Origin of the sequence: Vibrio campbellii CAIM 519 = NBRC 15631 = ATCC 25920 (genome assembly GCF_002163755.1) — a bacterium.
GTDB classification, from domain to species: Bacteria; Pseudomonadota; Gammaproteobacteria; order Enterobacterales; family Vibrionaceae; genus Vibrio; species Vibrio campbellii.
In genome coordinates this window covers 115,344-173,014 of record NZ_CP015864.1, presented here as the reverse complement: position 1 = coordinate 173,014, position 57,671 = coordinate 115,344, and the positions used below count along the sequence as shown (strand labels likewise).

Annotated in this window: 56 protein-coding genes, 2 pseudogenes and 1 riboswitch (1 of these 59 only partly in view); of the genes and pseudogenes, 31 read left to right on the top strand and 27 right to left on the bottom strand. The window is 44.9% G+C overall.

Going from position 1 to position 57,671, the window contains the following annotated elements; translation table 11 throughout:
- The first annotated feature begins 37 nt into the window (after window positions 1-37).
- From A8140_RS16615 to A8140_RS16600, 4 genes are all read left to right on the top strand, one after another.
- A complete protein-coding gene (locus A8140_RS16615; RefSeq protein WP_005534581.1) occupies window positions 38-901 on the top strand; it encodes a MurR/RpiR family transcriptional regulator in 864 nt (287 codons plus the stop codon).
- A gap of 369 nt (window positions 902-1,270) precedes the next feature.
- The gene (locus tag A8140_RS16610) at window positions 1,271-2,221 is read left to right on the top strand and encodes an HlyD family secretion protein (protein WP_414826159.1); all 951 of its coding nucleotides are present in this window, start codon (window positions 1,271-1,273) and stop codon (window positions 2,219-2,221) included.
- Between the two features lie 4 nt (window positions 2,222-2,225).
- Window positions 2,226-3,152 (top strand): ABC transporter ATP-binding protein, encoded by a 927-nt coding sequence (locus tag A8140_RS16605; protein WP_005534577.1) that lies wholly within the window; start codon window positions 2,226-2,228, stop codon window positions 3,150-3,152.
- Window positions 3,152-4,249, top strand: coding sequence for an ABC transporter permease (locus tag A8140_RS16600; protein WP_005534574.1), 1,098 nt, complete (start codon window positions 3,152-3,154; stop codon window positions 4,247-4,249). The genes A8140_RS16605 and A8140_RS16600 overlap by 1 nt, the downstream gene beginning before the upstream one ends.
- 115 nt (window positions 4,250-4,364) lie before the next feature.
- Here the strand turns inward: A8140_RS16600 and A8140_RS16595 are convergent, their stop codons facing one another.
- The 3 genes from A8140_RS16595 to A8140_RS16585 all read right to left on the bottom strand — a co-directional run bounded on the left by A8140_RS16595 (window position 4,365) and on the right by A8140_RS16585 (window position 7,915).
- Complete coding sequence (locus tag A8140_RS16595) at window positions 4,365-5,963, bottom strand: hypothetical protein (protein ID WP_005534572.1); 1,599 nt, start codon at window positions 5,961-5,963, stop codon at window positions 4,365-4,367.
- Between the two features lie 463 nt (window positions 5,964-6,426).
- Window positions 6,427-6,759 (bottom strand): hypothetical protein, encoded by a 333-nt coding sequence (locus A8140_RS16590; RefSeq protein WP_033000167.1) that lies wholly within the window; start codon window positions 6,757-6,759, stop codon window positions 6,427-6,429.
- 229 nt (window positions 6,760-6,988) lie between these two features.
- A complete protein-coding gene (locus tag A8140_RS16585; RefSeq protein ID WP_005531964.1) occupies window positions 6,989-7,915 on the bottom strand; it encodes an endonuclease/exonuclease/phosphatase family protein in 927 nt (308 codons plus the stop codon).
- Between the two features lie 497 nt (window positions 7,916-8,412).
- Here A8140_RS16585 and A8140_RS16580 point away from each other — a divergent pair, with 497 nt between their 5' ends.
- The 5 genes and pseudogenes from A8140_RS16580 to copI all read left to right on the top strand — a co-directional run bounded on the left by A8140_RS16580 (window position 8,413) and on the right by copI (window position 15,876).
- Window positions 8,413-8,850, top strand: a complete 438-nt coding sequence (locus A8140_RS16580) for a hypothetical protein (protein WP_005531961.1) — start codon at window positions 8,413-8,415, stop codon at window positions 8,848-8,850.
- Between the two features lie 135 nt (window positions 8,851-8,985).
- The gene (locus A8140_RS16575) at window positions 8,986-10,374 is read left to right on the top strand and encodes a TolC family protein (RefSeq protein WP_005531960.1); all 1,389 of its coding nucleotides are present in this window, start codon (window positions 8,986-8,988) and stop codon (window positions 10,372-10,374) included.
- A gap of 12 nt (window positions 10,375-10,386) precedes the next feature.
- The gene (locus A8140_RS16570) at window positions 10,387-12,093 is read left to right on the top strand and encodes an efflux RND transporter periplasmic adaptor subunit (RefSeq protein WP_005531958.1); all 1,707 of its coding nucleotides are present in this window, start codon (window positions 10,387-10,389) and stop codon (window positions 12,091-12,093) included.
- Between the two features lie 2 nt (window positions 12,094-12,095).
- Window positions 12,096-15,275: pseudogene (locus A8140_RS16565) on the top strand (efflux RND transporter permease subunit).
- 79 nt (window positions 15,276-15,354) lie between these two features.
- Window positions 15,355-15,876: a copper-resistant cuproprotein CopI gene (gene copI, locus A8140_RS16560; RefSeq protein WP_005531956.1), complete on the top strand. Its 522-nt coding sequence runs from the start codon at window positions 15,355-15,357 to the stop codon at window positions 15,874-15,876.
- A gap of 73 nt (window positions 15,877-15,949) precedes the next feature.
- Here the strand turns inward: copI and rhtB are convergent, their stop codons facing one another.
- A complete protein-coding gene (gene rhtB, locus A8140_RS16555; protein ID WP_005531955.1) occupies window positions 15,950-16,573 on the bottom strand; it encodes a homoserine/homoserine lactone efflux protein in 624 nt (207 codons plus the stop codon).
- A 108-nt stretch (window positions 16,574-16,681) separates the two neighbouring features.
- On the opposite strand from rhtB, the gene A8140_RS16550 reads away from it, so the two are divergent.
- Together A8140_RS16550 and blaCARB are read left to right on the top strand one after the other, a co-directional pair.
- On the top strand, window positions 16,682-17,560 hold the full coding sequence (locus A8140_RS16550) for a LysR family transcriptional regulator (protein WP_005531953.1): 879 nt from the start codon (window positions 16,682-16,684) through the stop codon (window positions 17,558-17,560).
- 323 nt (window positions 17,561-17,883) lie between these two features.
- Window positions 17,884-18,735, top strand: a complete 852-nt coding sequence (blaCARB, locus tag A8140_RS16545; RefSeq protein WP_005531950.1) for a CARB/PSE/RTG family carbenicillin-hydrolyzing class A beta-lactamase — start codon at window positions 17,884-17,886, stop codon at window positions 18,733-18,735.
- Between the two features lie 213 nt (window positions 18,736-18,948).
- Here the strand turns inward: blaCARB and A8140_RS16535 are convergent, their stop codons facing one another.
- From A8140_RS16535 to A8140_RS16515, 5 genes are all read right to left on the bottom strand, one after another.
- On the bottom strand, window positions 18,949-19,347 hold the full coding sequence (locus A8140_RS16535; protein WP_005531949.1) for an NUDIX hydrolase: 399 nt from the start codon (window positions 19,345-19,347) through the stop codon (window positions 18,949-18,951).
- A 19-nt stretch (window positions 19,348-19,366) separates the two neighbouring features.
- Window positions 19,367-19,882 (bottom strand): GNAT family N-acetyltransferase, encoded by a 516-nt coding sequence (locus tag A8140_RS16530; protein WP_005531947.1) that lies wholly within the window; start codon window positions 19,880-19,882, stop codon window positions 19,367-19,369.
- Window positions 19,883-20,008: 126 nt separating this feature from the next.
- Window positions 20,009-20,371: a VOC family protein gene (locus A8140_RS16525; RefSeq protein ID WP_005531945.1), complete on the bottom strand. Its 363-nt coding sequence runs from the start codon at window positions 20,369-20,371 to the stop codon at window positions 20,009-20,011.
- Between the two features lie 115 nt (window positions 20,372-20,486).
- Window positions 20,487-21,893, bottom strand: a complete 1,407-nt coding sequence (locus A8140_RS16520; protein ID WP_005531943.1) for a cytochrome c peroxidase — start codon at window positions 21,891-21,893, stop codon at window positions 20,487-20,489.
- A 357-nt stretch (window positions 21,894-22,250) separates the two neighbouring features.
- Complete coding sequence (locus A8140_RS16515) at window positions 22,251-22,403, bottom strand: hypothetical protein (protein ID WP_005426336.1); 153 nt, start codon at window positions 22,401-22,403, stop codon at window positions 22,251-22,253.
- 765 nt (window positions 22,404-23,168) lie between these two features.
- Between A8140_RS16515 and A8140_RS16510 the strand changes: the two genes are divergently transcribed.
- Both A8140_RS16510 and A8140_RS16505 read left to right on the top strand, forming a co-directional pair.
- The gene (locus A8140_RS16510) at window positions 23,169-23,585 is read left to right on the top strand and encodes a CesT family type III secretion system chaperone (protein ID WP_005531941.1); all 417 of its coding nucleotides are present in this window, start codon (window positions 23,169-23,171) and stop codon (window positions 23,583-23,585) included.
- 17 nt (window positions 23,586-23,602) lie between these two features.
- A complete protein-coding gene (locus tag A8140_RS16505; RefSeq protein ID WP_005531939.1) occupies window positions 23,603-24,418 on the top strand; it encodes a hypothetical protein in 816 nt (271 codons plus the stop codon).
- A 410-nt stretch (window positions 24,419-24,828) separates the two neighbouring features.
- Here the strand turns inward: A8140_RS16505 and A8140_RS16500 are convergent, their stop codons facing one another.
- The 4 genes from A8140_RS16500 to A8140_RS16485 form a co-directional block, all read right to left on the bottom strand.
- Window positions 24,829-25,638: a VUT family protein gene (locus tag A8140_RS16500; RefSeq protein WP_005531937.1), complete on the bottom strand. Its 810-nt coding sequence runs from the start codon at window positions 25,636-25,638 to the stop codon at window positions 24,829-24,831.
- Window positions 25,607-26,158, bottom strand: a complete 552-nt coding sequence (locus A8140_RS16495) for a helix-turn-helix domain-containing protein (protein ID WP_005531935.1) — start codon at window positions 26,156-26,158, stop codon at window positions 25,607-25,609. The genes A8140_RS16500 and A8140_RS16495 overlap by 32 nt, the downstream gene beginning before the upstream one ends.
- 674 nt (window positions 26,159-26,832) lie before the next feature.
- Entirely contained in the window at window positions 26,833-28,989 is a 2,157-nt protein-coding gene (locus tag A8140_RS16490; RefSeq protein ID WP_033000166.1) for a prolyl oligopeptidase family serine peptidase, read from the bottom strand.
- Between the two features lie 159 nt (window positions 28,990-29,148).
- Window positions 29,149-30,720, bottom strand: a complete 1,572-nt coding sequence (locus tag A8140_RS16485; RefSeq protein ID WP_005531930.1) for an ABC-F family ATP-binding cassette domain-containing protein — start codon at window positions 30,718-30,720, stop codon at window positions 29,149-29,151.
- Window positions 30,721-31,101: 381 nt separating this feature from the next.
- Between A8140_RS16485 and A8140_RS16480 the strand changes: the two genes are divergently transcribed.
- Window positions 31,102-31,353, top strand: coding sequence for a DUF6482 family protein (locus A8140_RS16480; protein ID WP_005531927.1), 252 nt, complete (start codon window positions 31,102-31,104; stop codon window positions 31,351-31,353).
- A 151-nt stretch (window positions 31,354-31,504) separates the two neighbouring features.
- A complete protein-coding gene (locus A8140_RS16475; protein ID WP_005531925.1) occupies window positions 31,505-31,930 on the top strand; it encodes a universal stress protein in 426 nt (141 codons plus the stop codon).
- A 101-nt stretch (window positions 31,931-32,031) separates the two neighbouring features.
- Here the strand turns inward: A8140_RS16475 and A8140_RS16470 are convergent, their stop codons facing one another.
- Complete coding sequence (locus A8140_RS16470; RefSeq protein ID WP_005531923.1) at window positions 32,032-32,784, bottom strand: DeoR/GlpR family DNA-binding transcription regulator; 753 nt, start codon at window positions 32,782-32,784, stop codon at window positions 32,032-32,034.
- The gene (locus A8140_RS16465; RefSeq protein ID WP_005531922.1) at window positions 32,777-33,529 is read right to left on the bottom strand and encodes a glycerophosphoryl diester phosphodiesterase; all 753 of its coding nucleotides are present in this window, start codon (window positions 33,527-33,529) and stop codon (window positions 32,777-32,779) included. Before A8140_RS16465 ends, A8140_RS16470 begins: the two co-directional genes overlap by 8 nt.
- 230 nt (window positions 33,530-33,759) lie before the next feature.
- On the opposite strand from A8140_RS16465, the gene ugpB reads away from it, so the two are divergent.
- From ugpB to A8140_RS25835, 8 genes are all read left to right on the top strand, one after another.
- Window positions 33,760-35,067: a sn-glycerol-3-phosphate ABC transporter substrate-binding protein UgpB gene (gene ugpB, locus A8140_RS16460; RefSeq protein WP_005531920.1), complete on the top strand. Its 1,308-nt coding sequence runs from the start codon at window positions 33,760-33,762 to the stop codon at window positions 35,065-35,067.
- A gap of 127 nt (window positions 35,068-35,194) precedes the next feature.
- The gene (gene ugpA, locus A8140_RS16455) at window positions 35,195-36,076 is read left to right on the top strand and encodes a sn-glycerol-3-phosphate ABC transporter permease UgpA (protein WP_005531918.1); all 882 of its coding nucleotides are present in this window, start codon (window positions 35,195-35,197) and stop codon (window positions 36,074-36,076) included.
- Complete coding sequence (gene ugpE, locus A8140_RS16450; RefSeq protein ID WP_005531917.1) at window positions 36,076-36,924, top strand: sn-glycerol-3-phosphate ABC transporter permease UgpE; 849 nt, start codon at window positions 36,076-36,078, stop codon at window positions 36,922-36,924. The genes ugpA and ugpE overlap by 1 nt, the downstream gene beginning before the upstream one ends.
- Window positions 36,925-38,082, top strand: coding sequence for a sn-glycerol-3-phosphate import ATP-binding protein UgpC (locus A8140_RS16445; protein ID WP_005531915.1), 1,158 nt, complete (start codon window positions 36,925-36,927; stop codon window positions 38,080-38,082).
- Window positions 38,075-38,884 carry an HAD-IIB family hydrolase gene (locus A8140_RS16440; RefSeq protein WP_005531913.1) on the top strand — a complete coding sequence of 270 codons (810 nt, stop codon included), beginning with the start codon at window positions 38,075-38,077 and terminating at the stop codon, window positions 38,882-38,884. Before A8140_RS16445 ends, A8140_RS16440 begins: the two co-directional genes overlap by 8 nt.
- A gap of 576 nt (window positions 38,885-39,460) precedes the next feature.
- Window positions 39,461-39,796 (top strand): hypothetical protein, encoded by a 336-nt coding sequence (locus A8140_RS16435; protein WP_005531911.1) that lies wholly within the window; start codon window positions 39,461-39,463, stop codon window positions 39,794-39,796.
- A gap of 55 nt (window positions 39,797-39,851) precedes the next feature.
- Window positions 39,852-39,980, top strand: a complete 129-nt coding sequence (locus tag A8140_RS25840; RefSeq protein WP_005531909.1) for a hypothetical protein — start codon at window positions 39,852-39,854, stop codon at window positions 39,978-39,980.
- Complete coding sequence (locus tag A8140_RS25835; RefSeq protein ID WP_005426395.1) at window positions 39,980-40,108, top strand: hypothetical protein; 129 nt, start codon at window positions 39,980-39,982, stop codon at window positions 40,106-40,108. The genes A8140_RS25840 and A8140_RS25835 overlap by 1 nt, the downstream gene beginning before the upstream one ends.
- Window positions 40,109-40,185: 77 nt before the next feature.
- Here A8140_RS25835 and A8140_RS16430 read toward each other — a convergent pair whose 3' ends face one another.
- From A8140_RS16430 to A8140_RS16405, 6 genes are all read right to left on the bottom strand, one after another.
- Window positions 40,186-40,602, bottom strand: a complete 417-nt coding sequence (locus tag A8140_RS16430) for a MarR family winged helix-turn-helix transcriptional regulator (protein ID WP_005531906.1) — start codon at window positions 40,600-40,602, stop codon at window positions 40,186-40,188.
- Window positions 40,602-41,510 (bottom strand): CDF family Co(II)/Ni(II) efflux transporter DmeF, encoded by a 909-nt coding sequence (dmeF, locus tag A8140_RS16425; protein ID WP_005531904.1) that lies wholly within the window; start codon window positions 41,508-41,510, stop codon window positions 40,602-40,604. The genes A8140_RS16430 and dmeF overlap by 1 nt, the downstream gene beginning before the upstream one ends.
- A 208-nt stretch (window positions 41,511-41,718) precedes the next feature.
- On the bottom strand, window positions 41,719-42,723 hold the full coding sequence (locus A8140_RS16420; RefSeq protein WP_005531902.1) for a CobW family GTP-binding protein: 1,005 nt from the start codon (window positions 42,721-42,723) through the stop codon (window positions 41,719-41,721).
- The gene (locus A8140_RS16415) at window positions 42,713-43,273 is read right to left on the bottom strand and encodes an LbetaH domain-containing protein (RefSeq protein WP_005531901.1); all 561 of its coding nucleotides are present in this window, start codon (window positions 43,271-43,273) and stop codon (window positions 42,713-42,715) included. Before A8140_RS16415 ends, A8140_RS16420 begins: the two co-directional genes overlap by 11 nt.
- Window positions 43,274-43,421: 148 nt before the next feature.
- Window positions 43,422-44,756 (bottom strand): dihydroorotase, encoded by a 1,335-nt coding sequence (locus A8140_RS16410; RefSeq protein ID WP_005531899.1) that lies wholly within the window; start codon window positions 44,754-44,756, stop codon window positions 43,422-43,424.
- A 102-nt stretch (window positions 44,757-44,858) separates the two neighbouring features.
- On the bottom strand, window positions 44,859-45,317 hold the full coding sequence (locus A8140_RS16405) for a Fur family transcriptional regulator (RefSeq protein ID WP_005531897.1): 459 nt from the start codon (window positions 45,315-45,317) through the stop codon (window positions 44,859-44,861).
- Between the two features lie 179 nt (window positions 45,318-45,496).
- On the opposite strand from A8140_RS16405, the gene A8140_RS16400 reads away from it, so the two are divergent.
- Window positions 45,497-46,345 carry a patatin-like phospholipase family protein gene (locus A8140_RS16400; RefSeq protein ID WP_005531894.1) on the top strand — a complete coding sequence of 283 codons (849 nt, stop codon included), beginning with the start codon at window positions 45,497-45,499 and terminating at the stop codon, window positions 46,343-46,345.
- Window positions 46,346-46,587: 242 nt separating this feature from the next.
- Here the strand turns inward: A8140_RS16400 and A8140_RS16390 are convergent, their stop codons facing one another.
- The gene (locus tag A8140_RS16390; RefSeq protein WP_005531893.1) at window positions 46,588-47,436 is read right to left on the bottom strand and encodes a pirin family protein; all 849 of its coding nucleotides are present in this window, start codon (window positions 47,434-47,436) and stop codon (window positions 46,588-46,590) included.
- Window positions 47,437-47,757: 321 nt separating this feature from the next.
- On the opposite strand from A8140_RS16390, the gene cspE reads away from it, so the two are divergent.
- From cspE to A8140_RS16365, 5 genes are all read left to right on the top strand, one after another.
- On the top strand, window positions 47,758-47,970 hold the full coding sequence (cspE, locus tag A8140_RS16385) for a transcription antiterminator/RNA stability regulator CspE (protein ID WP_005426339.1): 213 nt from the start codon (window positions 47,758-47,760) through the stop codon (window positions 47,968-47,970).
- 293 nt (window positions 47,971-48,263) lie between these two features.
- The gene (locus A8140_RS25660; RefSeq protein WP_005452681.1) at window positions 48,264-48,473 is read left to right on the top strand and encodes a hypothetical protein; all 210 of its coding nucleotides are present in this window, start codon (window positions 48,264-48,266) and stop codon (window positions 48,471-48,473) included.
- Between the two features lie 63 nt (window positions 48,474-48,536).
- Window positions 48,537-48,677 (top strand): hypothetical protein, encoded by a 141-nt coding sequence (locus A8140_RS16375; RefSeq protein WP_005426350.1) that lies wholly within the window; start codon window positions 48,537-48,539, stop codon window positions 48,675-48,677.
- A gap of 305 nt (window positions 48,678-48,982) precedes the next feature.
- A riboswitch (purine riboswitch) is annotated at window positions 48,983-49,082 on the top strand.
- Between the two features lie 100 nt (window positions 49,083-49,182).
- Window positions 49,183-50,190, top strand: coding sequence for an adenosine deaminase (locus A8140_RS16370; protein ID WP_005531888.1), 1,008 nt, complete (start codon window positions 49,183-49,185; stop codon window positions 50,188-50,190).
- A gap of 401 nt (window positions 50,191-50,591) precedes the next feature.
- Window positions 50,592-51,065, top strand: a complete 474-nt coding sequence (locus A8140_RS16365; protein WP_005531886.1) for a peroxiredoxin — start codon at window positions 50,592-50,594, stop codon at window positions 51,063-51,065.
- Between the two features lie 80 nt (window positions 51,066-51,145).
- On the opposite strand, the gene A8140_RS16360 is transcribed toward A8140_RS16365, so the two are convergent.
- From A8140_RS16360 to A8140_RS16350, 3 genes are all read right to left on the bottom strand, one after another.
- On the bottom strand, window positions 51,146-51,850 hold the full coding sequence (locus tag A8140_RS16360) for a class I SAM-dependent methyltransferase (RefSeq protein WP_080619522.1): 705 nt from the start codon (window positions 51,848-51,850) through the stop codon (window positions 51,146-51,148).
- 198 nt (window positions 51,851-52,048) lie between these two features.
- Complete coding sequence (locus A8140_RS16355; protein WP_005531883.1) at window positions 52,049-52,456, bottom strand: SPOR domain-containing protein; 408 nt, start codon at window positions 52,454-52,456, stop codon at window positions 52,049-52,051.
- 104 nt (window positions 52,457-52,560) lie between these two features.
- Window positions 52,561-53,730, bottom strand: a complete 1,170-nt coding sequence (locus tag A8140_RS16350; protein WP_005531881.1) for a D-alanyl-D-alanine carboxypeptidase family protein — start codon at window positions 53,728-53,730, stop codon at window positions 52,561-52,563.
- A gap of 477 nt (window positions 53,731-54,207) precedes the next feature.
- Here A8140_RS16350 and A8140_RS16345 point away from each other — a divergent pair, with 477 nt between their 5' ends.
- Window positions 54,208-55,815, top strand: a complete 1,608-nt coding sequence (locus tag A8140_RS16345; RefSeq protein WP_005531879.1) for a BCCT family transporter — start codon at window positions 54,208-54,210, stop codon at window positions 55,813-55,815.
- A gap of 325 nt (window positions 55,816-56,140) precedes the next feature.
- On the opposite strand, the gene yghU is transcribed toward A8140_RS16345, so the two are convergent.
- Window positions 56,141-57,001, bottom strand: a complete 861-nt coding sequence (yghU, locus tag A8140_RS16340; protein WP_005531877.1) for a glutathione-dependent disulfide-bond oxidoreductase — start codon at window positions 56,999-57,001, stop codon at window positions 56,141-56,143.
- Window positions 57,002-57,213: 212 nt separating this feature from the next.
- Here yghU and A8140_RS16335 point away from each other — a divergent pair.
- Window positions 57,214-57,464, top strand: a pseudogene (locus A8140_RS16335) (dihydrofolate reductase family protein); the annotation flags it as partial.
- A gap of 84 nt (window positions 57,465-57,548) precedes the next feature.
- On the opposite strand, the gene A8140_RS16330 reads toward A8140_RS16335, so the two are convergent.
- On the bottom strand, window positions 57,549-57,671 hold the final stretch of the coding sequence (locus A8140_RS16330; RefSeq protein ID WP_005531873.1) for a GNAT family N-acetyltransferase. It continues 405 nt past the right edge of the window; 123 of the gene's 528 nt are visible here — the last part of the coding sequence; the start codon falls outside the window, past its right edge — the gene reads right to left on this strand; the stop codon is at window positions 57,549-57,551.

Below are 57,671 nucleotides of genomic sequence, written 5' to 3'. Positions count from 1 at the left end.
GGCAAAATCGTCTCCATGCAATAGATAGGAACACAGCTTGAGTTTAGAAGTCGATATTATCTCTCAAATCACTGAACGTTTCAGTGCGCTGCGCGATGCCGAAAAAAAGGTCGCGAAGTTGATCATGGACGACATTCAAACTGCCGCCAATGCCAGCATTACTGAACTGGCACAAAGCGCAGAAGTGAGTGAAGCCACTATCACCCGTTTTGCCAAAGCTGTTGGCTGCAAAAACGTACGTGATATGAAGATCAAACTGGCACAAACCTTAACGGTTGGGCAACGATTCATCCTTGAGCCGCCTGACCAAAGTGGCTACCAAGGCATTTATGAATCGATCAAGCAATCCCTTGATGTAAACCGCAGTTTGATTGTTGAAGAAGATATCGACACTGCTGTGAATTGGCTGCACAGCGCAAGACAAGTGATCTGTATTGGTATGGGTGGCGGCTCAACCATTGCAGCACAGGAGATGCAGCATCGCTTATTCCGTCTGGGTTACCCTGTTGTGGCGTACAACGATGGCTTGTTATCGCGCATGATTGCAGCGACGGCAGACGCGAATGATGTGTTGGTGATGATCTCAGCCACTGGCTATACCCCTGCCATTATAGAAACCGCGCAATTAGCTAAGCAGTACGGCGTGAAAGTTATTGTGATTACTCCGAAAGACACGCCTTTGACTGAGCAAGCCGATTTGGTTCTGTCTATTGAGCACCAAGAGACGGACTTCATCTACAAGCCATCCGCTTCTCGCTACGCGATGTTGGCTTTGGTTGATGTACTTTCGATGGCATTAGCCGTTAATCATAAGCGACGCTCGCGCGATAAACTTCGCCGACTCAAAGTTGCCCTCGACTCTTATCGTGGCGGTTTGGAAAGACAGCCTCTTGGTGATTAAACCAACGTGATTTAGATGCCTTAAGTCTTGGCTATAAAACTCAAACAATGAAGCCCGATGTTCAGCATCGGGCTTTACTTTATCTAGCCGTTTCTTTACGTGTGCACGGTAAACCTGATCCTTGTCTCGATTCTTCAATTTATCTTTCCTAATCCCACCATCATCACGGTAACCCACTATATTTGAATGAGAATATTCTTAGAGACGCATTCAAGAGTGAGGCCAGTTTCAATAATTAATCAATTGATGAATATTGAAGGAATTAACTTCCTAGCCGGACAAAACTGACTCACGTTACACTGAATGCAGTCCCACACTCTTCTATGGCTTGATACGAACTCGAGCTCACCTTCTTAGAGGAAGCGTCGCATGATGAAGCGAATCATTCTTGGCACCTTAGCCCTGACTCTTTTAACTGCCTGTTCCAAAGATGACGGACAGCAAGCCCTTGGCACACTAGAGCGTGACCGCGTAACCTTTACTGCAACCTCTAGCGAGATAATTCGAGCCCTACCCATCAAGGAAGGCAGCCAAGTCACCGAAGGAGAAGTGTTGGTTCAGCTCGATACAAAGAACCAAGGAGCCGTTTTAGCTCACGCCGTAGCCGAACAAGCAAAGGCTGACGCTTATCTTTTGAAATTGACCAATGGTGAGCGACCAGAAGACATTGCCGCAGCACAAGCACGTGTTGCCAGAGCGGAAGCTAAATTGGTTGAAGCACAAAAGAACTACCAACGTAAAGCGGAATTAGTTCGTAAAAAGCTCATCAGCCAATCAGAAAAAGACACCGCTTTAGCAGCCAGAGATTCTGCCCGTGCAGAGCTAGACTCCTCACAAGAAGAGTTCAGCAAACTGACCGCTGGCTCTCGCCCTGAAGATATTGAACAAGCGAAAGCCGCACTCATGGCAGCAAAAGCTGATGTAGCATTGCAAGACCAGAAACTGGCAGAACTCACCATCACCGCCACGCGAGATGGCTTGTTAGATAGCCTACCGTTTAACCTTGGCGAACGCGTCCCTATCAATAGCGTGGTTGCTGTAATACAAGCCAGCCGCGTCCCATACGCTCGTGTTTATGTTCCTGCTAACTATCGAGTCGACTTTGTGCCGGGTAAAACGGTTAACGTGCATGTAGATGGTGTTGAGCAACCATATAGCGGCACCGTTCGTTGGGTAGCGACTGAGCCTTCATTCACACCTTATTTCGCGCTCACCGAGGAAGAACGCTCGCGTTTGATGTACCTAGCAGAAGTCGACCTACAAGACTCCGCACAATCCTTGCCTTCAGGTATCCCAGCGCAAGTGGATTTGGTGGAGTAAGCCAATGACCGAATACGCGATTCAAGCTGAAAATGTAGTGAAAAAGTTTGGTGACTTCACCGCCATCAACAACATCACGCTTAATGTGCCCAAAGGCAGTATTTATGGTTTTCTTGGCCCCAACGGCTGCGGTAAATCGACAACCATTCGTGTGTTAACAGGCCTACTCAGCCCAAGTGAGGGCAATGTTGATGTACTCGGGCTAGAGATCCCAAAACAATCGGAATTGCTGCGCCTTAAGATTGGCTACATGACACAAAAGTTCTCCCTCTATGATGACCTGACGGTTCAAGAGAATCTTGAGTTTATTGGACAAATCTTTGGTATGGAAACCAAGGCCCTAAAAGCTCGCATCGAAGAACAACTAGCCACCTACGGTCTCGACCAACTACGCAAACAGCGCGTAGGCGGAATGAGTGGCGGGCAGAAACAACGCTTGTCTCTCGCCGCAGCCACCATGCACAAACCAGAACTGTTGTTTCTCGATGAGCCCACATCTGCGGTTGACCCAGAGAACCGACGCGATTTCTGGGAGCAGTTGTTTGATCTCTCTGACCAAGGCACGACGATTTTGGTCACAACGCACTACATGGATGAAGCAGAGCGCTGTCATCGTCTGGCTATTATGGAAGCGGGCGAAATTCGCGCCGATGGTGAGCCAGAAGAACTCATGGCGCAAATGGGCGTTAACATCGTCGAAGTCAAAGCGGATAACTTACGCGAGCTAAAAGAGAAAGTCATTCAGCGCAAAGAGGTACGCTCAGCCGCACAGCTCGGCATTCGCTTACGCATTTTAATCCACCAGCACATCGAACAACCGATCGAATGGTTAACCCAAACCTTTCCTGAGCTTGAGGGCTGCGAGATGAACATTGCTCGCCCGAGCTTAGAAGATGTGTTTGTCAGCGTTACGGGGGAAGGTCGCCAATGATGAAATCTATCGCCCGTATGAAAGCGGTAATGATCAAAGAGATCCGTCAGCTTTCACGTGACCGCATTACCTTTGGCATGGTCGTGATGATCCCGTTGATTCAGCTCCTGCTGTTCGGCTTTGCCATTAATACCGATATTCGCAACATTCCCGTTGGCGTCGTCGATCAAAGTGGCAGTACTGCTGGGCGTGTGATCACCGAGTCCGTCAAAGTCACGCAAGTGGTCGATGTGGTCGAAACCTTCGCTACCGCGGAGCAAGCAGAACAAGCCATTCAAGATGGTATCGTTCGTGCGGCTTTGATTCTGCCTAGCGATCTAACCCAGCGTATGGTGCAAGGTAGAGAGCTTGGTCAGTGGATTGTGGATGGTTCCGACACCATTATCAGCTCAGCGATTCTCTCACTACAAACCATGCCGTTAACGGATTTTGATTTTGAGATACGCCCTGCACCGACCAAAACCTTTGAAGTTGCGCTGTATTACAACCCGAGTCGGCGCTCGGCGGTGAACATTGTCCCCGGTTTGTTGGGCGTGATTCTAACCATGACGATGATCTTGTTCACTAGTGCTGCCATTGTTCGAGAACGGGAGCGTGGCAATCTAGAGTTACTGATTACCACACCAATCCACTCTATCGAGCTGATGGTGGCAAAGATCATTCCTTACATCTTCGTAGGTTTGATTCAAGTTTTCATCATTCTCGGTTTGGGTCACTGGATATTTGATGTACCGATAAACGGCGCCATTAGTCAGATATTGTTTGGCACGCTGTTATTCATCGCCGCGAGTTTAACTTTAGGTTTGGTGATATCCACCATTGCGACGACACAGCTTCAGGCCATGCAGATGACGGTGTTTATTCTTTTGCCGTCGATTCTTCTGTCCGGATTTATGTTCCCTTATGAAGGGATGCCCATCGCGGCACAATTGATATCAGAAGCCCTGCCTGCCACTCATTTTATGCGCATTATTCGTGGTGTCGTGCTGCGCGGTGCAGACTTAATGGAGCTATGGCGAGATACACTTTGGTTGCTTGGGTTTACGGTTATCGGTCTCTTTGTTGCTTCACTTCGCTTCAAGAAGTCTCTCGATTAAACAGGGGGTGATTTGAAATGAAATATCAAAATTTGATTAACTTTATTCTACCAGCGTGAGAATATCTAAAATTAGCTCTTTTGAAAATGTTTCTTAAAGAGCTAATTTAATTAATCTACACTTGTGTCACACAAACTAAACCGTGTTTAGATCCCATATGATTTTGCATTCTATATTTATGCTTACCCATCTCTGTAGATAGAAATTTAAGTTGCCAAATATAATATGACCGTGGACCATCGGAAGATAAGAAGTACTTTCGCTCTAAGCTTTCCAACAACCCTTCGTTCTTTAGGTAGTGCCACAAAACTTCATACTCGTTTTTAGTTGCAAGATGTGTTTTTGGAAGGCGACATTTATCTCTTATAGCCCAGCCATTATCCTTAATGTTAAGAAGTTCGCTATTTAAAAGAGTAAACTTTTTTTCTCCGATAGCATAGCTTGGTGATTTAGATAGCTGACTACGAGGTATTTTTACTGTTGAAAAATTATCTGACCCTAGTTCAGACGCCCGAATAAAGATGGGGCAGCTTGGTAAGGAGCTGTATTTAATTGAAATTTCACCCTGATTATTTTCTATTTCTTTATCCCATTCGCATGCTGTAATTACTTGGAAATCGATTTCACTTTGATTCCTTTCATTACCTAAGAATTTTAGTAGGATCTTACTAGACTTTTCATCGACACCAAATACTACAGAATAATCCAAGATGACGTTAGGAAGATTATACGGCTTGATTGTTTCACGCTCTTCTTCAGTTGTGAGCTGCGGAACAATATTTTCGGCAAAATAGTCTGCGAATCCATAAGTCATTCCACTTGCGTGACTAAAACCATGCGCGTGAGCAATCTCATGAAACCAGGTTCGATAGAACCGCTCCGAATATACATTAGAGGGGTTTAGTATAGAGTGCCACGTAGCTGCCCATCCGCCAGTATTCGTTAGATACTGATTAAGCATGACATTGCTACCTCCTCCAACTCCCTCAGAACGATAGCGATTACGCATAACCTTCAACTTTAAATTGTGATCTTGCCCGCCAAAAGCAAGTAAGTTTCTTAATCCATAGGGCAATTGGTTGTCATTATAGTTGCTACAGCGAGAGGGCTGACCTGTGCAGCGATTTATCATAAACTGTTCTATCTGCTCAGAGTATTGCCTTGTATTACTGAGTTGATGTATGAGTGCAATCATGTTTTTGATGGATTCTTTCTGCTCTGGCTCTGGAAAGCTATAGCAAGTTTTAGATAAGTCTTGAGGACTATTACAATCTTCTACGTTATATGGGCCTAGAATAACTCTCGGCAAAAATAAATTTCCTTGATAGGCCACTTCCATAGCGTCAGACACCGCTCGGTCAAAAATTACAATAGCAGAGCCAAAGGCTGGAACCTCAACATTTGATACTACTAATTCAAGGCCGTCTGATTTTTTTAATTTAACAGGAAAGTACTTTGACGGAATTGGAGTATTATTAGTAATTTCCCAGGTAAACTCCGTTATATTTTTAATTTCTATATCGTTAAACCTAAATGTATCTGGTATTTCTCCCTCCGTAATACTCTCTACAAAAGCATTATGCACATGTATAATTTCTTTTTTAACAACCTCTGTATTACGATAAAGCTTTAATGACTTTCCTTCTGTAGCAAAGGCCAGAGCACTAAACAAAAACAAAATAAAAGCTACTGATTTTATTAGCAACCTATCCATATTTACAAAATCTCCAATATTAATGAGCACTATGTGAAAAATTCATAATTGAATTTTATCTAAGATATATGCAAATATAAGAAATTTCTATCAAATGCGTATCATTATCATTAGTAAATATCGATAATTTACTTTCTAAAAATGAAAGAACCTTATACTTTGAAAAATTCAGTGAATTAGATCAAGAAATCAATAAAATATAGTAATATCAAGAGTAAAGCGAGGGTGAAAGACTTATCGTATGACTAGGAGTTGATATTGGGAAATATTTACAAGCTAATTAATACTTAGAAATATAAACAAATAAATAGTCAATAACAATGAAGTATGATGTATGAAGTATGAAGAAAAATTAAAAGATAACTGTTCATCAGTAGAAAAATCTTACTCCCTACTTTGGGGGAAATTCATTTATCTAACAAAACTAATAACATGTCACACGACTATTTTCACTTAGAAAATATCAGTAATATTCACCTAAAGAACAGTCATGCAGATCTGAAATACTATAGCTTCTTAGCGAATTGATTTTGAAGTTGAACGCCACTCGTTTACAGACGTTTTTGCTGTGGTCACTGTAGGTAATATACCCTTCACTGTATGCGCGTTTTCCACTCGTCGAACTTATATTGGCATCAATCTCTAAGTGTGCTTTATGTGCTTCGACACGCGCCATCACCTTTGGAACGTCAAACCATTCTTCTCGATCGGCCATTTGAACCAACATCGACTCTGCCTGTATTTGTAACTCTTGCGGATAAACGTAAAAGCGATTGTATAAAAAATAGGCGCTCATTATGATTACTATTAACACTGCTGAGGTAGTTCTTGTCATGCAAGATGCCTCTTATCGTTATGGATTTATTTTATACTCACCTTCCAGTATAGAAAGCGGGTGAAGTTTAAGTTAAAGAATTCACATAAATATCAAGCGAAAGTCAGAGACCGTCAATTCCATGACAAGCCTAACCCCGATTTAACCCAGTTGTAAGGCTCTAGACACTTTGCCAATAAAAAGTATTAACTCACTGACCCATGAGAGTCGTCACTAACCGATGATCTGAGCCAATTGGTTGATTTGTCGTTGCTCTTGAGCATATTCTTCGATTCGAGTTTTCTGATTTAAGCCAAAGGTGATCAATCCCTATCATGACGAAAGCAGGTACAGGCAAGCCTTTCACTGATGTTGGCCAACTGGCTACGGGTTGAGTTTGAAAACCATAGAACAGCTTGTTAAACCTTGGGCTTGCAGCAGAAAGATTGAAATCCCCAATCACAATCATTTCCGGTGTTGGGTACAAATCAGTAAGCGTCTCTATGGTTCGAATCAGCGCATTTCTGCGTTGCCATAGCGGCTCAGTTCTTGGTGATGGAGGATGCGCCGTCATTAAGGTAATTGGGCTGTCCACTTGCCATTTTGCTCGAACCACCTCTTGGCCATCCGGGGTGTGATAAATTGAAACAGGCTCCAAAGGATAACGACTCAAAATCATCTGATTTGACGGATAACCAACACCGCGTTGGCCGCCGTAATAAAAAGGATAAATATCGTCGAGAAGATGAAGTTTCTCCCCAACTTGAGGCGAGAGTTCTTGCATCACCACCAAATCCGCAGGGTGTTTAAGCAAGTAATTAATGAACTGATTGATGTCCGGATTTTCGTAAAACAGGTTGAATTGGATGATCGTCAGCGGGTTTTCACAGGTTTGGTTGTTCGTTATTTGGGTAGGCAAGAGAAACGCAATAGAAGCGAAGCCAATTATAACGGAGAAAACGGCTTTCACCCAGTGACGGCAAACCAAAAGTACCAAAGCAAAACCTAGGTAGGCAAATAAAAAGAGAGCGGGAATCGAGGTTAGATTCTCCGCCCACCAAATATCATGATATTGCCTTATCACCAGCCAAATTGATGCCGGTAGAAACAACAAAATCCATTTTATGGCTCTCAGCACACGCACTGCCCGTTTAGCAATTACATATTACAAGCTTACATACAGTTTGCGAACTCGCCAGTGCGTTGCTGATCAACAAACAGCGTATCAGCTTAAACAATATGCCTTGCTTCCGTCGCAGGTTCTACGCTTCGCGCTTTTTCGATCACGATAAAAAACGGCCCTATAAGGTTGTCCAACCCTTAACTAAAAAGTTAAGACGTACACCGCTGTAAAATATAATACTACACTGATACTAAGAACCTTTGCTCGAATGCTCATGGTATTAACGCCTATCACTAGATCCTGTTTTTTAATTTTGTATGATGGCGACATCGCTTCTTGCAGCGAGAAGGTACAAGTAAGGATTCAACAAACGCTTTACCCCCTCGATTGTGCAGAAACTGGTGAACTCTACTACTTTTATAAAAAAGGCAATAAAACATTGACCTTCCCCTAAGGTTAACCTTTAGAATCGAAGGGGTTTCATCATTTTCATCAAACACATGGGAAAAGGTATGCACTTAAAATCGCTGCATACAATCTGGTTAACTCTCTTCACAACACTGGTACTTTTGGTATCGAGTGTGGCGAACAGTGAGCCGTTGATGAATATTCAAATGATGTCTACTGGCATGGCTCACCATCCTGCTATGATGAGTGATAACGAACACTGTGGCATGCCTGGCATGATGGACGTCTCCATGACAGACGTTTCTATGTCCGAAGCGTCCGTAGCAGAAAATGGTGGTGTAAGAGAAACCAGCATGAACTGTGGTGGAGGCTCCGGCATGGTTCATACCTGCTGTACTGCCGCATGTACGATAGTTTTCGTCCCCCTAGCGAACCCTATCAATAGCCCAATGCCAGTCGTCTATCGCGCAACTATTACTCCTGAAGTTGCTTCCCCAGTCGTACACGTCAGCCGCGACCTTTACCGACCTCCTATAGCCTAAATCCGTCCTAGCATTCGACCCTGCGTGTGTACCGCAGGTTGTTTTAATGCGCCTGAACGATGAGGTAACAAGGCTTTACTGTTCCCGCAATAAAATCCGCACCTCCATCGATCCGGCGAACACTGGATTTAGATTATGGATATCAAACCATACCGCTTAGCTGAACCTATTTTTATGGTGGCTCTGGTCGCTGCGCCAACCTTTGTTAACGCCGCAGGTAAAGAGACGCACACAGCGCAAAATTCCGCATCAAGTGAGCGAGCTTCAACGACCAAGCTTGCCCAACTGATCAACGTCGCTTTGAGTAATGATGGCAATCGTAAGCAATACTCAGCGCAATCTGCTGCCATGCGTGAAACGGGCGTTGCAAGCTCTACCTTGATGGACCCAAAACTGAAAGTGGGTTTTGGTGGCTTGCCTGTCGACAGCTTCAAATTCGATGAAGACCCAATGACCAACATCTCCGTTGGTTTAATGCAACAGTTTGAGCGTGGCTCTACGCTTGATTTACAGCAGAAGAAAGCCAATCAACAAGCCGACGGCCTTGGACTTCAAGTTCACGCTCGTGAACTTGAGGTGGCTAACAGCATGACTCAACTGTGGTTAGAGCTCGGTTATCAGCAACGTGCGGAGCAAATCATGCTTGAGAACCGCAAGTTGATGAAGGAGATGGAAAACTTTATTCAAACCAACTATTCGATTGGTAAGAGTGAAGCGCAAGACCTGCTCAACGCCCAACTTCAAGTCAGCAAGTTAGATGAGAAACTGCAAGCCAACGCACAAATGCAACGTCGTCTTATCTCTCAACTCTCCGAATGGTTGGGGTCAGATTGGTTGGCAAACGAACAGGCTCTGCACGCGAGCAATCAATTGAACTGGGACACGCTGAACAACAAACTTGCTTCCAGCATCGACTCCACCAAGCACTACCAGCAACTCAGCCAACACCCGATGGTTAAGATGGCCGACATCAGCATTTCTGCCAATAAAACTCAGGTAGAAATTGCTGAGCAAGCCTACAACCCGCAGTTTGGTGTGGAGGTAATGTATGCCTACCGTCAAGCTGACAACATGATGGGTGAGCCTGCCTCTGATTTGGTCAGTGCTTACCTCACAATGGACATTCCGTTGTTCACAGGGGACCGCCAAGACCGCAACCTTGCTGCGGCCCAGTACCAAGTTGGTGCTGCGCAATCACAAAAAGACACCTTACTAACGCAGATGAATGCCAAAGTGAACACTTTGCTGGTTGATCGCGGCAACTTAACCCAGCGTTTAGAACGTTATCAATCCACCTTATTGCCTCAAGCGAAAGCGCGCATTCAAGCCGTTGAGCGGGGTTATCAAAACAACACAGCGCAGTTTAACGATGTGATTTCTGCCACGACTGACGAGTTAGCACTGCAATTAGAGCAACAACGTCTGCTGACCGATCTCAACATCGCAAACAGCAATTTAGCCACCCTACTCGGTGGTTTCGACTATCAAGTCGAGCAGCCAGAACTGTCTGAATTTAAAAAATAATAAGGTAAAACAATGAAAACATTTAAGATTGCAACCATCGCGCTGATTGTTGGTGGTGCTTTAGGGTTTGGTGCTAATCATTTTATTACGGGCTCGGCTCACGACATGAGTGCGATGGGTGGCGAATCTGCTGCAAGCTCTAATGATCCGCTTTACTGGGTTGCCCCAATGGATCCGAACTACAAACGCGACAAGCCGGGTAAATCCCCAATGGGCATGGATTTAATTCCGGTTTACGCGGAAGATCTATCTGGTGAGAAAAGTGCACCGGGTACTATCGCTATCGACCCTTCCGTTGAAAACAACTTGGGTGTAAAGACAGCAAAAGTCACCTTGGAAAAACTGTCCCCACGTATCGAGACCGTTGGTTATATTGCCTTTGATGAAAGCCATCTATGGCAAACAAACGTTCGTGTTGCGGGTTGGGTAGAGAAACTTTACATCAATGCTGTGGGTGAGAAGGTGAAGAAAGGCGATGTGCTTTTCACCCTGTATTCACCAGAGTTGGTTAAGGCACAAGAAGAATTGCTGAATGCGTACCGCACTGGTCGCAACGGTTTAGTGAAAGGTGCGACAGAGCGTTTGGTGACGCTTGGTGTAGACCGTGGTCAAATCAAATCCATCACACGTAGCGGAAAAGCCTCTCAAACCATTGAAATTAAAGCACCGGCTGACGGTGTCATTGCAAGCCTAAACGTGCGTGAAGGTGGCTATTTGTCCCCTGCTCAAGCGGTGATCAGTGCAGGTTCGTTGGACAATGTTTGGGTTGATGCGGAAGTCTTTGAGCGTCAAGCGCACTGGATGAAAGCGGGTTCTCAAGCCACGATGACCCTTGACGCGATTCCGGGCAATGAATGGCAAGGTGTCGTGGATTACGTGTACCCAATCCTCGATCCGAAAACACGTACGTTACGTGTGCGTCTTAAGTTCCCTAACCCAAATGGCGAATTAAAACCAAACATGTTTGCCAACATCGCGCTGCAACCAGTGACCGACGATGCCGTATTAACCATTCCTAAGTCCTCCGTCATTCGTTCCGGTGGTATGACTCGTGTAGTTCTGGCAGAAGGTGACGGAAAATACCGCTCAGCTCGAATTGAAGTCGGTCGTGAAGCCGGAGAGCAAATCGAGGTATTACAAGGTCTGAAGCAAGATGACAAGATAGTCACCTCTGCGCACTTCATGCTCGATTCTGAATCTAGCCAATCTGCAGATCTATCTCGTATTAACGGTGTCGAACCAGAAGCAAAAACGGCATGGGCAAAAGGTGAAATCACCGATGTAATGGAAAATCACCGTATGCTGACCATCAACCACCAGCCGGTACCAGAGTGGGATTGGCCTGGCATGGTGATGAACTTCACTTTCGCTGATGGCATTGATATGGGTGACTTGAAAACAGGCCAAGCCATTGAATTTGAAATGCAAAAGACAGAATCTGGTCAGTACCAAATCATCGACTACAAGGCAGATCAAAGCGTCATTGCAGCAGAAGTTTGGCTAACTGGTGACATCACGATGCTGATGGCTGATTTTGGCATGATCACTTTAAACCACCTGCCAGTAGCTGAATGGAACTGGGATACAGGCGAGATGAACTTCTCGGTCGGTGAAGAGGTGGATTTATCCGGTTTTGAAGAAGGACAAAAGGTTCGATTTCTAGTTGAAAAACAAGGGGCTGACTATGTTCTTAAACAGCTAGAGGCCGTTGAGGAGTAATTATGATCAGTGCAATTATTCGTTGGTCGCTCAACAACCGCTTCTTAGTGTTGATCGCCACTCTAGCGCTCGTGCTGGGTGGACTTTACAGTGTAAAGAATACGCCTGTTGACGCCATTCCGGATCTTTCTGATGTGCAAGTGATCATCAAGACAAGCTATCCGGGCCAAGCTCCTCAAGTTGTCGAGGATCAAGTCACTTACCCGCTCACCACCGCCATGCTTGCCGTGCCGGGTGCTGAGACAGTTCGTGGCTACTCTTTCTTTGGTGACTCTTACGTTTATATCATTTTCAACGATGATACCGACATATACTGGGCACGTTCACGCGTGTTGGAGTACTTAAGCCAAGTAGCACCAAAGCTGCCGCCAAACGCAAAACCAACCCTAGGTCCTGATGCAACGGGTGTGGGCTGGATTTACAGCTACGTATTACAAGACAAAACCGGTAAGCACGATTTAGCTGAACTCCGTAGCCTGCAAGACTGGTTCTTGAAGTACGAACTGCAAACCGTTGATGGCGTCTCTGAAGTCGCGACCGTTGGTGGCATGGTGAAGCAGTACCAAGTACAAATTGATCCTGCCAAGCTGCGTGCATAGAACCTCACTTTGCAACAAGTGAACATGGCGATCCAAAACGGAAATCAAGAAACCAGCGCGTCCGTTATTGAAGTCGCAGAAGCTGAACACATGGTTCGTACCACGGGTTACCTAACCAGCATTGAAGACATCAAATCACTGCCTCTAAAAGTCACTGAGAAAGGAACGCCGTTGCTACTAGGCGACATCGCTGACATTAACCTTGGTCCACAAATGCGCCGTGGTATCTCAGAGCTGAATGGCGAAGGGGAAGCCGTTGGTGGCGTTATCGTAATGCGCTTTGGCGAGAACGCCAGTGAAGTCATTGCGAAAGTCAAAGACAAGCTTGCAGACCTACAGCGCGGCCTACCAGAAGGTGTTGAAATTGTTGCGACTTACGACCGTTCGACTCTGATTGATGCAGCAGTAGAAAACCTATGGCAGAAACTCGCAGAAGAGTTCATCGTGGTTGCGATTGTGTGTGCGTTGTTCCTATTCCACATTCGTTCTTCGTTGGTTATCGCTCTGAGCCTACCGGTCGGCATTCTCACTGCGTTTATCGTGATGCATTGGCAAGGCATTAATGCCAACATCATGTCCCTTGGTGGTATTGCGATAGCCATCGGCGCCATGGTGGATGGTGCAATCGTTATGATCGAAAACGTTCACAAGCACATTGAACGAACGCCACTGACCGATAAAAACCGATGGCAAGTGATCAGTAAGGCGGCCGAAGAAGTCGGCGCTCCGCTGTTCTTCTCATTGCTGATCATTACTCTAAGCTTCGTGCCTGTGTTCGCCTTAGAAGGTCAGGAAGGCAAGATGTTCTCGCCACTTGCCTTCACTAAGACGTACGCCATGGCAGCGGCAGCAGGTTTGGCAATCACACTCGTCCCTGTACTTATGGGCTACTTCATTCGCGGTAAGGTATTGCCGGAGCACAAAAACCCGGTTAACCGCGGCTTGGTCGCGTTTTACCGTCCGCTGTTGAACACCAGCTTAAAATACCCTAAGACCATGATTGTTATTGCATTAGGTCTAATGGCGTCAGCTTATTACCCAACCAGTAAGCTGGGTAGCGAGTTCATCCCGCCGCTGGATGAAGGCGACTTGATGTACATGCCAACAACCTATCCGGGTATCTCGATTGGTAAGGCTCGTGAGCTGCTACAGCAAACCAATAAGCTGATCAAAACCGTCCCAGAAGTACAGACGGTATGGGGCAAGATTGGTCGAGCTGAGACCGCAACCGATCCAGCGCCACTCACCATGATTGAAACCGTGATTCAGTTGAAGCCACGTGATCAATGGCGTGAAGGGGTGACGACAGAATCACTGCGTAAAGAGTTCGATGATCTAGTGCAATTCCCAGGATTAACCAACGCTTGGGTAATGCCGATCAAAACGCGTATCGACATGCTGGCAACGGGCATCAAAACCCCTATCGGCATTAAGATCGCCGGTCCCGATCTGAAAGTGATTGAGAAGATCGGTTCTCAGTTGGAGCCAATTCTTAACGGCGTACAAGGCACCGCATCGGTTTATGCAGAACGTGTAGCAGGAGGTCGCTATGTCACGATCGACATTAAACGTCGTGCCGCAGCACGTTACGGCTTGAGCATCAAAGACGTTCAGCAAGTGATCTCCACTGCGGTGGGCGGCATGAATGTGGGTGAAACCATCGAAGGCTTAGAGCGTTACCCAATCAATGTTCGTTACCCACAAGAATACCGTGACTCGGTGGTAAAACTACAAAACCTGCCGTTAGTCACTCCAAATGGCGCTCATATTGCGCTGGCTGATGTAGCGGACATTCGTTATGAAGACGGCCCTCCGATGATCAAGACAGAAAACGCACGCCCGAACGGCTGGGTATTTGTCGACATCGATGGTCGTGACCTTGGATCTTACGTCGTAGAAGCGCAACAGGTTGTTGCTGATCAATTGGAGCTTCCTGCGGGTTACTCGCTGGCTTGGTCTGGTCAATACGAATACATGGAACGTGCGAAAGACCGCTTGAGTGTCGTGGTACCAATCACCATCGCCATCATTATGCTGCTGCTTTACTTCAGCTTCCGTCGTGTCGGCGAAGTGATGATCATCATGCTTACCCTGCCGCTCGCTATGGTCGGTGGTTTGTGGCTCATGCATATCCTCAACTACAACTTCTCGATTGCCGTTGGGGTCGGCTTTATTGCCCTGGCAGGTGTCGCGGTTGAAATTGGAGTCATCATGCTCGTCTACCTTAACCAAGCGTGGCATTACAAAAAGCTGGATGCAGAAGAGAGCAAGCAAAAGCTTGAGGCGAAAGACCTAACCGATGCCATTCGTGAAGGTGCAGGCTTACGTGTTCGCCCAGTAATGATGACGGTACTAACGGTCATTATTGGCCTTGTTCCAATCATGTACGGCGAAGGTACAGGGTCAGAAGTAATGCAACGTATCGCTGCACCAATGATTGGTGGTATGGCATCAGCACTACTACTGACGCTATTAGTACTGCCAGCCATCTTCAAGCTGTGGAAACAACGTGAGTTGTGCCAAAGCAATGCAACTAATCATCAAACTAGCACACAAGCTAGTGATGTAAACAACAACGCTTAATCCCAACTTTCCCCTCAAACGTTCAGTTTTGAGGGGGAAACAACCAAATTACTAATGAATTAAAACAAGGATATAAAAGATGAAAAAGACACTAATCACTCTTGCTCTAGCCTTAACAACAACGACTGCTTTTGCACAAATGGATCATTCAAACATGGACCACGGCAGCATGAAGATGGACCACAGCAAAATGGACCACTCCAACATGATGGATATGCCAGGCATGTCTGCGGTAGGTATGCCAGCAAAAGGCGCAAAGCCAGATAAAGTGGTACACGTACTCTTGAGTGATGACATGACGATCAAGTTCAAGAAAGATGTCAAGATTGAGCCAAACGATGTGGTGCAGTTTGTTGTGATGAACATAGGTAAAATCAATCACGAATTCACCATCGGCTCAACAAAAGAACAGCTAGAACATCGTGAAATGATGAAGAACATGAGTGGCGACCACATGCATGATTCAGGCAACGCAGTCACGGTTGAGCCGGGTAAAGCCAAGCAATTACTGTGGCACTTCCACGGAGACAACAAGGTCGAGTTCGCTTGTAACATTCCAGGTCACGCAGAAGCGGGAATGGTTAAAAAGATTGAACTGTAAATAAGAGCCTATAAAAACGAAGGAGCTGACGGTTCAGCTCCTTTTTTAAGCAGTATACATCCAGCACCTGATACTAGCTTCTGCTGCCAAAGGCCAGTAGAGTACCTGCCCCAACAAACATACTGCCAAAAATTCGATTCAATATGACGGCATTTTTCGGCTCTTGAACTGACTTGGCAATACGACTAGCAACCAATGAATAGCCAAACATCACAGTTCCATCAATGAGAATCAAGGTCGTACCTAATATCAGTAATTGCTCGTGATAAGAGTAAGTAGGAACAATAAACTGCGGTAACAGTGCAATCAAAAAAACGATACTTTTAGGGTTAGTGATGTTGACCAATATCGATTGAAAAAACAATTTAGAATAGCTTTGTGTATTTATCGATTCTTCTTTATCAGCAAGATTTCGCACCTCTCTAAACTTTTTGATTCCTAAATAAATCAGATAACCTACCCCAACCCACTTTATCACCGAAAATAACGCTTCTGACTTGACTAATAATGCCCCAAGCCCCATACCAACAACTGTGATATTAAATACGTTCCCACACTGCAGGCCTAAATTCGCTATCAAACTCGTTTTTAGGCCATATTTCATCGCAATAGACATACTATTTATGGCACCCGCTCCGGGGGAAATAGCAAGCATCAGACAAGCGATAAAAAAAGCAATCCAAAGGTTATAATCCATAGTAAAACTCCATAATCTGTAAAACGAACAATGCGAGCTGTCAGTATGTTAAAATCACACATAGAAAAGAAAAACTATGTTTTAGCATGTTCATTCGTAAGGAAAACTATGGATACTCGGTTCTTGGAAAGCTTAATTTCAGTGGTGGAAGAAGGTTCTATAGCAAGTGCTGCACGATCTCAAATGATCACACCAGCCGCAGTAAGCCAAAGAATCCAAGCACTTGAAGCAGAGTTTAAATGCAAATTGTTCAGCCGAGCTGGTAGTACAGTCCAACCAACTGACGCTTGTTTAGCACTGTTACCGAAAGTTAAACGTCTATTACAGGATGTTCGAATACTGGTTGATTCTGTACAAGATTCAGGTCTGAGTGGCACGTTGCGTGTGGGTGCAAACTCTACGTCCTTAACTGCTTTTATCCCTGGAGCACTAAAGTCCATTCGTCTAGCTGCTCCGAACGCAACATTCCAAGTGATTCCTGGAAATTCGATTGATTTATACCGTGATTTACAAGAGGGATTACTTGATGCAGCGATCATGGTAGAACCACCGACCAGCTTACCCAAATCATTACGTTCTTTGCCTTTGAGAACAGAACCATTAGTTCTAATACATCACCCAAAATACAAAGACTCTCCTATGTCGATCTTACAAGCATCTTCTTACATTCGTTATGATCCTACGTGCTGGGGAGGACAAATCGCCGAAAAGTACATGATCCACAACCGCATTAAAAAGGCTCCTATTTTCGATTTAGACTCTCTCGAAGCGATCGCACAATTGGTTAGTGAGGATGTGGGTGTATCGTTCGTTCCTATGTGGGCTGGTCTGGAACATTTCTCTAATAAGATCAGTATCACACAGGTTGATAACGACCAACACAATACCGAAATCGTTCTTGTCAGTGCCTTTCATCCACGACAACCCAAGTTGCTAGGGCTCTTCTATGAACACCTACTTAAGCTAGAATCTGTCAACGCGGCTTAAGATTCGGAAGTAATAGGTAAGAATAGGATATCAATGAAATCGCGAGGATGTTGAAGAACAAAAATTGGCGAACTGGGCTGTACCTCTACACCTCATAAAGGAACCCTTTATCACATTAAGACCAAGTAGACATCTGATACCAAAGCCATTACGTGCCCACAAAGCTACGTCAATCAGCGTAAAAACGGGGAAAGCTTGGTGTATGAAAAGATTCCTACAGAAAAAAGACAATAATCTAACAGTCATTAGAGTATTAACTCGCTATAGTTCGACTACATTCGCCTGAGTGTGAACCGAAATAAATAACACTAAGAAAATCAATAATGAAAAAGCTATTTCTGCTACTTGGACTGTTAGCCTGTTCAAATGCAACGTACGCCGCCAAACTTAATGAAGACATCTCCGCGATTGAAGAGCATATTTCGGGTCGAATCGGTGTGTCTGTCTGGGATACTCAAACCGATGAGCATTGGGACTATAGAGGCGACGAGCGCTTCCCGATGATGAGCACATTCAAAACGCTTGCATGTGCAACGATGCTTAGAGACATGGATGATGAAAAGCTCGATAAAAACGCCACTGCCAAAGTGGAAGAGCGCAATATGGTGGTTTGGTCACCAGTAATGGATCGTATGGCAGGTCAAACAACGCGTATTGAACATGCTTGTGAAGCCGCAATGCTGATGAGCGACAATACCGCAGCCAACATTGTTTTGCGTAGCATTGGGGGTCCACGCGGTGTCACTACGTTCTTGCGTTCTATCGGTGATAAAGCAACGCGCCTTGACCGTTTTGAACCAAGACTGAACGAGGCGAACCCGGGCGACAAGCGAGACACCACAACACCTAATGCCATGGTAAATACGCTGCATACGTTGTTAGAAGGTGACGCGCTATCCTACGAATCACGCATTCAATTAAAAATCTGGATGCAGGATAACAAAGTCTCTGATTCTTTGATGCGCTCTGTGTTACCAAAGGGTTGGTCGATTGCCGATCGTTCTGGTGCAGGGGGCTTTGGATCACGTGGCATCACGGCAATGATCTGGAAAGAGAATCATAAACCGGTCTACATCAGCATTTACATTACTGAAACCGATTTATCCTTGCAGGCGCGCGATCAGGTTATCGCTCAAGTGAGCCAGTTAATACTGGATGAGTACAATACTATTTAACACTCGCTAGATATTAAATAACGGAGCTTTCGAGCTCCGTTTTTTGTTGCAGGTAACCTTACCAGTAAGCAGGACTATCCAAAACTTTCACGCAAGAGGATGTCCCTTGGATTTGCGTCAGCTCACCAACAAGTGATTGTGCTAACCAACCATGTGGAAAGCTTAAAGTATGATCGGCATTGTGGGCGTTTTTATTCTGGCCGAGATTTAGCGTTATTTTACTAACCCTTGCTCAACCAAGCGTGGGAAAACCTCATTGCGGAAAATTGTGCTTATCGCGATGTCATCCACGTTTGAAGAATCTACCCATTGGCATTCTTCAATTTCGTTACTGGCAACCACCTCGCCCGAATAATCATTTACGAAGAACACATCCATAACCAAAGTAATGCCGTCTTTATCGTGTGCAGGCGCCTCAAAGCGACCAAACAACGTTAAGGCATCTTCCGCAACGACAATGCTTACTTCTTCTCGCAGTTCGCGACATAACGCTTGCTCTGGTGTTTCGCCACTATCTAGTTTTCCGCCCGGCGCATAGAAGGTGTCTTTGCCTTTTGATCGCAGCACTAACAACGCGCCGTCTTTAATGATGATACCTGCTGACTTATGCATTTTGCTTTCTTTCTAAGCGTTAGAGAAACTTCTCGATCATGACTTCATTGATGTAGTGGCCGTTAACCTTTGCGTGCTTCTTAGCGGTACCAACCACTTCAAAGCCATGTTTTAGATACGTTGCGAGCGCGTTGGGGTTGTCCTCTCGGACATAAGCAAACAACTTTTCATAGCCTTTGGACTTCGCATCAGCAAAGGTGGCGGTGAACAACGCTGACGCGACACCTTGTCGACGGCACTTGGCATCGACGAACGTACCGATAATACCCACATGAGCGAATGCCTTGGTATAACTGGCGAAAGGCTCTACGTTTTGGAAACCGAGCACGGCACTGTCTTCCTCGTTCCCTTCTTTTACATTCAATGCCACATTGAACACGCCCGTTTCAGGAAAACTTTCAATGAAGCCTTCTTCCTCTTCTGGGGTATAGGTTGTATCGAGAATCGTGTATAAGCCCTCTTCTATGATGGGATTGAGAACTTCGGTAATGCCTTGAGCGTGCTGTTTTTGTGCCTTTGTGACGACAACTTTCATAGTATTTTCGTTCTTTTTATAGGGATGAAATAGGAGCACGATTATCAGCTATCTTGATCGTAAAACCAATGTCTTAACGGCCGTTTGATCAGTAAATGCCCACTGGATAATCCTATAATTAACGCCCTATAAATAAACCACCGCTTCGATGTTGTTGCCATCAGGATCATGAAGAAAAGCTGCGTAGTAATTTGGCGCATAGTGTTCACGCAAGCCAGGCTCACCATGACAAGTAAAACCAGCCTCAATACCTGCTTTATGAAAGGCCTCGACGGACGCTTTGTCATTCGCTTTAAACGCAATGTGGCAAGGGGCACTTTGAGCCCCCTTTTCTATCAGGAAGCGCGTATTGGGTTCACCAACTAACCCAAAGCCTGCCGCTGCTTCGTCCGACCATTTTAACTCTATGCCCAAAGGGGTAAGCACCTTGGAGTAAAAACCGACACAGGCGTTAACATCCACAACCTTAATTTCAAAATGATCAATCATAACTATCCCTATTTGATTGAATTTCTTCCATAAAAAAGACCACCTTAGTCAAAGGTGGTCTTGATTGCGACGTCTATCGATTTAGCGATAAAAAACTTGTCGGTGATGCCTCAGCTTAACTTAAAGGACGGCCTTCATAATCACCCGTCAGTGTTTTCAAGAACGCTTTGATGGCATCCACTTCTTCATCCGACATTTCTACTCCGACTTGGTATTTACCCATGTCGTAAATGGCTTTTTCTAGCGTATCAGCATGGCCATCATGGAAGTATGGTGCTGTCAGTTCAATGTTGCGCAAGGTTGGCACTTTGAACTTATGTTTGTCTTCTTTGTTACCAGTGAAGTTGTAACGACCAAGGTCTGCATCCGTCATGTCGGTACCACGGTCCGCAAAGTAATCCGCTTTCATGCCCATGGTTTCAAACGTTTCACCACCCATCGCTTCACCCGCGTGACAGGTTTGACAATCGTAATTCTTGAACAGCATCAAACCGTATTTCTCGTGCGAGTCCAGCGCCTTTGTATCACCCATCATGTATTGGTCGAAGCGGCTGTTTGGTGTGGTTAGGGTTTTCTCAAATTCGGCAATCGCATCCGTAATGTTGTTGCCATTAATCTCACCTGAGTAAACCTTTTGGAACATCGCCACCATGTCTGGGTCTTGGCTTAACTTATCGACGATTTCATCCCAATCCATAGAGCCCATTTCAATCGGGTTAAACGGAGGACCACCCGCTTGGTCTTGCAGATCCGCGGCACGACCATCCCAGAATTGCAGCTTGTTGTACACAGCATTAAACACGGTTGGCGCGTTGATGCCACCCACTTGGCCATGAATACCAACAGACGTTACGAGTCGGTCCACGCCGCCTGTGTCAAGGCTGTGACATGATGCACATGAGACAGTATTGTCGCCTGAAAGTCGTGTGTCGTGGTAAAGCACCTTACCCAGTTCAGCCTTGTCTGCGTCGGTTTCAAACGTAGTGTAAATTGGTTGTAGAACTTTGGTTTTACGTTCTTCAGATACTGGCGATTGTGCGTGGCGCTCAGCACGCTTTTCACGAATCCATTTCAGTAGCATGTGTTTTTCATCTTTTGACATCCTTGCAGACCAGTGCATGGTCAGGTAAATCGCTGGCGGCATAGAATCGTCGTAGAGCACCTTCTCAAGACGAGCCAAAGCCACTTCAGAAACTGGATCGTTCTGCTTCACGTCATCCAGCAAGTTTGTCATGTCAAAGTGACGCATGGCCACTTTTACATCCGCTTCCATAATTTGTTTTGCCACTGGCATTTCAGAATAGAAAGGCATTTCACTGCTCGGCGTATGACAATAGCCACAACCTTTATCCGCCAATACCTTCATCGCTCGATAATCCAGTGTCGATTGATCTAACGAACTAAATTTCTTCAGATTTTTTTGAGCCACTTTTTTATCGTCTTGGTTAACCATATAGACAGTACCGAAGTACGCCACCAAGCCAACTCCTACAATCCCTAGCGTTATTTTCTTTTTACTCATCACTGTTCCCCTACATCAGTTGGGGCCAAAGTTATTGAAATGGTGATATTTTTAAAAATGGGAAAAAGGAATTGATATTAATCGAATATTTAGATGAGCAACGAATTTAACATCTAAAGTTCGTAAAAACAGACACTTGGGGCAATAAGTGAAAAATACAACATAAAAACAACAACTTAAAACCGCAACTTTTATTGATATGAGTCAAAAATGACGAGATCACCAATATATTAACCAAACATATTAAATTCGATTAAATATAATTCAGAACGAAATAAAGTAGGAATTTAGGAAGGAATTATAAGCATAAAAAAAGGCAGCTCGAGAGCTACCTTTTTTGTAAGTCAGCAAATTAAATTATGCTTTCTTAACATCTTTAGCTGGGTAAGTCAGAGTTGCTTCACCAGCTTGAACGCGTACATAGAAGCCGCCGCTGCTCAGACCTGTAACAACCATTTCACCTAGATCGATACCTTTAGTAGCTACTACTACGTCACCGATTGAAAACATATTTAATACCTTGTTTATGTAGATTATGACCTTAAGTCGTTGGCGGTATTTAATCTGAAATCGCACCCTTAACCTAATCAGTTTTTTTGTCGTTATGATTAACTTTTGTTGTTGCGATAAGCCTTATATTTAAAGGCGTTACAGGGCTATGACGAAGTTCGCTTTTACGAGCATAAACTTACTCGGAGTTCAGCTCATGAAGTAGTCTAACCATATTGAGAGTCGTAATTGCTTATGCTGAACTGCTAGCAAAGCCATTCCTACAAAGAGACTTCGCACTTCTGAATCAGTGGCTATTTAAAATACTTTTTAATCGATTAACGCGCAAAGGCTCATGACTAGTCAAAGTACTCAGACATCCTATATCAAAAAAGCCACTTCAAAGGACAAAGCTTTAAGGAACTCATCTTCTCACCTAAATTTCTTGACCAAAAAATTTATTCATATCACTCGGATTTGGGTGTAAAGGGCGGAGGAAGAGTCACTCACGCCCCTGACACTCAATAATTTATTATTACTTTATAAATAAGCCTTTACATCCGAAACTAACGTTCTCTATGATTTTTCTAAAAATTTTATCTAATGATGCAAAGTTAAAATTAATAATTTTTGCTTTCAAATTAAAAACAAACCAATTGATATTATTGACAATTAAATATACCAAAAAATCAGACAAAAACATAAAAAAACAAGTCCGTAAGTGACATTTATTTTTTCTTTTTCTATATACGATTAAATTATTTTAAAGGAAAAGGGAGCTAAGTTATGGATTCACTTTTGAATGCTGTAGCATTATTTTGTGAAAAAGTCGGTCTACCCCACCCGACAGAGGAAAAAGATGTTTTTACATTCACTATTGAGGAGCAAGAAATCAACATTACTCAACTCCCTGCTGGTCATTTATTGATGTTTAGCACTCTGCCTGAGCACTATATTGAGAACTGCCATCAAATAGAGATATACAGTGACAACTTATACAAACCATCAATTGGTTGGTCACAAGACACTTATGCATGGGTGATGTGGAATCGACAACCCTTCGAACATTTGGATATAAATACAATCTATCAACAGGCATTCAGCCTCAGTGAGGGCTACGCCCAGGCTTCAATAAAGGCAACACGAGAACCAGTGCCTGAGCCACAAATGGATAACTTGTTTTCAACAGCGATCAAAGCTTAGAGTAAAGGTGGTCAACAATGCCGTTAAATATCAATTCTAATGCAGTAAGTAAAAGTAACATTCAGCACGAAACAACCACGCAAACAGAAGCAAAAATCGGTGATAAGTCAGTAAAAGCCTCGGAAACTTCATCAAACGCGACTCTCCTAGCCAGAACTCAGGATTTACCTATAATGTCGCAGAAAGAGCTCCGACGAACGCAAAAACACGATTTAGTCAGCGATTTAGTGAGTTTGGTTGAAGCAGGCCGAGGAGGAGAAAGAGCTCTCATGAACTCAGCATTTGAGAATACATTTGAGAAGCTTGGTGTGCTTATGATTAAAGTAGAGGCGGATGAGAACCTGAAAGACATCTTAGCGAATTCTAAAGGCTTTTCACGTAAACCCTCTGGAGGAATTACTGGAACTGACATAGACAACAAAAACCTTTATCAGTTTCTGAAGGCACACACATCAAGAGACTCTGCTGATAGTGAAACCTTCTGCCTACAAAGTATGGTAAAAGACGTCAAAAGTTGGACAATGCAGGCCATTGATAAGCAAGATAACAGCTTTAACAGCATCCAAAAAAAAGCGTTTAAGGAGAGGCTTGAAAAAGCCAATGAAGTTGGAGCTGACGAATATCGTAAGAATCCAGCGATGCGAGAACCAGAAACAGTCGAGGAAGCAGCGCAATACCTGTACTTCGCGGCAGGTCTCTTCGGGAGTGAAAAAGATTGGTTGGAACTAGCAAAGGAACCAACACAAGAACTTTTCGGTGCAGTAGCAAATATTTCCTACGCGAGAGCGAAAGGCATTTATGAAAAAAATGTTATCAATGGCATTTATTCCTAACTAAACAAGCCTATTACAGGGCCTAAAAATATATAGGCTGCTCGATAATGAGTGGCCTATTTACTTTTATATTTTGATTTTATATTGATACAAGTCATCTCGAAGGAACTGTGCGGAAACAGATGGAAACTCAATAAGCATTTATAGTGGTAAGAAGTATTGAATATAGAGCAGGCTTTATTTATCAGTAGTTTTTTAAAAAGCTTATTACACGGCCACTTAGTAATTTAGGAAGACAATAAGATTACTAAGATGAGTTTACCTTTATTCGGAATACTCACTTTTAGAGCAAAGAGATCTATACATTTTGAGAACCTATTTTAGTTGAAATGTAAAAAGCCAAACTCTCAGAGGAGTCTGGCTAAATCGTGAGTGTCTAAGTCTTATGAATACAAACTTTAGGTCATTTATTAGACGTGCATTTCTTTGCAAGAAATTCCTTGTTTTTCTCTTATACGCTTGTAAGTAAAGACTAATGCATATAACAGAGGAATTAAAACAATAGCGTAAACTATCTTGAATAAGTAGTTATCATAGATTTTCTCAAGTAATGTAAGCGATGTAGATGTGTTGAAGAATAGTCCAATCCAGATAATAGTGTACAATGCTTGCCCTACAACACTGGAAATAATAGATCTTTGCCAGATTGGTGCTTTGTAAAGCTTCGAGCTTAATGCTCTAAATATCATATTATTAGCTTGATCTGCTGATAATATACATAAACTATTGATAAGGTATAATTTAATCAGAGGGTAGAAGACTTGGTGATATGCACCGTCGATATCAAACGTATAGAATGTTAAAGCAATCAGGCCAGAAGAAATAGCGCAGAGACCAGCTCCAAAATATGTTGTCGTTTTTGCATATTCATATCGCAATGTTGCATTTATTGCATCTAAAATAACAAACGTTATTGGGAAAATTAGAATACCAGCAGGTTGGAACGTTCCAAAAATTTTTACCGTATGTGGTGACATAGGTATAGCAACGAGCAAAACACATAAATAAAGGCTAGACAAAAATGCGTACCATTTAATATCCAGCTTTGTCATTGAGGTCATTGCATAGATTGAATCTCTGTCTTGTTTACAGTCAAAGAGCCTGACAACTCCTCGAGAAACAAGTTCATGCGGCGTTTCTTTTAAAACGCAATCATTGTCTTCATTAGTGTAATAAACCAAGCCGTCTTCAATTTTTAATAAATTCAATTTTCTTATCATTAATATGTTCCCTGTTAATTCTAGAGATCACCTTGCCAATGGGAGAGTCTGTTTTCTTGGGTGAATCTGGATGCCAACTCATCGTCAGAAAGTTGTCTTCTCGATACAGCTCTATTATGTCTCCCTCTCTTCTAAACAAATATAAGCCACCTCCGAGTTTTCGTGTTGTGACTATATTTATCGAGTCGTCATGATAAATAATTTTCTCAAATTTTGAAATAGGCATATCTGTTTCAAACGTTCCAATTTTTTGAAACTCACTATTAACTAAAGACTCAATGTCATGTAGTTTCTCATAACCTCCAGATACCTCTTTCCCCGTCATCAGCCATTCATAGGAAACATCTAAAGATTCGGCAATTTTCCTCATATTCTTATGAGGCTTTTTTATTTTGTTATTCAGTATCTTACTGATATATCCAGCTTCAATGCTTACTTTTCTGGACAGCTCTGCTGCTGACATCCCTTTCATGAAAAGTACCTCGTTTAACCTTCCACCAAGAGTGTTGACATCTTTCACTAACTATCGCCTCCCCACCACACATTCAGCCTAAATCATTATATAAAATTAAGGTCATATCTCTTGCAAAAAGTTTCAAAAAGTTTCATTATACTTGCACGAAACAACCAAAAGTTGCAAAAAGATGAAAATCTACAATTAGAATGTATTTTATCAACAATTTAAAGTCATCACTGTTTACTTTTCTTGGTCTGAATTACACAAAGCCTACTCGACGACTCACGTAATTCGGGGTCAAGAAAGTTCAATACCCTTGCCCTTTGATCTTGAGTGAAGTTCTGCCTCCCTCTAGCTATGAAGCCCTTTCTGTTTTTTGTACAGTAATGAGCTTCCGGAACATCACTTCAAGTTGCCTCGCCAATTTATAGACGAGGCTTTTTTTTACTTTTATCTAGCCCTTGATACGTGACCGAGTTTTTTTATATCTCATCTAGTTGATAAGCATCATAGCTGTTCACAAATTGAATTAAGAAGGTATTACGCTGGAATAAAACACTTTGAAATGATGCAAGCTCCTACGACAAACACTAAACACTCCCTTAATTTGCATCTTTAATCAATTTAACTCTAAAAAGTTATTTTTTATGCACTGAAAAACAAAAACGCAGCCCGAAGACTGCGATGTGATTCATTGACAAATGAACTTAAGCCCAAGCTTGAAGCTCACCTCTCGCTTACAACTCTTCAAAACCCATATTGAACAAAGTGAAGCTATAAACATCCGCGGTTTTCTCGATAATTTTACTAGTCGGTGTACCTGCACCATGACCTGCATTGGTTTCGATTCGAATCAAAGTTGGGTTTGTACCTGCTTGTTTCGACTGCAGCTCGGCCGCAAATTTGTAGGAGTGTGCTGGCACCACGCGATCATCATGATCCCCGGTTGTTACCATAGTTGCCGGGTATTTAACGCCGGCTTTTACGTTATGAACTGGCGAGTAACCTTTGAGGTAATCGAACATCTCTTTACTTTGCTCTGCGGTACCGTAGTCATAAGCCCAGCCCGCTCCTGCCGTGAAGGTGTGGTAGCGAAGCATATCCAATACACCAACTGCCGGCAGTGCCACTTTAAACAGCTCTGGGCGCTGCGTCATCACCGCCCCGACGAGCAAGCCGCCGTTCGAGCCACCATTAATCGCAAGCTTGTCTGATGAGGTGTAGTCTTTATCGATAAGGAACTCAGCTCCGGCAATAAAGTCATCAAACGAGTTTTGCTTCTCTAACTTGGTGCCAGCATTGTGCCACTCTTTACCGTACTCACCACCACCACGGATGTTCGCAACAGCGTAGATTCCGCCCATTTCCAACCATGCAGCTCTGCTTGGACTGAAGTAAGGCGTCAGACTGATATTGAAACCACCATAACCATACAAGATCGTTGGCGCTGTGCCGTCCATCGGTGTGCCTTTCTTATAGGCAATGATCATCGGAATCTTGGTGCCATCTTTCGACTTGTAGAACACCTGACGGGATTCAAATTGTGCCGGATCAAATGGTGCTTTAGATTTGTGGTAAACCTCGCTGTCACCCTCTTCGATGTCTAGGCGATAGGTCGTACTCGGTGTCTTGTAGTTGGTGAAAGAGTAGTAGACTTCAGCGTCTTCTTTCTTACCCCAAAAACCGTAAGCGCTACCGATGTCTGGCAGCTTGATTTCACGAATGAACTTACCGTCCATATCGTATTGTTTGACCAACGAAAGCGCGTCAACAATGTAGCTTGCGAACAGGTAACCGCCCGCTGTTGATGGGCTAAGCACGTTATCAGTTTCAGGAATTAAATCTTTCCAATTCTTTGGCTCAGGGTTGCTCGCGTCCACCGTCACTACACGTTTGTTTGGCGCATCTAAGTTAGTGACCAAATACAGCTTGGTGCCTTTGCTATCAATCACCCAAGTATCAGAATTGGTGTCATCCAAAATGGTTTGCAGCGGACTGTCAGGCTTGGTCAAATCTTTCAAGAGCAGTTTGTTGCCCGACGTTGACGTACTTGCTGAGATAAATAGGTAACGTTGGTCGTCCGAAGTGTAACCACGAACGTATCGGTGCTTCTCTGCCTCTGTACCGCCAAAGATAAGCTTGTCTTCAGTCTGCTTAGTGCCCAGCTCGTGGTAGTAAAGCTTGTGTTGGTCGGTTTTTGCCGAAAGCTCGCTGCCTTCTGGCTTGTCGTAACTTGAGTAGTAGAAACCTTCATTCCCCAGCCAATTTACGCCACTGAACTTAATATCCACCAGCGTCTCACCGACAGGCTTTTTGGTCTCGGCATCAAGCACAATCACTTTTCGCCAGTCGCTACCGCCCTCTGAAATGCTGTAAGCGACTAAAGAACCATCTTTGGTGAAGCTCACATTCGCCAGCGAAGTCGTGCCATCTTCACTAAAAGTATTTGGATCGAGGAAGACTTCAGGCTTGCCATCATCGAGTTGGCGATAAAGCACATCTTGGTTTTGCAAACCGTCGTTCTTGTAGAAATAGGTGTATTTGCCTTCTTTGAATGGGCGCCCTAACTTCTCGTAATCCATCAACTGAGTTAATCGTTCTTCAATCTGGTGACGATAAGGAATTTGCGCCAAGTAATCGAACGTGACTTGGTTCTGCGCTTTGACCCAATCTGCGGTTTCTTTACTGCGGTCGTCCTCTAACCAGCGATATGGGTCACTGACTTTGGTACCAAAATACTCATCCACTACATCGACTTTCTTTGTCGTTGGGTACTTCACCGCCATTTTGTGCACGTGTTCAACCAATTCCTCTGTTGAGTCTTCGGCATAAGCACTCGGCAATATGCCCGTCATCGCGAACGCGGTCACCAGTGCTAAGGTTTTCTTTTTCATAGACTTCCTTTTCTATTTTTGTTTTGTGTAATGCATCAAGCATCTTACCTATATCGGAGAAATGATTCTAATCCTCTGAATAAAGCTGTGAATCCACGGAAACAAAGTGAGTCACTTTGCCCCGTGAGATAGACACTCCTCGTTTATCGCTGATTGGTGTTAGCTCAGTTCAACGCATCGAGACACACCCGACTCCGCGGCAAAATCTTGGTCATGACTGATAAGAATAAAACCGCCTCGGTAAGCATATAATGCCTGAGCGAGCATGATTTTCGAATCTAGGTCGAGATGATTATCCGGTTCATCCAAAAGCAGCAAAGGCTGGGCTGGTTGATGACTGACAATCAACATAGCGAGTTTCATTTTCTCACCGCCACTTAGTACATTCCCCAAACGAAATACGCTGTCTCGACGAAAGCCAATGCCAGCGAGTAACGTTCTGGCATCACTCTCTTTCATCCCCTCACAATGCTGCATCAGGTTTTCCAACATCGAGAGTTCAGGTCGTATCGCACCAAAGTGCTGATCGAGATAATAAAACGGTGTATTGATTTTCAGCTCACCACTTTGTAGTGACAACTCACCCAATAGGCTTTTGAGTAAGGTCGATTTACCGCATCCATTTTTGCCCAACAAATGTATTTTATCATCCGCATGAATTTGAACAGTGATGGGTTGCTCCACTCCAAATGGCAGCACCGCCTCCAATAATGACAACACTTTTCGTGAACGACTTTGACTATCTGCCAAATACAACTTTTGTTCTTTGATTTGCTCTTTGCGCGCTCGCAAGCTTTGCTCTTTACCTTGTAGGTACGCTTGGCGAAGTTGCTCGTTCTTGCTACGACTGGCGGCTCGGGCTGTGGCTTTTCTTTTCATGAAATCCAGTAATTTTTTGGGCTGACTGCCATCCTTTCTCAGCATCTTACCTTGAGCCTCTCTTTGATCCGCTTTCTCACGATTGCGCTGAGCTTGCTCTTCCAAGTGCTTCTTTTGCTTTTCGACAGTGGCTAATTGGCGTTCCACCGCTTGTAGTTCTGTGCGCTTTTGCTCGGCATATACATTGTAATTGCCGCCAAATACTTGTAAACCTAACCCGGAGAGCTCCCAGATTTCTTCCATCTCACGCAGTAACTCTCTGTCGTGACTGATGAGCAAAATTGCACCTGAGAAACTGCGCATCGAATGAATCAACCACTGCTTGGCATGCGTATCGAGATGGTTCGACGGTTCATCAAGGATCAGCAATTCCACTTCGCTGTCGAACAACTGCCACAGTTGCAAACGCGCTAACTGTCCGCCACTCAATTGCGAGCAAGGGAAGTCTGGCTGTGGCGGTAAGCCCATATCTGTAAGCTGCTTAGCAAGTTGAATCGGCAAATCCCATTGTTCGCCCACCACCTCAAACAAATGTTCAGAGCAACCGCCCATTTCGATCTGCTTGAGCGCGCTTAGCACTTTGTCCTTTGCTAAAAACTGGGCAATCGAAAGGTCGCCACCTAACAAGTGCGATGGTTGCTGACGATATACTGCAAATGACCTTGGTAAGGTTACTGTACCGCTGGTCGGGGCTTGCTCACCACTAAGTATCGATGCAAACACCGATTTTCCGACACCGTTGCGTCCGACTAACCCAACACGACGTTTGGTCATAGAACATGAGATTTGCTGAAACAGTGTTTCGCCGTTACCAAATTGATGACTGATATTGTAAGCCTGTAAAACTGGCATAATTTGCCTCCCGTATAACAGGGACGACAGCCGTAACTTGAAATAAATCTAGAGATGAGATCAATGCAATAACATACGCCCATAAAAGCGCTTCAAAATGAAAAATAGTAACTGCAAAGAAGTATCAGAAAGTGAGCTACGCCGACTAACCCTGTAAATCCAAAAAAAAATAAAATGAAAGTTGGATGACAGGTTTAGTTGTTCATGTTGGCGTAATCTCCTAAAGAAGTGATGGACAAAGTCTAAAGGTTTTCTTGTATAAAAAGCAAGCGACTTATGTCACGAGCGAGATCTAGGAAAAACGAATTCAAACACAGGAAGTGAACTAAATTCTATCGCTCGCCGTAATATCCAGAGAGTGACACACCAAGGGAAACGGCTATGAATCTTTTGATTGAATCAGTCGAGGGTGGTATCTACCTCGCTTACAACGTAGAAAACCAGACAAGATCACTGATATTAAATGAAAACAAAAGCCCGCTAACGTTCGCAAGCCTTTGTGAAGCAAGGGATCATTTTCGTGGCAGCACCTACTCATCAGCAAAACTGGTTCACCTCAATGCTTCAGATGAGATGTGCGGCGAGAAAATACGCTGTGACATGCCTTTAGAGATTGAATTGAGCTGGTACTGATACCGCTCTTTTTTTTTATCAATGCCTTCCACTTGCTCTGCTTATGATAATTTGCCAAAACTTTTTTGAGCAATTTCGGGATCTTAGCAACACATTTTTTCATCAAGACATACTATGCTATTAGTAACGTATTCCACAAAAGAGCAAGGTTATGAAATACAAACATATCCTAGTCGCACTGGAACTGTCTGATGAGAGTACTGTGCTGATTGACCGCGCTGTATCTATGGCGAGTTATCTCGGCTCCGAGATTTCATTTATTCACATCGACGGTACTCATGGTGAGATTTATCGTGAGCTTGTTGATATCAAAGCGGACCCAGATCAAAGACCGATAAATGAGCACTCTATGGAGTGTTTGAGATCCTTCAGCGATTACATGGAGCAACCGTTGAAGCACTTCTTTGTCGGCACCGGTGACTTGGCAGACAAACTAGAAGTGACCATTAAAGAACAAGAAGTCGACCTACTGATTTGTGGTCACCACCAAGATTTCTGGAGCAAGATCATTTCTTACTCAAGACATCTGATCAACAAGTCTCCGGTTGATATTTTGGTTGTACCGATCCACGACTAGGCTGAACAGAAAGCGGAACGTAACGACGCGAGAGATAGCCAAAAGAAAATCGAAAGCCGCCTGTGATGGCGGCTTTTTTGTGTTCTTTTATTCTTCTTTCATTAGTTACTGAAAACGCGATCGAAATAACTAAGCGGAGCCACCTTGGTATTGGCTCTGCGCTGCCATTTGCTGTTGTTCGCCACCAGCCACTTTTGCTCCGAGTTAGCCAAAATCGCTTGGCTCACTTTGGCTTCTCGTAATTCGTGTTCCATTGCGAACGGCTGAGTATCAATCGTTGTGCTGCCAAGGTTGATCATGTCGGAATGCGACTGCGCGATTTCGGTCACGCCTGCACAACCAATAATGCCAATATCCGCCGAGAACTGACCATAAAACTGCTCTACGGAGCCATCTACCACGTCGCGATCGTTAGTACGAATACGCCCACCGGGAATCCAAGTTTCAATATTCTCAAAGTGAGAAAGAATGTGTGCCGCTTCAAAGTTATTCGTCACCACACGAAGCTCGCTGTGGTTCGCCAAACGCTCGGCAATCAACGCGATAGTCGTGCCGATACCCAAAAATAAAGTCGCCCCGTTCGGGATAGCTTTGACCACTTCATCGGCGATGGTCTGCTTTTCTTGTTGATTGGTGACTTGGCGAGAGGCATAACTGCGGTTGGTTAAGGTAGCAGGCAATCCGACACCACCATGATGGCGTCGGGTCAGTCCTAATTGGCAAAGCTGATTGATGTCACGTCGAATGGTTTGCGTCGTGACTTCAAAGCGTTGAGCAAGCTCTTCTATCGAACAATATTCTTGCTGATGAACCAGTTCAATGATGCTTTGCTGGCGGACGTTTAGGTCATTCATTCAGTGCGGGTTCTCGTTTGGCTAAAGGCACTTCTACTTTGTAACGTTGCGGGATGTCGGTAATCATCATATCCACTCCCCACAGCCAATGTGCTTCAACTAATTGGGGAAAGTTCGGTGTATAGCAAAACAGCTGGTAGCCAAACTGCTTGATCTGCTTCGCTTGTGACTCAGTCAAGAAACGGTAATCACAATGCACACTGTAAGCATCGATATGTTGCAACACGATAGAAAAATCGTCTGAAACCTCTTGCCATAACTGCCCTCTTCTCACTTCTGGCAGGTAGTTTCTCATCGTCATCAAGGCTTCAGTGTTGAAGCTAGAAAAGAGAATGGCATCCGCCTCGACGTCCAAACGCTCAATGACCTGTGCAACCTTTTCGCACAGCAGATCAATTTCATCGCCTGAGTAGATCTTCAATTCAATATTGAGCTTCACGCCCGCTCTCGAAGTGAGCTCAAGCGTCTCTTCTAAACTAGGAATATGTTCGCCTGCGAAGTCATCGCCAAACCATAAACCAGCGTCCAACAATCTTAATTCATGCCAAGTCAGCTCTTTAACTTTGCCTCGGCCGTTCGTGCAGCGGTTTACGGTGTTGTCATGAATAACCACAGGAATGTTGTCAGCACTGAGCTGAACGTCGATTTCAATCCATTCGCAACCGAATTCAATGGCGCGTTGGATTGCCGATAAGGTGTTTTCTGGAGCCAAACTGGATAAGCCACGGTGTGCCGTTATTGTCATTTTTTATTCCGTCTTTTTCATTTGTTTTCAAATGAACTATCTCAGCCCTCAATGACGATTTGATTACAAAATCGTGACGAAAATAATGCTCAAATAAGTTCATTTTTCTGTAACTAGAACGTCATTTGACTCATTTAATGTTCATTTGAATTTTTTGAAGCGGATTCATTATCAAAGTGAACATCCGCAAGGAATCAACCTGTTCAAATCATCTATGAAAAGGAATCATTATGGCTATGAAACACCTCGCCGGACTTGCTGTTGCAGCGGCATTGATCAGCACACAAGCACAAGCAAAAACTGAGGTTGAGTGGTGGCATGCAATGGGCGGCGCGCTGGGTAAAAAGGTCAACGAAATTGCCGCAGACTTTAACGCAAGCCAATCAGAATACGAGATCAAGCCGGTTTACAAAGGCAGCTACGCAGAAACCATGACCAGTGCTATCGCGGCGTTCCGAGCAAAAGAGCAGCCAGCGATTGTACAAGTATTCGAAGTGGGTACGGCGACCATGATGGGCGCAGACAAAGCGATTTATCCTGTTTACCAATTGATGGAAGACACCAAAGAGTCGTTCAACCCTGATGATTACCTTGCAGCCGTAACAGGTTACTACACCACCAACGACGGCAACATGCTTTCCCTGCCATTTAACAGCTCAACGCCAGTGCTTTACTACAACAAAGACATGTTCGCAAAAGCTGGCGTAGAAAACCCACCAAAAACATGGAAAGAGATGGAAGAAGTGTCTCGTAAGCTGCTGGCATCTGGTGCGAAGTGTGGTTTCAGCACAACGTGGCAATCATGGACGCAGATCGAAAACTTCGGTGCGCGTAACAACGTTCCTGTGGCCAATAACAACAACGGTTTTTCGGGACTAGACACTAAGTTCAAGTTCAATGATTCTGCGTTTGTTCGTCACATCGAACAGATGGGTAAATGGTCGAAAGAAGGCATCTTCAAATATGGCGGTCGCCAATCTGATGGTATGCCTTTGTTCTACACTCAAGAGTGTGCAATGACTATGGGCTCGTCGGCAGGTCTGGCTGGCATTAAAGAGAACATGAAAGACGTTGATATCGGCGTAGCGCAACTGCCTTACGACTCAGAGATCGTCGCTAAGCCACAAAACACCATCATCGGTGGTGCATCACTTTGGGTTCTTCGTGGCCATTCAAACGAGGAATACAAAGGCGTGGCGAAGTTCTTCTCTTACCTTTCTAGTGCAGAAGTTCAAGCAGATTGGCACCAGTTCACGGGTTACCTACCAATCACTAAAGCGGCTTATGAGCTGACTAAAGAGCAAGGCTTCTACGCTAAGAACCCAGGCACAGATACAGCGGTTCTACAAATGACGTCAACCGAGCCGACAGAAAACTCGAAAGGCATTCGCTTTGGTAACTTCCTGCAAACACGCGACATCATCAACGAAGAGCTAGAAGCAGTGTGGGCAGGCAAAGCAACGGCACAAGCTGCGCTAAACAATGCAGTTCGTCGCGGTGACGAGCAGCTACGTCGCTTTGAGCGCACACAGAAGTAACGAACATTTATAACGAACAATGGTGCGCTGAGTCTTATTCAAATAACCGCTCAGATACGCACTCTCCCCGCCCACTTTGGGTGGGGAATTCGTTCACACACCTTGCCTGTTTTACTTTGGTATTTGTATGTCCTCACCTGTTGTTTTTAAAAACAAATGGCTTCCGGTTGCGTTGATTGCACCTCAGTTGTTGATCACCTTGGTGTTCTTCATCTGGCCGGCAGGACAAGCCATTTTCCAATCTTCACAACTTGAAGATGCTTTCGGTATGAGCCGTGAGTTTGTGGGCTTGGAGAACTTTGAAAAGCTCATCCATGATCCCCTTTACCTAGATTCACTAATGACCACGCTGCAATTTAGCATCAGCGTTGCGGTGCTCGCGTTGGTCAGTGCGCTTATCCTTTCCGCTTTTGCCGAGCAAATCATCCGCGGTGCAACCATGTATCGCACCTTCTTGATTTGGCCTTATGCGGTCGCCCCTGTCGTCGCGGGTTCGCTCTGGTTGTTCCTGTTCGACCCAACCATCGGTGTGATGACCGAGTTATTGCATCTGTTTGGCGTAGACTGGAATCCAACACTCAACGGCACCCATGCTATGTGGATGGTGATCATCACCTCGACGTGGAAGCAAATCAGCTACAACTTTCTATTCTTCTTAGCGGCGCTTCAATCCGTGCCAAAGTCTTTGCACGAAGCCGCAGCCATTGATGGTAGCGGTCCGATCAAACGCTTTATCACCATTAGCTTCCCACTGATTTCACCAACCAGCTTTTTCTTGTTGATCGTGAACTTTGTTTATGCGTTCTTTGATACGTTCGCCATCATCCACGCGATGACACAAGGCGGTCCGAGCAACAGCACCTCGACCTTGGTTTACAAAGTCTACAACGATGGCTTTATCGGGCTGGATTTAGGTTCATCGGCCGCACAGTCCGTGATCCTGATGATCTTGGTTGCTTCCCTGACTGTGATTCAATTTAAGTATGTTGAGAAGAAGGTGGCGTACTGATGGTAGAAAGAAGACCGTTTTTTAATCTGTTTTGCCATGTCATTTTGATTCTTGGCATCATTTCGATTGCGCTTCCGGTTTGGATTGCAATCGTCGCAACGACCCATGAGAACAGTGCATTCGCTACTGGCACTCCACTTTGGTTTGGGGACTTGGGCTTTAGCGTATTTACTGACTTGTTGAGTAACGACATTCAGTACAACAACAATACTTTGCCGATTGGCAGCATGCTGCTGAACTCTTTCATTATGGCGATGTGCATTACCATTGGTAAGTTGAGCATTTCCATCATGTCTGCCTATGCTGTGGTGTTCTTCCGTTTTCCGGGACGAATGCTGGCGTTCTGGATGATCTTCTTCACGCTGATGCTACCCGTTGAAGTTCGCATCATGCCGACGTTTAAGGTGATTACGGACCTCAACATGCTCAACTCATTTTACGGCTTAACCATTCCGCTGATTGCCAGTGCAACCGCCACTTTCTTGTTCCGTCAGTTCTTTTTAACGGTACCGAATGAGTTGGTGGAAGCAGCACGAATTGATGGCGCAGGACCAATCAAGTTCTTCTTCGATATCTTGTTGCCTCTGTCGCGTACCAACATCGCTGCACTGTTCGTCATCACCTTTATTTATGGTTGGAACCAATATTTGTGGCCGCTTTTGATCACCACCGACGTGCATTACTACACCATTGTGATGGGCATTAAACAGATGCTCGGAGTGGTTGATGGTGTGATCGAATGGAACAAAATTATGGCCACCACCATTATCGCCATGTTGCCACCAGTAATTGTGGTAATTGCAATGCAAAAAGCCTTTGTTAAAGGTCTGGTAGATTCGGAGAAATAAATGTCCACGTTAACTCTTTCAAATATCGCTAAATGTTATCCGAACGGCTATCAGGCGATCCAAAAACTCAATCTTGATATCTGCGACGGTGAAATGGTCGTATTGGTTGGCCCAAGTGGCTGTGGTAAATCCACCCTACTTCGCATGATTGCGGGCCTAGAAGAAATCAGCTCTGGTGAGCTCAAAATCGACACCACAATCGTCAACGACCTCGAACCTGGCGAGCGCGACATTGCCATGGTTTTCCAGAACTACGCCTTGTACCCGCACATGACGGTGTACAACAACATGGCTTATGGGCTGCGCAACCGCAAAACACCGAAAGCGGAAATCGAGCGATTGGTTCACGAAGCAGCAAAGATGCTTGAGCTGGATCACCTACTCAACCGCAAACCGGGGCAGCTCTCTGGCGGGCAACGTCAGCGTGTCGCGATGGGGCGTGCAATTGTACGTGAACCAAAGGTGTTTCTGTTCGATGAGCCTCTGTCTAACCTAGACGCCAAACTGCGTGTTCAAATGCGTTTGGAAATAAAGAAGCTGCAACGTCGCCTTGGTACTACGTCAGTTTACGTTACCCACGACCAAGTGGAAGCAATGACACTTGCGGACAAACTTGTCGTGCTGAACAAAGGCAATGTCGAACAAGTCGGCACACCGCTAGAAATATACGACAACCCTGCCTCTCTGTTCGTCGCGACCTTCATTGGCTCACCATCCATGAACATCTTGAATGGCAGTGTTTGCGTTGATGGCATTACTATTGGTGACGCACTGCTTCCTACATCCACAACAAACTTGGATTTGGATGAAGTTAAACTGGGTCTTCGTCCAGAGCATTTACAAATCAGCCAACATAACCCATGGTTGCAGGTAGAAGTCGAATTGATTGAGTCGCTCGGTGCTGACTTGCTGCTTTACTGCCGCACAGAAGGCGATGATTCACAAAAGCTGGTTGTTCGTGTTGAGGGGCATACGCCGATTCAAATTGGCGACAAGCTTGGTCTGGATATCAAACCAAAGCATGTTCATCTATTTGATGCCAACACAGAAAAGCGCATCGAGTGTACACTGGCTCCAGCGGTGTCACTGCAAGACGTCAGTAACAATACCCAAGAAATCAATCCTAAAGTAAACAAGCAAGGAGTGGTGAATGCCTAACCCGTTATCAGAGCTCAATTTGGAGAGCCTGAAACAGATCGAATGGCTACTGACCGACGTGGACGACACGTTGACTTGGCAAGGTAAACTGCCACCAGAGACATTAGTTGCGCTAGCCGAGCTAGAGCGTGTGGGCGTAAAAGTGGTCGCAGTCACAGGCGCCTGCGCTGGGTGGTGTGACCAAATGGCAAAGATGTGGTCACTGCATGGTGTAATTGGTGAAAATGGCGCGTTTTGGATGAGAAAAGACGCGACAGGATTCAACACCACCTTTGCCCGTCCGGCAGAAGTGATGCGCAAAGAACAGTATGCATTGCAAGAAAGCATTGCGGGCATTTTGGCAGAGTATCCTGATGTCGATTTCAGCCACGATCAGAGCTTTCGCTACTGCGACGTGGCGGTGAACATCGCACAAGATAGAGCGCCGGTTCCTCCTTCTACAACAATGGAAATCCTCAATCGCATCGTGAATTTGAATGTGGAATCTCACCCCGTCAATGCAACATTGAGTTCAATTCACATCAATGCGTGGGTGGGCAATCATAGTAAGCGCACTAGTGGTAAAGCCTACATTAGGCAGTTCAATAATGGCGAGTTGCCGAGCTTAGGGCACATCACGTATGTGGGTGATTCATTGAATGATGAAGGCATGTTTGAATGGTTGCCAACAACCTTTGGCGTGAACAACATTCGCCCTTTACTGGCGAAACTGAACCATCAACCAAGCTTTTTGACTGAGGAAAATGGCGGCTTTGGGTTTGCACAGTTAGCAAGTCTTATCGTCAAAGCGAAAAGACAGTAACAAGCTAAAGAAGAGACTAAATAACTAAAAAAAGACACTCAATCCAAATATCACCATGGAGGGGGGAAATATATTCGGATTGAGTGCAAAGCAGGAGTAAAGACTGCGGCGGATTGCACGAGAAAATCAAACTCTCAATCTTTATTAAGCACTCCAACGAGAAAAATAATATCGCTTTTTTGATGTATTTATAATTAGCAGTTATGAACTTTATTCACCGCAAGTGCTTAAAAAACTCCCATATCGAAATACCTCTCAAGCCCTTGCTATACCCAGTATTTATTCATGTTAAACGAGTCTCAATGCTCATAATGGCCAAGTCCGCAACAAAAATTGCTTGTTGTCCTCACTAGTTATTTTTGTTTGTCGCATCCAGAAGCAGCCCATATTATCCGCAACACAAGGGATAACCTTCCTTGAGCTCTTTAACAATCAAATGCCGTACTTCCTCATCTGGCCACTTTCCTACTCATGTAAAAATTCCCTTTTGATTCTCATTTTCTAATTTTTACAACCACTGAGCAGAGCATTTAACGCTGTGTTCAACATTACAGTCTATTCATGTAGGAAATCATCGTGGATAAATATCAAGCTGCATACGCTAAGCGTCTAGAAAAACTGAAGTGCAATCGTTCACCAAAAGCTATTGCACGTATTTCGGCGTGGGATGCATTTTTTAACAAAGAATACGAGATGCAAGATCTAGAGTCTCAAATGGCAGACTCAGCACGTCATCACTATGAGCAATCTGACGTTAAAAATGAAATCAGTTTTGGTTCATTCAAACGCGCATTCTATAAAGAATCGATCGTGATTTATGACCTAACCGATGGCGCTTCAATTCAGAAAGTATTCACACCGCTACTTGTGCTAACAACAGCATGGATACTGTTTGTGTGTTTTACCAAGTAATTGAAGACCCCGAATTCATTAAGCAATAGAAAAACGATTGGTAGAGAGTTTAAGGATGAAAGGAAGAAACATTGCGGCATTTGCCATTGTGGTGGCAGCATTTGCGTTTGGTTATGGCTTTAAATCCTACCGAGAAGCAAATGGTGTCATTTACCCAACCTTTAAGAAGGAGTTTAATCTCTAATGCCTAAGATTACCCTTCTGCTACTCGCAACGACTGTCGCCATGGGCGTGACTGGTGCTGCATTCTGTGTTGGCATTACGTATGCGTTTACACAACTGCCAATCGAACAAATTCTATCGAGCTTATAAAAAAAGTAGAGCATTTCGGTGCTCTACTTTTTTGCTATTCGAGACTCAATATCTGAGTGTAGAAACGAAAAGCGCAATCAAAATTCTCTGTTCATCTTCTGTAAGCAAGCAAACAAAATCGCCTGATGATCCGGGTCGATATTACGCGTTAAGTCTTGCACCAAATCTAAATGCAGCTGATTGTGATGACGGTGAATCTCCTCACCAGAAGGAGTGAGCTTCACTACAATTGCGCGGCGATCTTCTGGATGCGTACAACGCTCAATAAGCTCCGCTTTTACCAGTTTCTCAATTTGAACCGTTAACGTGCCTGTTGTAATACCGAGCTTCTCCGCCAGTTCTTTCATACGCAACGCACCATGCCCACCTAACACTTCAATCGTGTGGATTTGAGCCAGTGAATAACCCGTGCCTTTTACTACAGATTGCTCCCAAGAAGACATTTTGTCATAGAACTCGGTAAGCGTTTGATTCAGCTTTTCTAATTCGCGCATCACTCAGTCGTTTGAACTTCCAAAGTTAGGTGGTGAATCTTATCAAATTTACTCAATAATTGCTTAAATTCATCCAGCGTTTTGTCACTGTGATTTTTTAGCGCAATTGCCGCAGAGTAATGGTGACCACTCACCTTCCAGATGTGTAAATCAACAATCTCAGCATAAGGTGCAAGCGTCTCTGTAATCTCATCTCGGTAAGACTTGTTGATGCTCTCATCCAACAACACTGGCGCTGTTTGCTTCATTAAACCCAAAGTCCATTTACCAATCACAACGGCACCAACGATCCCCATCATGGCATCCAACCAAGTCCAACCGTAAAACTTACCGACAATCAACGCGACAATCGCCAACAGAGACGTCAACGTATCCGCCAGTACGTGGAAATACGCTGCGGTTAAGTTGTGGTCGTGATGATGTTCGTGATCGTGTCCATGGTGATCATGATGGTCATGCCCATGATGATGGTGATCTTGCAGAAGCAGCATGCTTGCAAGGTTTACCACTAAACCAATCACCGCCACCATAATGGCTTCGTTAAACTGAATGCTTTCAGGGTTGAAGAGACGATGAATCGACTCGACCATCATCATCAATGCCACAATCCCTAACGCAATCGCACTGGTAAAACCGCCGAGCACACTCACCTTACCCGTACCAAATGAGAAGCGGTCATTATGGGCGTTTTGTTTCGCGTAGCGGTAAGTAAACAGGGTGATACAAAATGCCGCTGCGTGTGTCCCCATATGCCAACCATCTGCTAGCAATGCCATTGAGCCAAACATGGTTCCGGCAGCAATCTCCACCACCATGGTGGTCACGGTTAGGATCAATACGTAGAGCGTGCGTTTTTCACCCTTCTGGTTATGAGAAACGAAATCATGTGAGTGTTGCGATACAGCCATTGAGACACTTACCTTCCAATTTTAGTTTGATTATCAAATTATTTGATTTCAATTTAATTTGATAATCAAACAATGTCAATATGGAAAGTCAACATCACCAAAAGATCATGATCGTGGTGTTAATGAAGAATAGGAATAGGAAAAAATGCAGAGGGAGATGAGAAAGAAACACGGGCATTAATGAGGATAATGCCCGCTGTTATTAGCCTTAAACCAATTCACAAGACAGAAGCTGTGCCTCAAATTGATCATCAATGCTGTCTGCAATCAGTTCAATTCGGCTTTCCGCGCAGTCATCCAACTCCACTTCCTGTAGCCCATCAGGCGTTAGGTTGTAGCCATAAATGCCATCGCCAGTAATAAACACCGCTTTCATGCGCTCCACTTCCAGCTCGACCAGAAGAGGGATCAACTTCCGGCGATCGAACACTTTCTCTGGGGAAAAACGCCAACCGACACTCTGGAAACCTTCGCCTGAATTGGTCGCTTTGAGCACACCACTCTCAGGCATTGGCATATCTGAAGCCAACGGCTTGTCACTTGCATGGTGATGGTGATGGTGCGGCGGATGCTCATGAATGTTGGTCTCACCCTCAAATTCAGCAAACGGAATCACACCATGCTGAGCAAAAACCACCTTTGTATTCGGGCGCCCAACTTCCGCCACGTAAGCTTCGAGCTTCTGGGTATCACCCTCTTGATACAGATCTAGCTTGTTACCCACCACTGTATCGGCAATCGCAATCTGTTGGTTGAACGTGTCATGCTGTGTATAGCGCACATCCGCAAGCTTACGCGCGTCGACCAAAGTGATGTTCTTTTGTAGCGAAAGCACTTGGCGATAGTGATCTGTCGACAACACTTGCAGCACTTCTTTCGGGTGACCAAGCCCAGTAGGTTCAATCAGCAGACGGTCTGGCTTCGCTTCATTAAGTAGTTGGTTTAAGGCGATTTGCATTGGCAACCCCGCAGCACAGCACATGCAGCCGCCAGGTACTTCACGAATAAACACTTGCTGCTTTTCGCTTTGTTGCCCCTGAACTAAGCTGCCATCAACGCCGATTTCACCAAACTCATTCACTAATACCGCCCAGCGCTCGTTCTCTGGCTTGTTCGCCATCAAATTCAAAATCGCAGAGGTCTTTCCTACGCCCAGAAACCCAGTAATGATGTTAGTAGGAACACCAAGTATGGGTTGGTTCTCAGAGCTCATTGGCAATTCTCCTATAGCCTTGCACCAGCTCGTGGTTTGCTGAAACCACAGACTCCGAAAACGCCGAGTATTCTGGCGGCACTTTGGAGATGCTGTTCAAATCAAAGTCGGCGCCGATATTGGTCATCGGCGGAACATGGAAGTTCTCTGGCAAGTCTAGTCCATCTACCACACAGTTATGGCGAATCACACAACCTGTGCCAATCACAGCATTAAACACCACGGAGTTAAAACCGATAAACACGTCATCACTGACTTCACATGGGCCATGAATAATAGAACGGTGCGCAATCGACGAACGCTCTCCAATGGTCACAGCTGCACCGGCTTTTGAGTGGATGACCACACCATCTTGAATGTTAGTATCGCGCTTGATGACGATGGCTTCCATATCGCCTTGCTCGTTCACTTCATCAGCACGAATCACCGCATAAGGACCAATAAAAACGTTATCTTCAATGATCACTTTGCCACAGATGATCGCCGTCGGATCGATGAACGCTGTTTCCGAAACTTCAGGCATGTGACCAGTAGGATTTCTTCTTAACATATTGATTTCTCTTTATTCGGTGCCTCAAAGACACTCAAGCTACGACAACTATACTTCTACAAATAAAGCCCAAAGAAAGCGGATAAATGTAAGCTTTCGAAAATAAACTGAGCTTTCAAATAATCTAAGTTTTTGAAAAACGTGAATCCTAGCGATCAAATACCAATCGCATGGCGTGTGCAGCGCGCTCATTCACTTGTTGGTTGGCATACACTAGGCCGCCATTGACCCATGTGTTCTTAATTTGAGCCGAGAACTGGTGACCAGCAAATGGCGACCAACCACAGTGGTATAAGCTGTTCTCGTTCGTCACCGGCGTTGGTGCTGCTGTATCAACAAGAACCAAATCTGCAAAATAGCCTTCACGGATAAAACCGCGCTCCTGAACACCATAACGAATCGCTGGGTTGTGGGCCGTTTTCTCTACCACTTGCTCCATCGTCATGTGCCCGCGAGCAACTTGATCGAACAAAGACAGCAGTGCGTGCTGCACCAGAGGTAAGCCCGCTGGCGCTTGCTCATAAGGCACCTGTTTTTCTTCCCATGTGTGAGGTGCGTGATCAGTGGCGATAATGTCAATTTGGCCAGTACTCAACGCTTTTAGAATGGCTTCGCGGTCGCTTGGGTATTTTACGGCTGGGTTGCATTTAATTTGGTTACCACGCTCTGCATAATCTTCATTGCTAAACCAGAGGTGGTGAACACACGCTTCTGCAGTGATGCTCTTACCTTGAATCGGGCCCGCTTCAAACAAAGCCAGTTCTTTTGCTGTCGTGATGTGCAGAACATGCAGCTGACTGTTGTGCTTCTTGGCCAGCTCTACCGCATAAGAGGAAGACGCATAACACGCTTCGTCATCACGCAGTAACGGATGATCTTCAATGGTAAATTCCGACTTCTCTTTAAGTAGTCGCTGTTTGTTTTGCGTAATCAAAGGGCCACTCTCACAGTGCGTCACTATCATCACTGGTGAATCACGGAAAATTTCATCTAAGGCTTGAGGTGCTTCGACCAACAAATCGCCCGTAGAAGCACCCATAAACACTTTCACGCCGCAATGCTTCTTCGGATCAAGCTGTTTGATTTGCTCAAGGTTGTCTTCGGTTGCACCAAGGTAGAAAGAGTAGTTCGCGAGGGAGCTCTGCTCGGCAATAGAGAATTTACGTTCTAGCGCCTCAATGGTGGTCGTTGCAGGACTAACGTTCGGCATTTCCATATAGCTTGTAATACCGCCGGCAACCGCCGCCCTAGATTCTGTCGCTATCGAACCTTTGTGCGTCAACCCCGGCTCACGAAAGTGCACTTGGTCATCAATCATACCGGGAATCAAATAGCACCCTTTCGCATCAATCACCGTATCTTCCGGTTTAGCCGCGATGTTGGCTGAGATAGTGTCAATTCGCTGACCGACAATTCGTAAATCGGTCTCGATAATGGTTCCTTCGTTGACGACAAGGGCGTTTTTAATCAGTGTTACAGACATAGCGGTTCAGAACTCCTTGCTGATGATGCTAGTAGTGGGAAGGGATAAACGTCATTGAGTGTGATGAATACGCAGATAGAGGACATTCAAAAACAGCTATATTTACTTGGATCTAGCGCAGTCATCACAAACACAATTGATCTCTAATTGAGGGCTGACAACGGTGAAACCTTCTTCTTTTGCATGGGATTGCAGACCGTGAATCAAGGTTGGATCGATGGCTTGCTCGCTGATTTTGTTGCATTTGGAACAGATGAGAAATTGAGGAACGCCGTGTTCGTGCTCGCAGAGAATATGGGAGCAGACGATGTATTTATTGGAAACTTTAAGCTTGTGGGCTAAATGCTCGCCTTCAAGAAAATCCAAGATCCGATAAACTGACATCGCCTGAATATTCTTATCGAAGTGAGCTTTGCAGTAATCCACTAGCTCATAAGCAGAAAGCGCTTTATCGGCATGAACCAACGCTTGCAACACCAGCTTCCTCTGCAATGTTAACTGCTTTCCTTGAGCTCTAAAGCTGACCTCTACATGCTTAATAATGGCGTCAATATCGCTCATTCTCCCCCCACACAAGACACACGCTACCGTTTAATATTTTTAGTAATTGTTATGTTATAACATAAACCAAAGATTCATCAAGGTGACGATCAAGCGAACACAACTTGGGTATGGGCATTAGATCCGTTACTCTAATTAACTCGTATCCCAAATCAAAAAAATCAAAACGGATGGCTAGGATGGAACAAGTTGGCTCTCGAGCGCTGATTGTAGAAGGCGGCGCGATGCGTGGGGTATTCTCCTGCGGCATACTCGATCACTTTATGGAACAAGACTTCTCCCCTTTTGACAGCTTTTGGGGCGTCTCGGCGGGCGCTAGTAACTTAGCAGCTTACCTTGCAAAAATGCCGGGCAGAAACCTCAAGATCTACCTCGATTACAGCTTACGCAAAGAGTTTATCTCCCCCACGCAACTCGTGCGCGGTGGCGATATGATGGATTTAGATTGGATGTGGGACGTCACTCTTAAAGAGTTGGGCATTGATCGAGCCGTGCTTTCTGCCGATCCTCGACCGTTCTTTTTAGGCGTCACACGACAAGACAACGGACAACCAGAATACTTAACACCATCCGTAGAGATGTTGGCGGAGACCATGAAAGCCAGTAGCGCGTTACCAATTATGTACCGCAATGGTGTGCCATTAGATGGCGTAAGGTACGTAGACGGTGGTGTAGCGGATGCTATTCCTGTTGCTGAAGCCATCAAACGCGGTGCGACAAAAATCATGGTGCTACGGAGTCAACCGGCCAGTTATCGCAAATCCAAACCTAAGTTTGAAAAGCTCACTTCTCGTTTACTGAAAGATCATCCAGCATTGATCGAGCCAATGCTTACGCGTCATGTCCGATACAACCAGAGTTTGGAATTAATAAACAATCCACCAGCAGGCGTTGAGATCATTCAAATCTGCCCACCAGAAGGCTTTAAGTTAAAGCGTTTGAGCCGATCCCCTGAGCCTTTACGTGAAGCTTATGAACTGGGTGTGGAATATGGTCAGCACGCCATCGAGCGCTGGGAGCAAAGCTAAACGCTCGCCCAACCCAAAAAGCGGGCTTAACTCAATCACCGATTCTCGGTCATAAAACCTGAACAACAAAAAAAGCCACACCATGTCGGTGTGGCTGATGCAAATTCGATGGCAGTGGATATCGTCTTTGCTTGCGTATAAGCCCAATTAACGGGCTCCAAATCACTTCGAGTTTTCCTCTCGTATTCATACCTAGAGCATCATTTTCAAGACTTTGTACTGGCTATCGGGCATTAAATGCCTTAGTAGGTTTCAAACACGCCAGAGTTGTAGTCTTGAATCGCTTGTTCAATCTCGTCGATGCTATTCATCACAAACGGGCCATAGTGCACGACAGGTTCATTAATCGGTTCGCCAATAAAGAGCAACACGCCACTGGTGTCATTGGCTTGTAGCGCCACCCATTCTCCTTGAGAAAGCAATGCCATCTCGCCTTGCGTGACAACACGTTCACCCGCTTTGATGCTGCCTTTGTAAACATAGGTCATCATATTATGATGTTTAGGCGTCATAAGATTGAGCGCGGCGCCTGAATGAGCTCGCCAATCGGCAACAGTCACCAGTACACCCGTTCGGCTCAATGGGCCATGAATTACCTCATCACCAATGTTCAGCTCACCAGAGATAACACGGACTAAACCGTGAGCCTCTGCACGATGCTCGGTAATGGTTTCCGGCTGGAAATCGTGATACTGCGCCGGAGAAATCTTGTCTCGTGCTGGTTGGTTAATCCAAATTTGGAAACCATGTAGTTCACCGTCTTCCATGATTGGCATTTCACTGTGAATCACACCACGGCCTGCCGCCATCCATTGCGCGCCGCCGGAACGGAGCTCACCAACGTTGTTCATGTGATCACGATGCTGGAAGTGCCCAGTCAGCATATAGGTCAGAGTTTCAATACCACGATGTGGATGCGGAGGAAAACCGCCAACATAGTCTGCTCGTTGGTCTGATTTCAATTCATCCACCATCAAGAATGGTGAAAAGCTTTTATTGTTGAATCCGGCTACGCGACGAATTTTCACTCCATCCCCATCTGCTGTTGCGTGCGATGGAATGATCTGACGAATCTCTCTCACTGTACTCATAATATTGCCTCCCTTATTGGTATGGATTCATTGTAGGAAGACGGATAAAAATCATGAGGGGATGAAATTGTTCTACTCCATCAGTTTTTTCGAACGAAAAAAAATGAAAAATAAATGTAGCTATTTTTTAAACACACTGTATAGTGGCGCCTGGCTCTAGAAAAGAGCTGTTAATGCTACATTTAGTTTAAGTTCCCTCTCAGTAACACCCTGAACTCTCGGTTCAGACTCCTGCGTAAAACTTCCTCTTGATTGCACATTCAATAGCTTAAAAAAGATCCACCACAATTCGTATATTATTGTTTAATTTCAGAGGTTTTTATGTCTGGTAAAGTAACTGGTTCAGTAAAATGGTTCAACGAAACTAAAGGTTTTGGTTTCCTAACTCAAGACAACGGCGGCCAAGATGTATTCGTACACTTCAACGCTATCGTTGCTGACGGTTTCAAAACTTTGACTGAAGGTCAGAAAGTAAGCTTCAATGTAGAAGACGGTAAAAAAGGTCCTCAAGCGACTGAAGTTACTCCTCTATAAGATAGCTTTTCTTGGTGCAGCATTTCCTCGCTGCACCAAACTCTCTCCCCCTTCAAAAATTCCTCACACTTAACAACTCGCAAGTATTCTTGCTCGGTTTTCTGCTGCCTAAAATAAATGGGCTGCGGACACGATATCTATCGTTGGAATGTTATATCTATCAAATACGATAGCCATCGTTGATATTTCACTTACTTAAAATTAGGAAAAATTATGTCTAAAAGAACAGGTCGCCAAAGACACTGGTACCAATTATTGAATAAAGAAAAGATCACTAAAAAACAGGAGAATAAATGATAGAGATTGAATTCCGTTTAAAACAACCCGACATCTCTTGGAACGCCAAAATTCATCAACTTAACAGTGATATTTTGAGGCGCCATATATTGCCAAAACTCCAATCCGCTTGCTATCTCATTGATTTTAAATACTGTGAGAAAACCTACTCTGGTGACATTCTGTGTGACTCAGGTTCAAAGCTAGGAAGTTTTATTATTAAATAAATCAATTTTCGTGCATTAATGAATGATGCGGAAATTTAGGAAGAAATTCCCAAGGTGAAAAACATGGCAAATAAAAGCAAGAAGCAGATTGAGCAAGAAAAGAAAGAGTCCGAACAAAACGCAGCTGCGATTAAACAAAGAACGCGCCGCCGAATTGAGGACATCATGGAGCAAAGAGAATTTGATAAAATGTTCGAGCTATAATTACATTTCCTTCCAATTCCTTTTCTTTTCTCCTCTCAATCTAAAGTATCGATGTGCAAGGTATCGCCACCCCTTCTCTCAGTTCACAATGAGAGCTCACAATGAGCAACGCACAATAAACTCGATATGACTCCAATGTTTCTCGCATGATGTGATTCAGTATTAGCCACTGGACGTTCGAAAATCAGCAAGGTGTGTGCTGACAACGAAACCATCATGCGATGAAATCACTGCAACGTTATTTATCCCTTATCCCTTAGATAGTACAATTTCATCAACGGCTCTGGTCAACCTTCAATTTTTGCGTATAATTGCGCCGTTTGCTTCGTATAACCCCAATGATATGGTTTGGGGGTCTCTACCAGCTCCCGCAAAGTGCTGATTACGAAGAGTTGAGATCACTGCGGATCTTACTCTTTGTAATAGCGTTCGATTTTTCTCAATCTATACCTATCCTTAGAGTAATTGCATCCACAACAACCATAAGAAAAAGTGGGAGTTTATTATGAACGCATTTATTCAAGGTCTTCCAAAGGTAGAGTTACACTTACATATCGAAGGTTCGCTAGAGCCAGAACTACTGTTCGAACTGGCACAACGCAACAACATCGACATTCCTTACGAGTCACCACAGGAACTGCGCAAAGCATACGAGTTCGAAGATTTGCAGTCTTTCCTAGATATCTATTATCAAGGCGCCAACGCGCTGCGTACGGAACAAGATTTCTATGATTTGACGTGGGCATACCTAGAGCGCTGCAAAGCCGACAACGTTATCCATACTGAGATCTTCTTTGACCCACAGACCCATACCGATCGCGGCATTGAGTTTGAGACGGTCATCAATGGTATTCACCGTGCTATGCAAGATGGTAACGAACAGCTAGGTATAACGTCTCAAATCATTGCGTGCTTCTTACGTCATCTATCGGAAGAGAGCGCGATTGAAACGCTGCAATCAATCATCAAGCATCAAGACAAAATCATCGGTGTCGGTTTGGATTCTTCAGAGCTTGGTCACCCACCAGAGAAGTTCAAACGTGCTTTCCAACAAGCCAAAGACGCTGGCTTATTGACCGTTGCACACGCTGGTGAAGAAGGCCCGGCACAAAACATTGTCGACTCTGTCGAGATGCTCAGTGTCAGCCGTGTTGACCATGGAGTTCGCTGCGTTGAGGATGAATCATTAATGGATGCCCTGATCGAAAGCAAAATGCCCCTGACGGTTTGCCCATTATCGAACATTAAGCTGTGTGTATTTGATGAAATGGAACAGCACAACATTGTCGACTTGTTGCGTAAAGGCGTAGCGGTGACGATTAACTCGGACGACCCTGCGTACTTTGGTGGTTACATGACGGATAACTTCATGGCGGTCAGCAATGCTCACCCAATGACGAGGTCAGAACTCGCTCAGTTCACGATCAATGCGATTAACGCGAGCTTCATTAGCGAGGCACTTAAAGCCAAATACCGTGCACAAGTCGCTGATTACTTAGCAATCACTGACTGATAAGTAAACTAGGGCTGGTTCTCTAGTCTTTTTGCTATCTATCTGCAACGGTGGATACATGAAGTTGCAGTTAACCGAGCTCAACATTAAGAACGCTTTAATACTCAGTTGGTCTATGTTCTCTTTATTGGCTGCCTACCATAAGAAAAACATAATGGATATAAGCATTCACTTCACCGTCCGCACATTTGTGAATCACTGAGCAATATCCTTCGCAACAAGTCTCGACTTCACTCTTATAAGTCTTATCTAAACGCCATTTAGCCAACATACAAACCGCCGACTCAGGCGGTTTGTTTTTATGAAGCCTATTAAGCCCTTACATTTCGTCTGTGGTTAGGTGGTCGTTTTGGCGCTAGACTGAGTGAGCGAAATAACGCATACACAAAAGGAAGAAAATCATGATTCAACAAGGTCAAGCATTGCCTGCTGCGACGCTAAGCGAACTGACTGCCGATGGTATGGTAAACCATCAAGTAACAGAGCTGTTTGCAGACAAGAAAGTGGTTCTATTTGCGGTACCAGGTGCATTTACTCCGACGTGTTCAGAAGCGCACCTTCCGGGTTATGTTGTACTGGCAGACCAACTAAAGGCGAAAGGCGTGGACCTGATTGCTTGTGTATCTGTTAACGATGCATTCGTGATGCAAGCTTGGGGCGAGGCACAGAACGCGTCTGAGCTGTTAATGCTGGGCGACGGCGACGCAAGCTTTACCAAAGCACTAGGTCTAGAGATGGATACTGGTGGTTTTGGTGGCGTTCGTTCACAACGTTACGCAATGATCATCGACAACGGTGTCGTGACCACATTGAACGTTGAAGAACCAAAAACGTTTGAAGCGAGCAAAGCAGAAACCATCCTCGCTGCACTTTAAACGCAAAGCTAAGATCACAAAACGGAAGCCGATATGCTTCCGTTTTTTCTATCTGAATACGGTGAGAGTCCCGAGCGGTATTAGCTCAACGCGACACACTTGATAAAGATGAAGTTAGGGTACGTCGCCAAGCGTTGGTAGTGCTCCTGCGAGATTTCACGAATCTTCTCATTCACTTTACCCTCTGAGACAGCCAGCATCGCCATGTTACTTCCCGTAATTGCATCCATAATGTCTTGCAATGAGCGGCGGTAGAATGCGACAGAAACAGGCTTTCCAATCGTGTCCCACACATCTTCGATTCGCTCTTTCTCAAAGTAATTATCCGATGCAGAACATTCAAAATCGGCGAATGGATGATGAGTTGAGAATACAAACTGGCCTCCAGGCTTCAACACGCGCTGAATGTCATTGAACAAGGGACGAAGGTCTTCAATGTAATGCACCATCAATGGACAAATCACCAAGTCATACTGAGCATTCGCCTCTTCAGGCAAACCAAGTGCCAAGTTCTGAGCATAAGCGTTGACCGAGTCACCAAGCTTGTCTTTAACGATATCAATCATCTCTTGCGCAGCGTCGATACAAGTCACGGAAGTGGCGCCGCGCTCCAAAAGAATTTGCGCGTAAATACCTGAACCACAGCCTAAGTCCAGCACCTTTTTGCCAGCCACATCACCGACAAGTTCAAGGGTATTTGGGCGCTCAAAGTGCGCGTTGTACAAGTTATCTTGCGCCGCTAAATCGTATTGCTTTGCGTAGGTGGTGTACATTTCTTGCCTCATGGTGACTCCGACAGGAAAAGTGGGATGCGGAGACTAGAAAATACTCGAAAATAAGTAAAGTAAAAAGCACGTCAGATGAGTGATCTTGCGCGTACATTGAAGAAGATTTGTGACTAGTGGTTAGGTTGAGCCTTTCCAACCGATTGCAAAGGCTCGATACATAACAATAAAGCGCTTACAGGGACGATAAGAACTGCTCTAGCGCATTCGCACTACACTGGTTTCTTGCTTGCGCTGCATTTCTGCAAATGTCATGACAAAGGGAGAAGATTGTTTAACACGGCTTGGCAATGAAGACAGCGCATTGTAGGCATCCTGCTTAGTCTTAAAATCCCCGACGGTTACGGTATACCAGCGAGTACCACGGCTATTCTTCCAGTTCACCCAAACCGGATGCTTCGGGTCGATGTAACGAATGTATTCTTTCACATCCTTCTCTTTCTTCAACGCCAACACCTGCATGGTGTAGTGGTTAGGGTTGAGGTAGCCATAAGCATCTTGCGATGACATCACCCCCACACACTGTCCAGTTTCGACAGGTTGATGCTGTGGCATGACACAGCCAGTAAGTGACATAGCCAAAGTCAAAGATAGAATCTTTCGCACGCGTAACTCCGTTTTTTTGTTCTGAATGGTTCTCTTGATGAGTGCTCAAAACAAAAAGGCGACCATTTCGGCCGCCTTAGTAAATTTAATATTGGGAATCTTGGTTAGAACCAGCTTGCCACAAGACGTTTGAACCAGTCCATCAAACGCTTAAAGATACCGCCTTCATCAACAGGCTCTAGCGCAACCAGTTCCGCTTCTTTCACCACGTCACCGTCAACTTTGTACAGTACCTTACCAACTACTTGATTTTGTTGAATCGGTGCCATCAGGTCGCCGTTGTATTCCACTTCCGCTTCCAGCTTGTTCACGTCACCTTTTGGTAGTGTTAGGTAGATATCGCGGTCAACACCCACTTTTAATTCGTCTTGGTTACCCATCCAAACACGTGCCGTTGCCACTTCTTTACCCGCTTGTGTCGGAACAACCGTATCGAAGAAACGGAAACCGTAGCTCAGAAGCTGTTTACTCTCTGATTCACGTACGCTCGGGCTTTTCGCGCCCATCACAACCGCGACTAAACGCATGTCTCCGTTGGTTGCAGAAGTCGCCAAGCTGTAACCTGCGCCGCTGGTGTAACCCGTCTTCATGCCATCAACACTCATGCTGCGATCACGTAGCAAGCCGTTACGGTTGTATTGGGTAATACCGTTATAAGTAAACGACGTTTCGCTGTATAACGGGTAGATATCTGGCAGGTCATGAATGATCGCACGGCCTAGCGTTGCGATGTCGCGCGGGGTTGAATACAGACCATCACTGTCCAAACCATGTGGGTTGGTAAAGGCAGAGTTAGACAAACCAAGTTGGTTCGCCCAACTGTTCATCAAACCAACAAAGCCAGCTTCACTACCCGCAACATGTTCTGCGATGGCGACACTGGCATCGTTACCCGATTGAACAATCAGACCTCGGTAAAGATCAGAAAGTGAAACCGACGTCCCTACCTCGATAAACATCTTTGACGAATCTGGGAAGTTTTTCGCCCAGGCGTTGCGGCTTATCACCACTTCATCGTCTAGGCTGATGTTACCTGACTTAACCTCTTGGCCCGCAACATAAGCCGTCATTAGCTTAGTCAGACTTGCCGGGTTGAGGCGCTTGTCGGCATCACGTTCCACTAGCACAGTGCCAGTGTGGTAATCCATTAAAACATAGCCACGAGAGCTCAGCTCTGGTGCATTAGGAACAACGGTAGGAGCAGCAAAACTAAACGCAGAAACAGCAGTCAAGGTGGTCGCTAACGTAGCATTGAATAAAGTGTTTTTTCTCATAGCAGCATTCTGTGGCTTACAACTTACAAACTAAGTCGAGTATATGGAAACGCTGTTTAGTTACAGCACCTCTGTTACGATTGGTTACGTTTACTCGATATTTGTCGAAAAGAATGCGAAGTCGGTTGAAGTTTATGCTTATTCGTTCGCCAATTCGGTGAAATCATGACTTGCGACTCGCTTCCATTGTTCACTCATTGCCGAGCTGACTAAGACACCCCCAATTGAGCAAGCCATGCACAGATAACACCCGAGCAATGCTTACACATCAAAACATTACACATCGTTGCATTTTTCATATAAAAGCCTGCCAAATATCGAAATAACGTCTAAAAAACCCTTTGAGTTGCATTGTTTTACACAAAACACTATGATCGCGTCGCATTTTTTAATTTGAACTCAAAATAATTGGAGGGCGGTTTTAGTGTTTTTCTTGTTCAAGAAAGACACATTTAAAAAAGCGTATATGTTGTATTTATGGATAATGCACTAAAAAAATATAGTATCGACACTACCGACTATCAGGTTGGTCAAGATAACGTTCAAAAATGGGGATTTGATATCCACAATCCAGTATTCGGAATTAGTGCTGGTCTTGTTCTTCTCTGTCTTGCTTCTCTTCTCATTGTTGACCCTACTACTGCTCGTGACGCCTTAAATGGTTTAAAGAACAGCATCATTTCAGACTTCGACTCGTTCTTTATGTGGTCAGCAAACTTCTTTATCTTATTCGCTATCGCGATTCTTTTATCTCCTCTGGGTAAGATCAGAATCGGCGGTAAAAACGCCGTTGCGGAACATTCAACCGTCTCTTGGTTATCGATGCTTTTCGCTGCGGGTATGGGTATCGGCTTGTTGTTCTGGAGTGTTTCAGAACCAACGGCATACTTTACCAATTGGTTTGGTACCCCTTTCAATGTAGAACCTTACACGGAAGAAGCGAAATCACTCGCGATGGCCGCCACCATGTTCCACTGGGGCATCCACGGTTGGGCGATTTACGCCATTGTTGCACTCTCGCTGGCCTTCTTCGCATTCAATAAAGGTTTACCGCTTTCTCTGCGTTCTGCGTTTTATCCTATCTTTGGCGATCGCGCATGGGGTTGGTTAGGCCACGTTATCGATATTCTGGCGGTACTCGCAACGCTATTTGGTCTCGCGACTTCTCTGGGCTTAGGTGCGCAACAAGCCACCAGCGGTATTAACCATGTATTTGGTTTAGAAGGTGGCATTGGTACGCAAATGATTGTTATCGCCTTCGTTACTTTTATTGCAGTACTGTCTGTGATTCGAGGTATCGATGGAGGTGTCAAACTACTAAGTAACATCAATATGGCGGTTGCGTTTGCGCTGCTGGCTTTTGTGATGTTTATTAGCTTCGATATTGCGACAACATCCATTTGGGATACCGCTGTCGCGTACGCACAGAATATTTTACCGCTAAGTAACCCTGCCGGTCGTGAAGACACAGAATGGATGCATGGCTGGACAGTATTCTACTGGGCATGGTGGGTATCTTGGTCACCATTTGTGGGAATGTTCATCGCGCGCGTATCGAAAGGTCGTACCGTTCGCGAGTTCATCTTCGCGGTTATCGTCATTCCAACTACCGTTACACTGGTTTGGATGGCAGTCTTCGGTGGTATCGCCCTTGATCAAGTAGTGAACAAAGTCGGCGAACTTGGTGCCAATGGATTAACGGATATCTCGCTTACTCTATTCCACGTCTATGACGCGATGCCGTTTAACTCGATCATCTCTGTGCTCTCTATAGTCCTGATTTTGGTGTTCTTCATCACCTCATCAGATTCTGGCTCATTGGTTATCGATAGCATCACTGCCGGCGGTAAGATTGATGCACCAGTGCCACAACGTATTTTCTGGGCATGTATTGAAGGCTCTATCGCTGCCGTTATGCTCTGGATTGGTGGTAAAGAGGCACTGCAAGCGCTGCAATCTGGTGTTGTCGCGACAGGTTTGCCATTCACGTTGGTGCTGTTAGTGATGTGTGTGAGCCTGATTAAAGGGTTAAGGTCTGAGTTACCTGCCTATCAAAACACGGTGCAGAAAGCACCTGTCGCCTAATTCATCCTGAGCAGAAACGTATAACGATACGGCTCATCGAAGGTTGAGATAACAAACGAGCGTCTATTTGGCGCTCGTTTTTTGTTTCTGGCTAACCACGCTCAGCAGGTACTCAACCAACACTCAAGACCTGAACTTAGGACATAAAAAAGCCCCAAACAAAAAAGATTTGGGGCAAATAAAGCAATGAGTTATTGGTTAAGGGTTACTAACTCACCACTGGAACAACGTCAGGTTTACGACCTTAATTATTACGTAATTTCACTTTGAAACGATCAAAAAAGGAATGCCGAAGCATTCCTTTTTGTTTACTGAAAAAGCGAGGTTATTCTGGCTTCTTCGCCAGTGCCGCATCAATGTCTGCTGCGCTGTGACGCTCTGCCACGTGATCCCACTCTTCACCCCATGCACGGTTAACGATGCGACCACGCTGCACTGCTTCACGCTCATCAATCGCTTTCGCCCAACGCACAACGTTTTTGTAGCTTGCTACGTCTAAGAATTCAGCCGCATCGTAAGCACGACCCAGCACAAGATTGCCGTACCAAGGCCACGTTGCAATATCAGCGATGCTGTACTCGTCACCGCCTAGGTATTCATTATTCGCAAGACGCTTGTCTAGTACGTCTAGCTGACGTTTTGTTTCCATCGTGAAACGGTTAATTGGGTATTCAAACTTCTCTGGCGCGTATGCGTAGAAGTGACCAAAACCACCACCTAGGTATGGTGCAGAACCTTGTAGCCAGAACAACCAGTTCATTACTTCAGCACGCTTCGCACCTTCTGTTGGTAGGAAGTGACCAAACTTCTCGGCTAGATAGAACAAGATGTTACCCGATTCAAAAACGTTCACTGGCTCGTCACCTGAACGGTCAACCAAAGCCGGAATTTTCGAGTTCGGGTTGACGGACACAAAGCCAGAACCAAACTGGTCGCCATCGCCAATCTTAATCAGGTATGCGTCGTATTCTGCTTCTGTTACGCCTGCCGCCAAAAGCTCCTCAAACATGATCGTCACTTTCTGACCGTTTGGTGTACCCATTGAGTAAAGCTGGAATGGGTGCTCACCAACTGGAAGTTCTTGCTCATGACGTGCACCAGAATCCGGACGGTTGATACTCGCCCACTGACCGCCGTTCTCGTTATCGTTTGTCCAAACTTTTGGTGGAATGTATTCGTTAGTCATTGTTATCCCTTATTGCGTTTGAATGCATCTTCAAACTGACGGCTCTAGCGCGCCAGCAAGCATCATTAAATTCGTCCCTTCACCATCAGCTTTGGGCATACCCAAGATATTAGGTCGAATTCGCTAAATAAAAGTCCTGCCATCTCTTTTAGTTAGAACCTTTGGTTATGGGAATTTCTTTCACGATATAAGCAAAAACAGCGCGTTAATGTGAGCTCAAAGATGTGCTTACTGATTTGAATGCAAAAGGCTTTAACGAGCTTTACATCGACGGCGGTGTGACAATTCAGAATTTCCTCAAAGAAGATCTTATCGACGAAAGGTGATCACTCGCTTCCCTATTTTACTTGGCGGCGGCGCACCGTTGTTTGGTGACTTAGAGCAGCCACTACACTTTAAAGTCGCGAAAAGCGAAGTAGTGCTAGATACCTTGGTTAAAACCACTTACATACGTGAGCGATAGTTTGCCGCGATAGCTAGAACAAAAGAAAGGCGCCATTCCTGATAGTTGAAAAGCGCCTTTCCAATGGTCGAATCTATCCTGCTGTTACCGCTTTGCGCCAGACAGTCCGCTTGATCCAGACTCAACGTCACCCGTGTGACCTATCCAAAGTTGATAGAAGTCGGTTTCATCGTGTTTCGGGTTCCTACGCGTGAACTCCCAACCATT

Excerpts from the sequence above, each read along its gene's own strand:
- A8140_RS16475 (WP_005531925.1), top strand. The coding sequence starts at position 31,505 with ATGAAATACAAACATATCCTAGTCGCACTGGAACTGTCTGATGAGAGT.
- A8140_RS16515 (WP_005426336.1), bottom strand. The coding sequence starts at position 22,403 with ATGTTTTCAATCGGTGACGTAGTAGTAGCTACTAAAGGTATCGATCTA.
- A8140_RS16415 (WP_005531901.1), bottom strand. The coding sequence starts at position 43,273 with ATGTTAAGAAGAAATCCTACTGGTCACATGCCTGAAGTTTCGGAAACA.
- A8140_RS16500 (WP_005531937.1), bottom strand. The coding sequence starts at position 25,638 with ATGATAAGAAAATTGAATTTATTAAAAATTGAAGACGGCTTGGTTTAT.
- rhtB (WP_005531955.1), bottom strand. The coding sequence starts at position 16,573 with ATGGATTATAACCTTTGGATTGCTTTTTTTATCGCTTGTCTGATGCTT.
- A8140_RS16535 (WP_005531949.1), bottom strand. The coding sequence starts at position 19,347 with ATGCATAAGTCAGCAGGTATCATCATTAAAGACGGCGCGTTGTTAGTG.
- A8140_RS16590 (WP_033000167.1), bottom strand. The coding sequence starts at position 6,759 with ATGAGCGCCTATTTTTTATACAATCGCTTTTACGTTTATCCGCAAGAG.
- A8140_RS16360 (WP_080619522.1), bottom strand. The coding sequence starts at position 51,850 with ATGAGGCAAGAAATGTACACCACCTACGCAAAGCAATACGATTTAGCG.
- ugpE (WP_005531917.1), top strand. The coding sequence starts at position 36,076 with ATGGTAGAAAGAAGACCGTTTTTTAATCTGTTTTGCCATGTCATTTTG.
- A8140_RS16525 (WP_005531945.1), bottom strand. The coding sequence starts at position 20,371 with ATGATTGATCATTTTGAAATTAAGGTTGTGGATGTTAACGCCTGTGTC.
- A8140_RS16420 (WP_005531902.1), bottom strand. The coding sequence starts at position 42,723 with ATGAGCTCTGAGAACCAACCCATACTTGGTGTTCCTACTAACATCATT.
- A8140_RS16465 (WP_005531922.1), bottom strand. The coding sequence starts at position 33,529 with ATGACAATAACGGCACACCGTGGCTTATCCAGTTTGGCTCCAGAAAAC.
- A8140_RS25660 (WP_005452681.1), top strand. The coding sequence starts at position 48,264 with ATGATAGAGATTGAATTCCGTTTAAAACAACCCGACATCTCTTGGAAC.
- cspE (WP_005426339.1), top strand. The coding sequence starts at position 47,758 with ATGTCTGGTAAAGTAACTGGTTCAGTAAAATGGTTCAACGAAACTAAA.
- ugpA (WP_005531918.1), top strand. The coding sequence starts at position 35,195 with ATGTCCTCACCTGTTGTTTTTAAAAACAAATGGCTTCCGGTTGCGTTG.
- A8140_RS16440 (WP_005531913.1), top strand. The coding sequence starts at position 38,075 with ATGCCTAACCCGTTATCAGAGCTCAATTTGGAGAGCCTGAAACAGATC.
- A8140_RS16485 (WP_005531930.1), bottom strand. The coding sequence starts at position 30,720 with ATGCCAGTTTTACAGGCTTACAATATCAGTCATCAATTTGGTAACGGC.
- A8140_RS16470 (WP_005531923.1), bottom strand. The coding sequence starts at position 32,784 with ATGAATGACCTAAACGTCCGCCAGCAAAGCATCATTGAACTGGTTCAT.
- ugpB (WP_005531920.1), top strand. The coding sequence starts at position 33,760 with ATGGCTATGAAACACCTCGCCGGACTTGCTGTTGCAGCGGCATTGATC.
- A8140_RS16350 (WP_005531881.1), bottom strand. The coding sequence starts at position 53,730 with ATGAGAAAAAACACTTTATTCAATGCTACGTTAGCGACCACCTTGACT.
- blaCARB (WP_005531950.1), top strand. The coding sequence starts at position 17,884 with ATGAAAAAGCTATTTCTGCTACTTGGACTGTTAGCCTGTTCAAATGCA.
- A8140_RS16375 (WP_005426350.1), top strand. The coding sequence starts at position 48,537 with ATGGCAAATAAAAGCAAGAAGCAGATTGAGCAAGAAAAGAAAGAGTCC.
- A8140_RS16405 (WP_005531897.1), bottom strand. The coding sequence starts at position 45,317 with ATGAGCGATATTGACGCCATTATTAAGCATGTAGAGGTCAGCTTTAGA.
- A8140_RS16400 (WP_005531894.1), top strand. The coding sequence starts at position 45,497 with ATGGAACAAGTTGGCTCTCGAGCGCTGATTGTAGAAGGCGGCGCGATG.
- yghU (WP_005531877.1), bottom strand. The coding sequence starts at position 57,001 with ATGACTAACGAATACATTCCACCAAAAGTTTGGACAAACGATAACGAG.
- A8140_RS16505 (WP_005531939.1), top strand. The coding sequence starts at position 23,603 with ATGCCGTTAAATATCAATTCTAATGCAGTAAGTAAAAGTAACATTCAG.
- A8140_RS16370 (WP_005531888.1), top strand. The coding sequence starts at position 49,183 with ATGAACGCATTTATTCAAGGTCTTCCAAAGGTAGAGTTACACTTACAT.
- A8140_RS16550 (WP_005531953.1), top strand. The coding sequence starts at position 16,682 with ATGGATACTCGGTTCTTGGAAAGCTTAATTTCAGTGGTGGAAGAAGGT.
- A8140_RS16480 (WP_005531927.1), top strand. The coding sequence starts at position 31,102 with ATGAATCTTTTGATTGAATCAGTCGAGGGTGGTATCTACCTCGCTTAC.
- A8140_RS25835 (WP_005426395.1), top strand. The coding sequence starts at position 39,980 with ATGCCTAAGATTACCCTTCTGCTACTCGCAACGACTGTCGCCATGGGC.
- A8140_RS16510 (WP_005531941.1), top strand. The coding sequence starts at position 23,169 with ATGGATTCACTTTTGAATGCTGTAGCATTATTTTGTGAAAAAGTCGGT.
- A8140_RS16575 (WP_005531960.1), top strand. The coding sequence starts at position 8,986 with ATGGATATCAAACCATACCGCTTAGCTGAACCTATTTTTATGGTGGCT.
- A8140_RS16530 (WP_005531947.1), bottom strand. The coding sequence starts at position 19,882 with ATGAAAGTTGTCGTCACAAAGGCACAAAAACAGCACGCTCAAGGCATT.
- A8140_RS16610 (WP_414826159.1), top strand. The coding sequence starts at position 1,271 with ATGATGAAGCGAATCATTCTTGGCACCTTAGCCCTGACTCTTTTAACT.
- A8140_RS16390 (WP_005531893.1), bottom strand. The coding sequence starts at position 47,436 with ATGAGTACAGTGAGAGAGATTCGTCAGATCATTCCATCGCACGCAACA.
- A8140_RS16445 (WP_005531915.1), top strand. The coding sequence starts at position 36,925 with ATGTCCACGTTAACTCTTTCAAATATCGCTAAATGTTATCCGAACGGC.
- A8140_RS16520 (WP_005531943.1), bottom strand. The coding sequence starts at position 21,893 with ATGAGTAAAAAGAAAATAACGCTAGGGATTGTAGGAGTTGGCTTGGTG.
- A8140_RS16570 (WP_005531958.1), top strand. The coding sequence starts at position 10,387 with ATGAAAACATTTAAGATTGCAACCATCGCGCTGATTGTTGGTGGTGCT.
- A8140_RS16595 (WP_005534572.1), bottom strand. The coding sequence starts at position 5,963 with ATGGATAGGTTGCTAATAAAATCAGTAGCTTTTATTTTGTTTTTGTTT.
- copI (WP_005531956.1), top strand. The coding sequence starts at position 15,355 with ATGAAAAAGACACTAATCACTCTTGCTCTAGCCTTAACAACAACGACT.
- A8140_RS16580 (WP_005531961.1), top strand. The coding sequence starts at position 8,413 with ATGCACTTAAAATCGCTGCATACAATCTGGTTAACTCTCTTCACAACA.
- A8140_RS16490 (WP_033000166.1), bottom strand. The coding sequence starts at position 28,989 with ATGAAAAAGAAAACCTTAGCACTGGTGACCGCGTTCGCGATGACGGGC.
- A8140_RS16430 (WP_005531906.1), bottom strand. The coding sequence starts at position 40,602 with ATGCGCGAATTAGAAAAGCTGAATCAAACGCTTACCGAGTTCTATGAC.
- A8140_RS25840 (WP_005531909.1), top strand. The coding sequence starts at position 39,852 with ATGAAAGGAAGAAACATTGCGGCATTTGCCATTGTGGTGGCAGCATTT.
- A8140_RS16345 (WP_005531879.1), top strand. The coding sequence starts at position 54,208 with ATGGATAATGCACTAAAAAAATATAGTATCGACACTACCGACTATCAG.
- A8140_RS16365 (WP_005531886.1), top strand. The coding sequence starts at position 50,592 with ATGATTCAACAAGGTCAAGCATTGCCTGCTGCGACGCTAAGCGAACTG.
- dmeF (WP_005531904.1), bottom strand. The coding sequence starts at position 41,510 with ATGGCTGTATCGCAACACTCACATGATTTCGTTTCTCATAACCAGAAG.
- A8140_RS16600 (WP_005534574.1), top strand. The coding sequence starts at position 3,152 with ATGAAATCTATCGCCCGTATGAAAGCGGTAATGATCAAAGAGATCCGT.
- A8140_RS16410 (WP_005531899.1), bottom strand. The coding sequence starts at position 44,756 with ATGTCTGTAACACTGATTAAAAACGCCCTTGTCGTCAACGAAGGAACC.
- A8140_RS16605 (WP_005534577.1), top strand. The coding sequence starts at position 2,226 with ATGACCGAATACGCGATTCAAGCTGAAAATGTAGTGAAAAAGTTTGGT.